The 53,992-nt window shown below is 59.5% G+C and carries 35 protein-coding genes, 1 tRNA gene, 1 rRNA gene and 3 pseudogenes; 11 read left to right on the top strand and 29 right to left on the bottom strand.

Annotated features, from left to right (window positions below; translation table 11 throughout):
- Window positions 1-134: 134 nt before the first annotated feature.
- A complete protein-coding gene (dibA, locus tag J1D76_RS24925; protein ID WP_421141018.1) occupies window positions 135-2,069 on the bottom strand; it encodes a phosphodiesterase DibA in 1,935 nt (644 codons plus the stop codon).
- Window positions 2,070-2,215: 146 nt separating this feature from the next.
- Between dibA and desA the strand changes: the two genes are divergently transcribed.
- Complete coding sequence (desA, locus tag J1D76_RS24920) at window positions 2,216-3,400, top strand: delta-9 fatty acid desaturase DesA (protein WP_421141017.1); 1,185 nt, start codon at window positions 2,216-2,218, stop codon at window positions 3,398-3,400.
- Window positions 3,401-3,666: 266 nt separating this feature from the next.
- Window positions 3,667-4,656: a sensor domain-containing diguanylate cyclase gene (locus J1D76_RS24915; RefSeq protein WP_421141015.1), complete on the top strand. Its 990-nt coding sequence runs from the start codon at window positions 3,667-3,669 to the stop codon at window positions 4,654-4,656.
- Between the two features lie 99 nt (window positions 4,657-4,755).
- Here the strand turns inward: J1D76_RS24915 and J1D76_RS24910 are convergent, their stop codons facing one another.
- From J1D76_RS24910 to gabD, 3 genes are all read right to left on the bottom strand, one after another.
- On the bottom strand, window positions 4,756-5,970 hold the full coding sequence (locus tag J1D76_RS24910) for an HDOD domain-containing protein (RefSeq protein WP_421141014.1): 1,215 nt from the start codon (window positions 5,968-5,970) through the stop codon (window positions 4,756-4,758).
- A gap of 135 nt (window positions 5,971-6,105) precedes the next feature.
- Complete coding sequence (gene gabT, locus J1D76_RS24905; protein ID WP_421141013.1) at window positions 6,106-7,383, bottom strand: 4-aminobutyrate--2-oxoglutarate transaminase; 1,278 nt, start codon at window positions 7,381-7,383, stop codon at window positions 6,106-6,108.
- 198 nt (window positions 7,384-7,581) lie between these two features.
- On the bottom strand, window positions 7,582-9,024 hold the full coding sequence (gene gabD / locus J1D76_RS24900) for an NADP-dependent succinate-semialdehyde dehydrogenase (RefSeq protein WP_421141010.1): 1,443 nt from the start codon (window positions 9,022-9,024) through the stop codon (window positions 7,582-7,584).
- A gap of 349 nt (window positions 9,025-9,373) precedes the next feature.
- Here gabD and J1D76_RS24895 point away from each other — a divergent pair.
- A tRNA-Arg gene (locus J1D76_RS24895) sits at window positions 9,374-9,450 on the top strand.
- Window positions 9,451-9,702: 252 nt separating this feature from the next.
- Entirely contained in the window at window positions 9,703-10,716 is a 1,014-nt protein-coding gene (locus J1D76_RS24890; RefSeq protein ID WP_421141009.1) for a virulence RhuM family protein, read from the top strand.
- 83 nt (window positions 10,717-10,799) lie between these two features.
- Here J1D76_RS24890 and J1D76_RS24885 read toward each other — a convergent pair whose 3' ends face one another.
- From J1D76_RS24885 to J1D76_RS24860, 6 genes are all read right to left on the bottom strand, one after another.
- Window positions 10,800-11,981, bottom strand: a complete 1,182-nt coding sequence (locus J1D76_RS24885; RefSeq protein ID WP_421141007.1) for a Wadjet anti-phage system protein JetD domain-containing protein — start codon at window positions 11,979-11,981, stop codon at window positions 10,800-10,802.
- Window positions 11,968-15,342 (bottom strand): ATP-binding protein, encoded by a 3,375-nt coding sequence (locus J1D76_RS24880; protein WP_421141006.1) that lies wholly within the window; start codon window positions 15,340-15,342, stop codon window positions 11,968-11,970. The genes J1D76_RS24885 and J1D76_RS24880 overlap by 14 nt, the downstream gene beginning before the upstream one ends.
- Window positions 15,339-16,058: a DUF4194 domain-containing protein gene (locus J1D76_RS24875; RefSeq protein ID WP_421141005.1), complete on the bottom strand. Its 720-nt coding sequence runs from the start codon at window positions 16,056-16,058 to the stop codon at window positions 15,339-15,341. Before J1D76_RS24875 ends, J1D76_RS24880 begins: the two co-directional genes overlap by 4 nt.
- On the bottom strand, window positions 16,045-17,502 hold the full coding sequence (locus tag J1D76_RS24870; RefSeq protein ID WP_421141004.1) for a DUF3375 domain-containing protein: 1,458 nt from the start codon (window positions 17,500-17,502) through the stop codon (window positions 16,045-16,047). The genes J1D76_RS24875 and J1D76_RS24870 overlap by 14 nt, the downstream gene beginning before the upstream one ends.
- A gap of 176 nt (window positions 17,503-17,678) precedes the next feature.
- On the bottom strand, window positions 17,679-17,948 hold the full coding sequence (locus J1D76_RS24865) for a hypothetical protein (protein ID WP_421141003.1): 270 nt from the start codon (window positions 17,946-17,948) through the stop codon (window positions 17,679-17,681).
- 55 nt (window positions 17,949-18,003) lie between these two features.
- Window positions 18,004-18,564, bottom strand: coding sequence for a YbhB/YbcL family Raf kinase inhibitor-like protein (locus tag J1D76_RS24860; RefSeq protein ID WP_421141001.1), 561 nt, complete (start codon window positions 18,562-18,564; stop codon window positions 18,004-18,006).
- Between the two features lie 139 nt (window positions 18,565-18,703).
- Between J1D76_RS24860 and J1D76_RS24855 the strand changes: the two genes are divergently transcribed.
- Window positions 18,704-20,227, top strand: a complete 1,524-nt coding sequence (locus J1D76_RS24855) for an FAD-dependent oxidoreductase (RefSeq protein WP_421141000.1) — start codon at window positions 18,704-18,706, stop codon at window positions 20,225-20,227.
- Window positions 20,228-20,294: 67 nt separating this feature from the next.
- Here the strand turns inward: J1D76_RS24855 and J1D76_RS24850 are convergent, their stop codons facing one another.
- The 9 genes from J1D76_RS24850 to J1D76_RS24810 all read right to left on the bottom strand — a co-directional run bounded on the left by J1D76_RS24850 (window position 20,295) and on the right by J1D76_RS24810 (window position 28,874).
- Window positions 20,295-21,803 (bottom strand): YdgA family protein, encoded by a 1,509-nt coding sequence (locus J1D76_RS24850; protein WP_421140999.1) that lies wholly within the window; start codon window positions 21,801-21,803, stop codon window positions 20,295-20,297.
- A 281-nt stretch (window positions 21,804-22,084) separates the two neighbouring features.
- A complete protein-coding gene (locus J1D76_RS24845) occupies window positions 22,085-22,720 on the bottom strand; it encodes an NADH:ubiquinone oxidoreductase subunit N (RefSeq protein ID WP_421140998.1) in 636 nt (211 codons plus the stop codon).
- Between the two features lie 93 nt (window positions 22,721-22,813).
- The gene (locus J1D76_RS24840) at window positions 22,814-24,262 is read right to left on the bottom strand and encodes an efflux transporter outer membrane subunit (protein ID WP_421140996.1); all 1,449 of its coding nucleotides are present in this window, start codon (window positions 24,260-24,262) and stop codon (window positions 22,814-22,816) included.
- Entirely contained in the window at window positions 24,259-25,146 is an 888-nt protein-coding gene (locus J1D76_RS24835; RefSeq protein ID WP_421140995.1) for an efflux RND transporter periplasmic adaptor subunit, read from the bottom strand. Before J1D76_RS24835 ends, J1D76_RS24840 begins: the two co-directional genes overlap by 4 nt.
- Window positions 25,143-25,352 (bottom strand): DUF1656 domain-containing protein, encoded by a 210-nt coding sequence (locus tag J1D76_RS24830; protein WP_421140993.1) that lies wholly within the window; start codon window positions 25,350-25,352, stop codon window positions 25,143-25,145. The genes J1D76_RS24835 and J1D76_RS24830 overlap by 4 nt, the downstream gene beginning before the upstream one ends.
- Window positions 25,349-27,421, bottom strand: a complete 2,073-nt coding sequence (locus J1D76_RS24825) for an FUSC family protein (RefSeq protein ID WP_421140992.1) — start codon at window positions 27,419-27,421, stop codon at window positions 25,349-25,351. Before J1D76_RS24825 ends, J1D76_RS24830 begins: the two co-directional genes overlap by 4 nt.
- On the bottom strand, window positions 27,418-27,846 hold the full coding sequence (locus J1D76_RS24820; RefSeq protein WP_421141019.1) for a MarR family winged helix-turn-helix transcriptional regulator: 429 nt from the start codon (window positions 27,844-27,846) through the stop codon (window positions 27,418-27,420). The genes J1D76_RS24825 and J1D76_RS24820 overlap by 4 nt, the downstream gene beginning before the upstream one ends.
- Before the next feature lie 189 nt (window positions 27,847-28,035).
- Window positions 28,036-28,281: a DUF2789 domain-containing protein gene (locus J1D76_RS24815; protein ID WP_421140991.1), complete on the bottom strand. Its 246-nt coding sequence runs from the start codon at window positions 28,279-28,281 to the stop codon at window positions 28,036-28,038.
- Between the two features lie 131 nt (window positions 28,282-28,412).
- Window positions 28,413-28,874: an aminoacyl-tRNA deacylase gene (locus tag J1D76_RS24810; RefSeq protein WP_421140990.1), complete on the bottom strand. Its 462-nt coding sequence runs from the start codon at window positions 28,872-28,874 to the stop codon at window positions 28,413-28,415.
- A 198-nt stretch (window positions 28,875-29,072) separates the two neighbouring features.
- Here J1D76_RS24810 and J1D76_RS24805 point away from each other — a divergent pair, with 198 nt between their 5' ends.
- The gene (locus J1D76_RS24805; protein ID WP_421140989.1) at window positions 29,073-29,606 is read left to right on the top strand and encodes an NfeD family protein; all 534 of its coding nucleotides are present in this window, start codon (window positions 29,073-29,075) and stop codon (window positions 29,604-29,606) included.
- Between the two features lie 2 nt (window positions 29,607-29,608).
- Window positions 29,609-30,367, top strand: coding sequence for a slipin family protein (locus tag J1D76_RS24800; RefSeq protein ID WP_421140988.1), 759 nt, complete (start codon window positions 29,609-29,611; stop codon window positions 30,365-30,367).
- Between the two features lie 18 nt (window positions 30,368-30,385).
- On the opposite strand, the gene J1D76_RS24795 is transcribed toward J1D76_RS24800, so the two are convergent.
- Both J1D76_RS24795 and J1D76_RS24790 read right to left on the bottom strand, forming a co-directional pair.
- A complete protein-coding gene (locus J1D76_RS24795; RefSeq protein ID WP_421140987.1) occupies window positions 30,386-31,969 on the bottom strand; it encodes a glycosyltransferase family 39 protein in 1,584 nt (527 codons plus the stop codon).
- A 117-nt stretch (window positions 31,970-32,086) separates the two neighbouring features.
- A pseudogene (locus J1D76_RS24790) lies at window positions 32,087-32,293 on the bottom strand (RND transporter); the annotation flags it as partial.
- A gap of 195 nt (window positions 32,294-32,488) precedes the next feature.
- Between J1D76_RS24790 and J1D76_RS24785 the strand changes: the two are divergent.
- The gene (locus J1D76_RS24785; protein WP_421140986.1) at window positions 32,489-33,367 is read left to right on the top strand and encodes an RHS repeat-associated core domain-containing protein; all 879 of its coding nucleotides are present in this window, start codon (window positions 32,489-32,491) and stop codon (window positions 33,365-33,367) included.
- Between the two features lie 64 nt (window positions 33,368-33,431).
- Here J1D76_RS24785 and J1D76_RS24780 read toward each other — a convergent pair.
- From J1D76_RS24780 to J1D76_RS24760, 5 genes and pseudogenes are all read right to left on the bottom strand, one after another.
- Window positions 33,432-33,996 (bottom strand): annotated as a pseudogene (locus J1D76_RS24780) (ABC transporter permease).
- A pseudogene (locus tag J1D76_RS24775) lies at window positions 33,992-34,669 on the bottom strand (ABC transporter substrate-binding protein); the annotation flags it as partial. The pseudogenes J1D76_RS24775 and J1D76_RS24780, both read right to left, overlap by 5 nt.
- Before the next feature lie 181 nt (window positions 34,670-34,850).
- Window positions 34,851-36,215, bottom strand: coding sequence for an HlyD family type I secretion periplasmic adaptor subunit (locus J1D76_RS24770; RefSeq protein WP_421140985.1), 1,365 nt, complete (start codon window positions 36,213-36,215; stop codon window positions 34,851-34,853).
- Entirely contained in the window at window positions 36,205-38,361 is a 2,157-nt protein-coding gene (locus tag J1D76_RS24765; protein ID WP_421140984.1) for a type I secretion system permease/ATPase, read from the bottom strand. Before J1D76_RS24765 ends, J1D76_RS24770 begins: the two co-directional genes overlap by 11 nt.
- 42 nt (window positions 38,362-38,403) lie before the next feature.
- Complete coding sequence (locus tag J1D76_RS24760; RefSeq protein WP_421140983.1) at window positions 38,404-39,753, bottom strand: TolC family outer membrane protein; 1,350 nt, start codon at window positions 39,751-39,753, stop codon at window positions 38,404-38,406.
- A 356-nt stretch (window positions 39,754-40,109) separates the two neighbouring features.
- On the opposite strand from J1D76_RS24760, the gene J1D76_RS24755 reads away from it, so the two are divergent.
- Window positions 40,110-49,508, top strand: a complete 9,399-nt coding sequence (locus J1D76_RS24755) for a retention module-containing protein (RefSeq protein ID WP_421140982.1) — start codon at window positions 40,110-40,112, stop codon at window positions 49,506-49,508.
- Window positions 49,509-49,654: 146 nt separating this feature from the next.
- Entirely contained in the window at window positions 49,655-49,993 is a 339-nt protein-coding gene (locus J1D76_RS24750; RefSeq protein WP_421140981.1) for a tryptophan synthase subunit beta, read from the top strand.
- Window positions 49,994-50,182: 189 nt separating this feature from the next.
- Here the strand turns inward: J1D76_RS24750 and lapD are convergent, their stop codons facing one another.
- On the bottom strand, window positions 50,183-52,129 hold the full coding sequence (gene lapD, locus J1D76_RS24745) for a cyclic di-GMP receptor LapD (protein WP_421140979.1): 1,947 nt from the start codon (window positions 52,127-52,129) through the stop codon (window positions 50,183-50,185).
- Window positions 52,130-52,143: 14 nt separating this feature from the next.
- The gene (gene lapG / locus J1D76_RS24740) at window positions 52,144-52,836 is read right to left on the bottom strand and encodes a cysteine protease LapG (RefSeq protein ID WP_421140977.1); all 693 of its coding nucleotides are present in this window, start codon (window positions 52,834-52,836) and stop codon (window positions 52,144-52,146) included.
- 194 nt (window positions 52,837-53,030) lie between these two features.
- On the opposite strand from lapG, the gene J1D76_RS24735 reads away from it, so the two are divergent.
- Window positions 53,031-53,741 carry a GntR family transcriptional regulator gene (locus J1D76_RS24735; protein WP_421140976.1) on the top strand — a complete coding sequence of 237 codons (711 nt, stop codon included), beginning with the start codon at window positions 53,031-53,033 and terminating at the stop codon, window positions 53,739-53,741.
- 154 nt (window positions 53,742-53,895) lie between these two features.
- Here the strand turns inward: J1D76_RS24735 and rrf are convergent.
- Window positions 53,896-53,992, bottom strand: a 5S ribosomal RNA gene (gene rrf, locus J1D76_RS24730); the annotation flags it as partial.

Below are 53,992 nucleotides of genomic sequence, written 5' to 3'. Positions count from 1 at the left end.
CTACAGAGGGCGGTGTCGTTTACAGCATCGACATACGCCACAAATCCACCGTAGGAGCTGGCTTGCCAGCGAAGGGGCCGTCCGACTCGGCATCTTCACAGGCTGACACACCGCCTTCGCGGGCAAGTGCTCTCCTACAGGATTTGTGGATGACCGATCGCTGGCGCGTGCATCCAGTCGAGTTGCGCCGCCGGCATCGGCCGGCCGAACCAGTAACCCTGACCCAGATCGCACCCGTGATCGAGAAGGAAAGCGGCCTGCTCGACCTGCTCGATGCCCTCGGCATGCACTTGCATGCCCATGCTCTTGGCCAGCGCAATGATCACCCGCGAGATCGCCGCGTCGTCCTCATCCCACGGCAAGCCGGCGACGAAGCCCTGGTCGATTTTCAACTTCTGCACCGGCAGGCGCTTGAGCCGCAACAGTGATGAATAGCCCGTGCCGAAATCGTCGATGGCCAGGCGCACGCCCAACTCACGCAGACGATGCATCTGCTCCAGCGCGACTTCCGGGTCCTCCATCACGGCGCTTTCGGTGACTTCCAATTCCAGGTAGGCCGGATCCAGCCCGGTATCACGCAGCACCTGCGCCACCTGCTGATACAGCTCCCGCCGGGCGAACAGGCGCGAGGAAACATTGACCGCGACGAAGGACAGCACCACCCCGTCCTGCTGCCATTGGCACATTTGCCGGCACGCCTGCGCCATGACCCAGGCGTCGATCTCGGCAATCAGACCGGTACGTTCGGCGACCGGGATAAATTGCCCCGGTGACACCAGACCCCGCTGCGGATGCTGCCACCGCACCAACGCTTCGACGCCAATCAGCCGACTGGTTCCGAGGTCGTGAATCGGCTGGTAATAAACCCGCAGCTCTTGCTGCTCCAGGGCGCGGTGCAATTCGAACGCGAGTTCGACCCGCTGCTGGGCGTGGGCCGTTAGCTCTTCGGTGTAGAGGGCATAGCCGTTGCGACCTGTGCTCTTGGCCTTGAACAGTGCCGAATCAGCGTTACGCAGCAGTTGCTCGGCACTCAAGGCATCGCTGGGAAACAGGCTGATGCCGATGCTGGTGTTGATGAACAGTTGATGCCCATCGATCAGGAACGGCTCTTTCAAGCCATCGATAATCCGCTGGGCCAACGCAGCAGCCTGAACCAGTTGCGGGCAACTTTCAGCGAGCACGGCGAACTCATCACCGCCCAGCCGTGCCAGGGTAATGCCCGGGCCGAACATGCCACTCAAACGCTCGGCCACACCCTTGAGCAATTGGTCGCCGATGGTGTGTCCGAGGCTGTCGTTGATCATCTTGAAGTGATCGAGATCGATCATCAGCAGTGCGCAGCCGCGCTTGTGGGCCTGCGCCGAGGCGAGTGCCTGCTCGGCGCGGTCGGTGAACAGCAGGCGGTTGGGCAGGTCGGTGAGCGGATCGTGGTGCGCCAGGTGCATTAATTCGTGTTCGGAGTTCTTGATCGCACTGATGTCGGAAAACACCGCCACGTACTGGCTCGGCTGGCCGTAATCATCGTGAATCAGGCGAATCGTCTGCCATTGCGGGTAGATCTCGCCGCTTTTGCGCCGGTTCCAGATCTCCCCGCTCCACTCGCCCACGCTGTCGAGGGTGGCAAACATCGCCTGGTAAAACTCGGGGGAATGTCGCCCGGACTTGAACAGGTTGGGCCGCTGTCCCAGCACATCCTCGTACCCGTAACCGGTAATCTCCATGAATGCCCGGTTTACATGCACGATGACGCCGTTGCGATCGGTGACCAGCACACCCTCGCGCGTGCAATCGAACACCGCCGCTGCCTGGCGCAGGCGCTCGCGATTGGCATTGCGCTCGTGCATCGTGGCGCCGATCCCCAGGCACCGCAGCAATCGCGCACGGGCAATGAAGATCAACCCGGCGCTGAACAGCACCCAGGCATAACCGTTGATCAGTTGCCATCGCAGTTGCTCGGCGGAGCTATCGAAGAAACTGTTCAATAAATAGCCACTGATCTGCAGCCAAATCACAGAAAGCAACAGATAGAGCAGCGCTGCACGCAAGGCATCGCGATAGGTGGCAGACATCTGGCGATCCATGTCCTTACAAAAAGGTTGGAATTATAGATTAAAGACACATTCAGCCACTCTTATCTGAAAGGGCGACTGGTTTTCTGTGTGGGCTTAGTGATAATGCAACGGCTGTTTTTTCTTTATCGAGGGCCCTATAGCCTATGTGGTACGAAGGTTTTCTTGGCTTGTCGGCCTGGTCACTGGTGGCAGTCACCCTGCTGATGACCCACGTCACGATCATCGCCGTCACGGTCTATCTGCATCGTTACTCGGCCCATCGCTCCCTGGAGCTGAATGGCGGCCTCAAGCATTTCTTCCGTTTCTGGCTGTGGCTGACCACGGCGCAGAACACCCGCGAGTGGACCGCTATCCACCGCAAACATCACGCCAAATGCGAAACCGTCGATGACCCGCACAGCCCGGTCATAAAGGGTTTGTCCACGGTGCTGCGCAAAGGTGCCGAGCTGTATCGCGCCGAAGCGGAAAACCCCGAGACCCTGCGCATCTATGGCAAGAACTGTCCCGAAGACTGGATCGAGCGCAACCTCTACAGCCGTTATCCACTGCTGGGTATTGCGATCATGGCCGTGATCGATTTGCTGCTGTTCGGCACCATCGGTATCACCATCTGGGCCATCCAGATGATGTGGATCCCGGTCTGGGCCGCCGGTGTGGTCAATGGCCTGGGCCATGCCGTTGGCTACCGCAACTTCGAATGCCGCGATGCGGCGACCAACCTGGTGCCGTGGGGCATCCTGATTGGCGGTGAAGAACTGCACAACAACCATCACACCTACCCTAACTCGGCAAAACTGTCGGTGAAGAAGTGGGAATTCGACCTCGGCTGGGCATGGATAAAAGTCTTCAGCTTCCTGCGTCTGGCCAAGGTTCAGCGGGTCGCGCCGATTGCCCATCGCGTCGAAGGCAAGGGCAGCCTGGACATGGACACCGCCATGGCGATCCTCAACAACCGCTTCCAGATCATGGCCCAGTACCGCAAATTGGTGATCGGGCCGCTGGTCAAGCAAGAGCTGGAAAAGGTCGATCACTCGGTCCGCCACCAGTTCCACCGCGCCAAGCGCCTGCTGTCCCGTGAGACCAGTCTGCTGGACGACAAGCACCACGTGCGCATCCAGAACATGCTCGAACACAGCCAGGCGCTGAAGGTGATCTACGAGAAACGCCTGGCCCTGCAGCAGATCTGGGTCAAGACCAGCTCAAATGGCCACGACATGCTCGCCGCCATCAAGGACTGGGTACACGAAGCCGAAGCCAGCGGGATTCAATCCCTGCGCGACTTCGCCGATCAGCTGAAGACCTACTCGCTGCGCCCAACCGCCGCCTGAAAAACCTGTGTGCGAGCCTGCTCGCGAAGCGGCGTGCCAATCAATATTGAGTTGACTGGCATAATCCACTTCGCGAGCAGACTCGCTCCTACAGGGCTTCATGGTCTTGTTGGCCCATCCATACCGCCCGGCGGGCGTCTGCGCCCTCGCCGCACACGGCGGGAACTAAGCTCAAAATCCCCTATCTCAAAGACACTTCGCCATCCCCGGCGGGCTTGGTGTTGGCTGCGCTCGAACCCGCGGCATGCCCTTTGAGATTTGTGTCGATGGCCCAGAAAAATCTGCAAGACCCATCGAGGCCCCATTGGCCCGAAGCCGCGCAAACCCTGATGGCGCTGATGCACGCCGAAGGCGAAGTCGCGCGCCTGAGCGAGCGCGAACAGTTGTTCAGCACGCTGCTGGTGAGCGTCAACGCGGTGCTTTGGGCGCTGGACTGGGAAACCCGCCAGGTGCTTTACGTCAGCCCCGCCTATGAACGGATCTTCGGCCGCTCGGCCGACTTGCTGCTGGCCGACAGCGATCAATGGCGTGACAGCATCTACCCCGACGACCTGGACTATGCCGAGCGTAGCCTCGCCCAAGTGCTGGACAGCGGCGCCGTAGAAGACCGCGAGTATCGGATCGTCACCAGCGATGCCCAGGTACGCTGGCTCAGCGACAAGTGTTTCATCAATCGCCAGGCGGAACCCGGTCAGCCGGTGATCATCGTCGGCATTGCCGAAGACATCACCGACAAGAAGCACATGGAAACCGAGTTGCTGCGCCTGGCCACCACCGACGCGCTGACCCAGAGCAGCAATCGCCGTCATTTCTTCGAATGCGCTCAACAGGCGTTCGAACACGCCCAAGGCAAGGACGAGCCGCTGTCGTTCCTGATGCTGGACATCGATGACTTCAAGATCGTCAACGACACCTATGGCCACCAGGAAGGCGACAACGTGCTGCAACGCATCGCTGAAAGCGGTCGCGCCGCGTTGCGCCGTGGCGACCTGTTCGGGCGCATTGGCGGCGAGGAGTTCGCCGCGGTGTTTCCCGGCTGCACGCCACAGATGGCCCTGCAAGTGGCCGAGCGCTTGCAGCGGGAGATCCAGCGGTTGAGCTTCAGCCATGAAGGCCGCACGTTCGCCATCACCATCAGTCAGGGCCTGACCAGCCTGACCGCCGAAGACCCCAACGTGGAAAGCCTGTTTGCCCGAGCGGATGCCGCGATGTATCAGGCCAAGCGCGAAGGCAAGAACCGAATCGTCACGACCTAAACCTTGTAGGCGCTGGCTTGCCAGCGAAAGCAATGCATCTGACACACCAAGTTGTCCGCCTTCGCTGGTAAGCCAGTTCCTACAGGGTTTGCGTCGAGTTTATTTTTTTCGCAGGCGCATCAGTTCCGGCAAGCCGATCTTGAGCAAGCGCGCCGTCCGGCTCTTCGCCAGGTCTTCGATGCCCTCATGCTCCGTCAGGCGCGCCAGTTGCGCTGCCATGTTCATCACCAGGGCTTCACGGGAATAAACCCCGCCACCGAGCTGGTAGGCCGCCGCAATCAGCTCGCGCAATTCCAGCGGCAGGCGCCAGCGCGTGCGCAGGGCAGAACCGTAGGCCGCGCCGTACTCAGCCAGCGCTTCTCCCACTTCCTCCTGCTCGTCCAGTACGCCACCGGCCTGCTTCCACTCCTGCAAACAGCGCAGCAAGGCCAGGTCACCGAGCCGATGCAACATGCCGGCGCAATAGCAGCGCTCCTGATCCAGGTCGAGCAAGCGCGCCAGCGTGCGGCCGTATTCCGCCGTATGCAGCGACAGCTCCCAGTACCGTTCGGCATAGTCGGCCAGTTGTGGATCGCTGAGCCGGGCACTGCGCTTGAGCGTCAGCCCCAGAATCAGGTTCATGCTCTGCCCGGTGCCCAGGCGATGTAGCGCCTGGGACAGGGTTTGCACGGCAGCACCATGATGCTGGGCCGCGCTGTTGGCTGCCGCGATCAGCACAGCCGTGACCTGCGGATCGGTACGGATTTCGCTCTCCAGCACGCCCAGATCGAGGCCATTGGGGTTGAGGCTGCGCTTGACCGCCACTTGCACGTCGGTCATCAGCGGCGCGCCTTCAGCCAACTCGCGGCGGCGCTCCAGGTACACCGACAACGTCATGCCCGATGCCAGCGCTGGCACTTCGCACGACACTTCTTCGCCGGCATTGAGCAGCAACCCCTGCAAGCGGTGGGTCAGGCTTTCCATGTTCAGCGGTTTGGTCAGGTACGCGGCCGGCGCCAACGGCAAGGCCTCACGCACACTGGCGCTGTCGTTGCGGCTGCTCATCAGAATGAACGGCATCGGCGGTTTGCGTTTGCGCTGGCGGATGCTGCGCAGGACATTCAGGCCATCGACACCGGGCAATTCCCAATCGGCGATCACCAGGTCATAGGGGTTGGTCGCCAACAGCTCCAGCGCTTGCTGGCCATCAGCGCACAAATCCAGCCGCGCATCGCAGCGGACGTTCAACAACACTTCCTTGAGCAGGTCCCGGGACCAGGGGTCGGCCTCGGCGATCAACACTCTTGGAGCGGCGGGTAAAATGACAAGTGTCATACAGCTCTCCCTGGCAATGCAGGAACCTTAGCCAATGCTGGCCTTTCGATACAGCGCTAATGCGCGGGATGTGTTTCAAGGGGCGTAAAAAAACCCGCCGAAGCGGGTTTTTTGTGGATCAGGTCACACGGCGGATCACAACTCGGAGAAGCACTCTTCGATGATCGCCAGGCCTTTGTCCAGTTGCTCGTCCGGCGAGGTCAGCGGTACCAGGACGCGCAGAACGTTGCCGTAGGTGCCGCAGGACAGCAGGATCAGACCCTTGTCGCGAGCCTTGGCCACAACCGCTGCCACGGCAGCCGCGTTCGGTTTGTGGCTGTCGCCGCCTTCGAACAACTCGACCGCGATCATCGCGCCCAAGGCACGGACTTCACCGATCACCGGGTACTTGGCCTGGATGGCCTTCAGGCCGGTTACCAGACGCTCGCCAACCGCTTTGCAGCGATCCAGCAGGTTCTCTTCTTCGAACACTTCCATCACGGCGAGGGCCGCGGCGCAAGCGATCGGGCTACCGGCGTAAGTGCCGCCCAGGCCGCCTGGAGCGATGGCGTCCATGTACTCGGCCTTGCCGCACACACCGGCCAACGGGAAGCCGCCAGCGATGGATTTGGCGAAGGTGGTCAGGTCGGCAGCAACGCCCATCTGTTCCATGGCAAAGAACGTACCGGTACGGCCAGCGCCAGTCTGTACTTCGTCAGCGATCAGCAGGATGCCGTGCTGGTCGCACAGGGCACGCAGACGCTTCATGAATTCTTTCGGCGCAACGTAGAAACCGCCTTCGCCCTGAACAGGTTCCAGGATGATTGCGGCGATGTCGCGAGCTTCAGCGTCGTTCTTGAAGATGCGTTCGATGGAAGCGATCGAGTCGTCGATGCTCACACCGTGCAGTTCGTTCGGGTACAGCGCGCGGAAGATGCCGCCTGGCATCAGGCCCATGCCGGCCGAGTAAGGCACGACTTTACCGGTCAGGCCCAGGGTCATCATGGTGCGACCGTGGTAAGCGCCGGTGAACGCGATTACGCCGGCACGGCCAGTGGCGGCGCGGGCGATCTTGATGGCGTTTTCAACGGCTTCGGAACCGGTGGTCACCAGCAGGGTTTTCTTGGCGAAATCACCTGGCACCTTGGCGTTGATTTTTTCGCACACTTCTACGTACGGCTCGTAGGCCAGCACCTGGAAGCAAGTGTGGGTCAGCTTGTTCAGCTGCTCGGTCACGGCCGCGATGATTTTCGGGTGCACGTGGCCGGTGTTCAGTACAGCGATGCCGCCGGCGAAGTCGATGAACTCGCGACCTTCAACGTCGGTCACGGTGGCGTTCTTCGCGGACTCTGCGAAGATCGGGTGAATCTGGCCAACACCACGTGGAACTGCGTTGGTACGGCGGGCCATCAAATCAGCGTTAGTCTTGCTCATACATTCCTCATTCACCGCTCATCGGGCGGCGTGGTTCAAGGATTAAGCGGCGGGGAACAGCGGCGGCAGCATGCGATGATCGACTGCCACGGCGTTCCCGGCCACCGAGAAAATTCCGTTTGAAGCGGTGCAAAGGGACAGCGCTCTCGTGCCCTTTGCACTTGAAGCAATGCCTGGTCGCAGCTTAGACCTTCGAGCTTAGATGCCCAGGCAGAGGTATTTGATTTCCAGGTAATCTTCGATGCCGTACTTGGAGCCTTCACGGCCCAGGCCCGACGCCTTGATGCCGCCGAACGGCGCGACTTCGTTGGAGATCAACCCGGTGTTGACGCCGACCATACCGTATTCCAGGGCTTCTGCCACACGGAACACACGGCCCAGGTCGCGCGCATAGAAGTACGAGGCCAGACCGAACTCGGTGTCGTTGGACATCGCGATCACATCGGCTTCGTCTTTGAAGCGGAACAGCGGAGCCAGTGGGCCGAAAGTTTCTTCCTTGGCCACGGCGGCGTTGTTCGGCACGTTGGTCAGGATGGTCGGCTCGAAGAAGTTGCCTTCGATGGACTTGCCGCCGGACAGGACGGTGGCGCCTTTGGAAACGGCGTCAGCGATGTGCTCTTGCACCTTGGCAACGGCCTTTTCGTCGATCAGCGGGCCGGTGGTGGTGCCGTCTTCCAGACCGTTGCCGATCTTGAGCTTGGCGACCGCCACTTTCAGCTTCTCGGCGAATGCGTCGTAGACCGAATCCTGAATGTACAGGCGGTTGGCGCAGACGCAGGTCTGGCCGTTGTTGCGGTACTTGGAAATGATCGCGCCTTCAACGGCCTTATCCAGGTCCGCGTCGTCGAACACGATGAACGGCGCGTTGCCACCCAGTTCCAGGGACACTTTCTTGATGTCCTTGGCGCATTCCGACATCAGTTGGCGACCGATTTCGGTCGAACCGGTGAAGGACAATTTGCGCACGATCGGGTTGCTGGTCAGCTCGCTGCCGATGTCGCCGGCGCTGCCGGAAACAACACTGAACACGCCAGCCGGAATGCCGGCACGCTGGGCCAGTTCAGCCAGGGCGAAAGCCGAGAACGGGGTTTGCGAAGCAGGCTTGAGCACCATGGTGCAACCGGCGGCCAGGGCCGGGCCGGCTTTACGGGTGATCATCGCAGCCGGGAAGTTCCACGGGGTGATTGCAGCGGTCACGCCGATTGGCTGCTTGATCACGATCAGGCGCTTGTCTGGCTGGTGGCCCGGAATCACGTCACCGTAGATGCGCTTGGCTTCTTCGGCGAACCATTCGATGAAGGAAGCGGCGTAGACGATTTCGCCCTTGGCTTCAGCCAATGGCTTGCCTTGTTCCATGGTCATCAGGCGAGCCAGGTCGTCCTGGTGCTCGATCATCAGTTCGAACCAGCGACGCAGTTTGCCCGCACGCTCTTTGGCGGTCAGTGCACGCCAGCCCGGCAGCGCTTTGTCAGCAGCTTCGATGGCACGGCGGGTTTCGGCAGCGCCCATTTTCGGCACGGTGCCCAGAATTTCGCCCGTTGCCGGGTTATTGACCTTGATCGTCTGACCATTGTCGGCATCGACCCACGCGCCATTGATGAAGGCTTGCTGGCGGAACAACTGGGTGTCTTTAAGCTGCATGTCGGCTTTCCTTAACAGCACCGCGGCAGGCGCGGAGCAAATTATGATTGTAGAAAGGCGCCTCGATAGGCTGCCGTCAGGGAAATCATTCACCGGGCTGAAGCACATAAATAGCGCACGGATTGGACTCGCGCGGTTCAGCACCCAGACAAGAGCGTTTGAAATCTCAAACGAATCCTAGGATCAAAGGGGGTAAAGGACAATAGGCTGTTCGAAAAAAAGAACGAAAACGTCTCTTTAGCCTCATTTTTCTGATCAGCGTAGCAATCGCCTGTGACAGTCTGGAAAAACACAGCCGATTCAGCAGCATGGACGCCCGCAACGCATATGAGTATCATGGCGCCCGCTTGCACCAGTAGCTCAGCTGGATAGAGTACTGCCCTCCGAAGGCAGGGGTCGTGGGTTCGAATCCCGCCTGGTGCACCATACGTTGTAACGAGAAAGCCCCGGATCGTAAGGTCTGGGGCTTTTTTGTGTCCCGTATTTGGCAATTGCTGCCAAAACCTGAAACACCTAACTTATCCTGCAATTTCTTAAATGCGTTCAATATGGCGATCGACGTCTGAGCGGGTTCACTCGATACGGCTTACAAGAACCAAGGAAGTGACATGGCCAAAATGTGGATAATCCGTGGCGAGTCTGGTCGGCCAAACGCCGAGTCAAGGTCGAGGCCACGTAATGACTAACACCGACCTGATCCTCTATAGCACTGAAGACGGTCAAGCCCATTTCGTACTCCACGAAATAGGCGGCCAGGCATGGTTGACTCAACTTGAACTGGCCGATTTGTATCAGACCACCAAACAGAATATCAGCCTGCACGTTCAGAACATTCTGTCTGAGGGAGAGCTGTCGGAGGAGGCAACCGTCAAGGAAAACTTGACAGTTCAAACCGAGGGTTCGCGTCAGGTCAGCCGTAAGCTAGCGCACTACTCTCTACCCATGATCATCGCCGTAGGCTACCGCGTACGCTCAACCCGGGGCTCGCAGTTCCGCCAGTGGGCCACCCGAACCCTAAGTGAATATATGCTCAAAGGCTTCGTGATGGACGACGCCCGCCTCAAAGATCCTCGCTGGGATTACTTCGATGAACTACTCGAACGCATCCGCGACATACGATCATCGGAGAAGCGCTTCTATCAGAAGGTTCGTGACCTGTTTTCCTTGGCCGAGGACTATCGCGCCAATGAACAGGACACTATGTGGCTATTCGCTGAAGTACAGAACAAGCTGTTTTTTTCAGTGACCGGATACACCGCTGCCGAGTTGATCGTTCATCGCGCTGATGCCAACGTACCCAACATGAACCTGCTCAGCTTCAACGGCGACCGTGTGCGCAAGGCGGATGTGGTGGTTGCCAAAAACTATCTGAATGGTGAAGAACTGGATCAGCTCAACCGCTTGGTCAGCATGTTCCTCGACTTCGCCGAATTACGCGCCAAACAGCGCCAACAGATAAAACTGGAAGATTGGCGGCGCTACATCGACAGCTTCCTGGCCTTCAACGAGCAACCGTTGTTACGCACGGCGGGTAGCGTCAGCCATGAGCAGATGAAAAACGTCGCCCACGAACGTTATGAAACGTTCGATCAAAAACGCAAAAGCGCTGAAGCGCGAGAGACAGACGTTAAAGAGCTTACAGAGCTAGAACACCTGGAGAAGCGCCTGAGTAGCCACAAAAAACCAACCTGATGGCTCCCACGCCTGAGTAACAAGGCGTTAAAAATGGATTTTAAGCGGCTACACGCTCATCTCATCAAGACTGAAAAACATCTTCAACCAGCGATCGAAATATTTAGTATCGCGTTCCAGGCAAAATCCCAACTTATTCGCTCCTGCTCCAGTCGCACATTCTGCCCAATCCTGTTTTGCTTGAGGCTCTCGTAAAGAAGCTGCTCCGAAGCCGAGAGGTTGGGCAATCTCATTGCGGAGTGAGGATCCTTTTCTTCTCCCCAAAGGGACTGATGGGAAAGCAATGTGTGCTCATCCATCATCAGGGTTTGCAACTCTGGAAGATAGCTTCGCGCTCGACTCAAAATAGCGAAGCCATGTGTATCCAAATCGCCCCAGTAGAAACACTTTTTGTTGGCGAGCCAGGGAAGTTGCCCAAGAACGTCGACGGCGTAGCCTAGCCGCATGATAACGATGGCTCCGGGGAGTTCATCGAAGGCCAATCCCGTCTGGAGGTTCTCGACGATGAACACTCGGGTCACGGACAAACTCAAGGCCGATATCTGTTCCAAAGGCGCACTAATATCGCCTAGTCCACCTAATTGACGCCGGAGCAGAGGATCCAGGACCCTCAGGCGCATTAGTTGGGGTAATGGCCTGAGCCCACACCGCTGAAAGAAATCACGACTGCCCTGTGGATCACTTTGTAAGTGAGCCAGAAGTTCGGCCACCAGGGCTTTACGACCATCCAGCCATTTGCTGTCGACACCAGCGATGGGCAATTGTCGGGGGAAGAGGTTTGAGTCGGGATGTTCGCTAATCCAGGTCAACATTTCGATGAGGCGGGTGAAATCCACATCACTGTAGTCAGCCAGCACATTGAAATACCGAGCAACCACCCCGTCCAATACGGGCCATCGTTCGACTAATGCCGCATAACGGTCCAGGGCTCTTGCCCATCGTGCGCTTTCACCGACCCAAACAGCGACGTCTGCAGGCCCCTCCAATAGCAGCCTTTCCGGAACGCGCTGGGTTCCCAGGGATCGCCAACGGCGCTCGCCCCAAACTAAAACGCCTGCACCCTTCCAATTTTGCCAGGCATGTACCCAGCTGAGAACGCCATCAGGTTGGCGCAACGCTTCCTGCTCCGTCGGGACACCCAGATTGATCTCCAAGGGCCAAAAAGAGGGGTGAAGTTCTTGCGCAACATGCACCTGTAACCATTCGCGATGCTTATCCTGAAATTTTCTCGTCAGCTGCGTGTGCACTTCCTTAGGTGTCTTCAACGTTTTCCGCCTCCCTGGCATGCTCCGGCAACTTGAGCCTGCGACGGTCGTCATCGTACTCGATCAACAAGACACCTGAGGTTCGGCGGTCACTGATGTCCACAAAGCAAGCGCCTCCAATAAAGGGCTCCAACGTCATCACTGACTTTAGGGGGGTCGCCACAATCATTTGAAAACCGAAATTGGTAAATATGTTCATTGCCAGCGTTGTGAACTCGTTGTCCGCCTTATCGAAAGCCTCGTCGAGGACAACCGGCGCATACATCGGAACACCGTGTTCGTTACCACCCAATTGGTATCTAAGAGCGGCGGCCAGACAGGTCGTGGCGAGTTTCTGTCGTTGTCCACCCGATTTACCAGCACCACTTCGATAGATTTCGATCTCGGTGCCTTCTTCATCCATTTCACGACCGATGAATTCAACGTGTTGACGTACGTCCAGCACCGCATCACGCCATCGTTTCTGCTCAGGCGCCTGGCTGGAAAGTTTGTCGACGAGTCGACGTAACGTCATAAATCGCGATTCAGCAAACTCACGATCATCCGACCAGGCGTGACGCATGGCTTCCAGGATGTCTTGCTTAAACTCCCGTACAGCGGGCAACTGTCGATCATTGGCGTCGATGTGAAGATACGTTTTCTGGCTGGCGCTCTGGTTGAATGGCACTTGATTGAGACTTTCGTTCACCAATTCCATACGCTCCAGAATCGCCTTTCTGGCGTCATTCAGATACGTAGAGAGTGCCGCAAGATTCTGGTGACTTTGATTGCGCAGCAGATCAAAGAAATGCTGCTCATACGCGGGCAGGCCATCGGTTTCCAATCGAATCAGTTTTGCGAAAAAATCTGCTGCACTCAGCAAGCTAGTGTCCAGATCCCCCGCATCGAGAGGCCACCTGCGCTTGAACTCGGCAAAGTGTTGCTCAACACCGTTGGCGAGCTGACTAATTTTTAAACTGAAATCCCCGATCTCATCACGCATTTTTCTTTCAAGAAGAGTGGTCAGGCGATCGAGATTTTCAAGCCGGACAGTGTCTGGCAGATTGGAGTAACGCTCTGCAAGACCTCGCTGTTGATCGGGCGTCAGTGCAACTAAAGAGTCATCGACTTGAAGGTCCTGAAGTTTTTTCTGCTGAGTGGCAATCAGCACGCTGGTAGATGCTTCAGCAACCTCGATTTCACGTAGCGACTCGCTGGCCTTGTCAATTTGCTTTCTCAACGATTCAATTTGCTCGCCGATTTGTTGCAGAGCAAAATTCCCAGACTGAACATCCCTGATTTGTCGTTCCAATGTCGAGATTCGGTCAAGAACCGCAGCGGCATCAATCTCTTGCCAACGTAAGTTCACCAGCGTCTGCCAATGCATAGCGCGAGCTCGCTGCGCCTTATCGTGATCAACAAGCACTATGAGTTTACGGCTGAGCTCGGCAGAGTGGTCGGCTAACTGCCGTGCCTGTTGTTCGAATAGCTCCAGTTTGTCGCGGTTATTGAAGCCCAATACCCAATTGCGACGGTCATCGACTTTACGGCGATCATCCTTTTCGTGTCGGGTTTTACTATGCTTGATTTGCCCTTCCATTGTGAGGGCTCGCTCCGCGTTTCGGAACATCTGCACGGAGTCAACGCAACTGTAGTTGAATCGTTGCTGCAATTCGTTTTTCAGCCAGTTCGCCTGAGTCCCGTCCTTGACGTTCAGCTTGAGGACAAGAGAGTCATTGCTGATGGGCTTGGATTGAAACGACTCCACCCGCCCTGTGCGGTAATAAACCAGGCGTTTCCCAAGCTGCGTGTTGTTCAGGTGAGTCGACAATGCAGCATAGTGTCGCTCGTCCACTAGCAGTGACAGTGCGAAACCGCGCAAAACCCGTTCTATCGCTCCCTGCCATGACCCCGCATCGGCTTTGACTTCAATCAGCTCCCCGACGAAAGGCAATGCGGTATCCGCCAGGCCGATGGATGAGGCAATCTCATTACGCAGCTCCAACATTTCCGCCGGGATGTTGGACGGTTGGCGCCTTAACGCCTCAACCTCTTTCACAGTGGACGTGAATGCGGTTTCTGCCTGCTGCTTTTCGCTGGTAAGCCGGACCTGCTGCCCCAGGCAATCATTGCTTCCACTTTCCCATTGCTCAATTTCTTCCCGCGCCTCACCTACCTGCTCAGCGAATCCCTGAGGCGTCTCCCGTAAGCTCCAGCCAAGTTTTTTACAAGCCTCGTTGGCCTGTTCACGCTTACGCAATCGTTCGGCTCGCTGCTCTGCGAGTGTTGCAATTTCGGTCTTCCATTGCTCGATCTGGTCCCCACCCATTTCTCGGTGCTGACGCTCCAGATCATGTAACCCGGTTGTATGGTTACTGAGAATTGCTTTACGACGGTCCCGCTCTCCTTGCTGCCCTTCAGATTGAATGAGTAGTTCCGCGATATGTTTCTCTAACAGGTCAATGCGCAGCGTTTCTCGATAGCTGTCGATTCCCGCCTGCAACTCTTGAAGACCACTACGCTCAAGCTGCAGTGTTTGCATCCCTTCATGCATGTCGCGCGCCGGAACAAGAGTCTGGACCTGCTCACGAGCAGTGACCACCGCCTGATGCGCACCGTTAAGCTCTGCGAACTCACTCACCAACCGGTCGGCCACCTCAAAGGTCGGGGGTTTGTCGAGCATGAAATCACGGAGGAACGTATTGAGATCTCCCAGATTTTTGGCCGATTGCGTTTTATGAAGCAATCGAAGCGCCATTTCGCTCTCTATTCCAAGAATTCGGCAAAAGCGTTCGCAGTAAGCCCGAAATTTGTTTTGGCTGAAGGCCTCGGGGAATGCTTGATTCAGCTTACGGACGTCAAAATTCCATTGTGCAAACGCGTCCAGCTCACGTAGTTCGAAATCTCTCTCGAAAATCAGGTACTGAAGGCTGACGTCAGTTAAACCGTTGGCATTGCCACGTATCCAGAAAAGTCGAACGAGCACGACCTTCTGGCCAAGTTCATTGCGGTAAGTGAGCGCCAAAGCCGACCAAGTCGTTCCCGTGCGCAGATAGCGAGTAGCGATTTCGCCGGATTCGCCATCTTTTTGCTCAGCCCAGGCACCCCGCACGTAGCTGACCAGATTACGGTCCCGACCGGTCTTCTCCGCCTCGCGCGCGGCCGCGTTGAAATCCACCCACTGAGGCGGAACCAACAAAGCGGAAAACGCATCTAGCAATGTCGATTTTCCTGCACCAGAACGACCGACAAAGAGAAAACCACGATCTGCGATAGGAACGTCGTGGATACCGGAAAATGTGCCCCAGTTGAAGACCTGCAACCGCGACATACGGAACTGCTCTCGTTCAAACAACAGGCCTGTTTGAGGAACTGAAATCATTCGTTTACTCCTTGGTCTTGAGTAAAGTTGTCCTGATCCCTGGACAACTCGCCCGCAGCCATTCGCTGATACAGGCTAGTAAGAAGCTGTATTTCCTCTGCTGAAAAAAGTAGCTTCAGAGTGGGAGAAATTTCGAATCGATCCGCGCCGTGGCGGATTTTCTGCAAAATGCTGTGTTTTTTGATTTTCTCAATGGAAGCGTATATCCGCTTGGTAAATCCCGCACGATCAGTACTTCCGGCCCGCTCATACAAATGAAGAAACTCGACGATTTCTTCAACCGAGACAACAGCCCGCTCTCCTCGGGCCTCAGCTTGAGTCAGCAAGTGCCGTAGATGTAGCAGCAGAATGGAGTCAATGAAGGTTAAATGGGCACGGCGAAGTAGTCTGGGGACCTCCAGGTCTCCGGTGTCTGCCTGGCGGGTAAAGGCCACTTCCAGATCAACATCAATGACCAGTTCCAGAAACAAATCTGCAAGGCGACGGCGAATCACCGCCTCATCACGAATCAGCACCGGCCAGAGCTTTGAGTGCCGTCTTCCATCCAAAGAAGGCCCCGCAAGCAGTTGTACTAATGCACGTCGAGTATCAAGCGGTAATTCACCACTGTCGTTAACGAACAATACATTTGCGTTTTCGTGTTCAACTGGCTTCGGGGGCTCGCTTTCCGGCTCAGAATCCGGCAATCCTGGAGGGAAGTGTTCAGACCAGTTCATCAATTCGCTCCCTTGTGAATATGAGAGTGGGTATGCGAGCCCCACGTGCGCGATTGTCACCCCCCAGCCAGTTCACCATTTCGTGGCTTTGGCCCCTGAAACCGTGACGGCTGCCGAGTGCCAGTAGTCCGATTACACTTCCAAGCCCCTGTTCAGCAGGAAACAGCTCAAGGACCTCTGCAATGGTTGCCTGAGCTCTGAGGGTGAGTACCTCACGAACATTAGCTTTTAGGGTGCGAAAATCGATCTCCGACTGGGCTACCAGATTTCCCACAGACTCCAAATCGATGGGTGGGGCCTCGCCTTCATGCATTTGATCCGGTAAAGCCTGTAGAGAGGGGTCGTAGAGTCCCCATTGGGAATAGGACCAGATTTTGGCGCTGGTCAAATCCAGGCTGTAGTTCAATGCTTCTGTGGCCTTGACCTCATCCTTCAATGCCAATGCTGCACGTTGAGCCTCTTTGAGCAGTTGGTTCAGGCGTCGCTGCTCAAGGTACTCACGACTTTGTACGAAATGCCGAAGGCTGCGAGCAAAGGTTTGCAGAACCTCGTGGACCGCTCCTCCCTGTTCCAGCAGATTACGCGTCATACGAAGCAAAAAACGCCGGTCTTTGCCGTCCAGAAGGGATACAAACTCCCTCGACATCACGCTATCCAACGCTTGGTCTAGAGTGGCCGCCTGTTCGGGATCCGTGAGTAATCGCCAAAACGCAGAAAATGTTCTACCCGCCTCACTTTCACCGATCAGGTCTATCCCGGCGAAAAGATCGCCAAGTGTGTCTCCTCGATTGCCATCGTTGTCCATGATCCGCTCCCTCAACCCTCGATTGAGCTGGTCGAATTGATCGCGGACGCGGCGAAAGTCTCCTGTCAGGCCATCAGCTAATGCGATAATTTCGCGTGCTCGCTCCACCGCTGATGCATCGGCAAGCACTCGGATCGTCCCATCCTGAATGGCTTCTATTTCTTTGCTGATACGAGCCTGCTCAGTTAATAAGCGATCGATACGGCGATGTTTATCCTGATCGGTATCCTCGGCCAAATGAACGAGCGCCTGAATAACCAACGCCAAACGGCTCTCTGTTGCCGCCGAGTAAGGCTGCTCAATGTTTGAAACAAAACGAACTGCCTCTACAGCAGCCGTAGTCAGCTCGTACTCTTCCTCTGAAGCACCCGGAGGAAAACGTCTCTCGAGGTACCCGTCCGCCAGCCATCCCGCAACATAGATCTGTGCTGTCGCCAGCTTTTCACCTCGCGCCCGTAGCTCTTCGAGCTCTCGTTCAATACGCTCGTGAAAGATAGAGGCCGGCAGACTACGGTCGTTCTCATAGAGAAGAGTCTGAAGCAACCCCAAGACCAGAGGACCGTGGTCCGATGCTAGAAGCCGCCATAGAGGCAAGGTCCTCAAACGACGATAGGTGGCAATGGTTTTCTCGGCCTTCATTGGTGGCTCCCAGGAAGCGATGCCCCATGGTAACTACAAACTTTAACCAAACTACCGTTTGAACAGTGGTTCCGAACAATCTCGGAAATGGACTACCAAAATTCGTTAAAAATCATTCATTCGATCCTACGCACCGGCCAGGCAATAAACAAAAAAACCGCCGAAGCGGTTTTTTTTCATTCTGTCGTCCAGTCAAACTCGTCGTACTCATCATCGTCCTCGTCCTCCTCGAAGAACTCTTCTTCAAGGTCGTCGTCTTCAACAATGTCTTCTTCCGGCTGGTTCAGCAGAAAATCCTTGCGGCTCTCGGTAATTGCTCGCCGCAGTTCCTCACCCTTTTGTGGGCAGTTGAGCATTTGGGCGATGCGGTCGATTTTTTTTGTCACGGCATCCTCCAACGCATCGACTATGAACTGATAGTGCGCGCTTTCGGGGGTGGATGCCAAATCCCCGAAGGCGGCGCACTGCAGCTTGCTGTTAGGGTGCTGAGGCGATCAGCCTTCAGCGGTGATAGCGCCGTACCACGCTGCTGTTTCTGAGGACGTGGCCTTTGATTTTTTCCAGCAGTTGCGCACGGGTCAGGCCGGCGGGCAAGGCGTCCGGGGCCAGGTCCAGGGCGTAGATCTGGATGATGTAGTGATGCGCGCTGTCGCCAACCGGTGGGCAAGGGCCGACGTAACCGGTGGTTTTCTTGGTGTTGGTACCGCCCAGGCCCTCGAGGCCGGGTTTGGTGCCGGCGCCGGCCGGGAGCTGGTGGGTGCTGGCCTTGATGCCGTAATGCACCCAATGATCGACGCCCTGGCCTTTCTGGCCGTCCGGATCGTGCATGACGATGGCATAGCTTTGGGTGGCGACCGGGCCGGTGTTCCAGTTCAGCGCCGGAGAAATGTTGTGGCCGCCGCAGCCCGCGGAGTCGCTGGCCGCGGCCGACGTGAACAGACGGTCATCGGAGACACCGGGAATATTCAGGGTAAAGCGTTCCTGTGCCTGCGCCGGGAATTGCACGCAAAGGGCAACTGCCAAGGCGGCGAGCCAAGGGTTCAATGAGGTCAATCGGGTCATACCGGAGCACCTTGTGCGTGTTGGGCCGTCGTCGGCGTGCAAACTATAGCCGGACCGTTCGCGCCGTGGCAGTGGGATTTGGCTGAACCTCACCATCAGCCGCAGACTCGAACGAGAAATACCTGCCTGGAGAGCGATCATGACGATGCATCGCGTTGCCCGTTTCGCCGATGTACCCCAGGACCGAGGCCTGGAGGTGGACGTCGAGGACAGCAAGATCATCCTGCTGCGGGTCGGCGATCAATTGCGCGCCTATCAAGGGCAATGCCCGCACGCCGGAGCACCGCTGGCTGACGGAGCGATGTGCAATGGCCGGTTGACCTGCCCGTGGCACAAGGCGCAGTTTCGTATCGAGGATGGCGGCCTCTGTGAGCCGCCCGCCCTGGACAGTCTCAAGCGCTACCCGCTTGAAGTTCGCGAGGGCGAAGTCTGGATCGACAGCGAGCCACTGCCGGACGCCCACACGCCACCAGCGGACGATCCGCAAACCTTTGTGATTGTCGGTGCCGGCGCCGCCGGGACAGCGGCCGCCGCGGCATTGCGGGAAAAAGGCTTCGGCGGCCGGGTGCTGCTGCTCGACCATGAGGCGGGTGCCGGTTACGACCGCACCGTGCTGAGCAAATTCGTGATCGCCGGGGAAACCGCGCCGCAGGACGTCCCGGCGTTGCGCGAAGAGGATTTTTACCGCGAACAGCGGATCGAACGGCGCCACGCACGGGTGGCGAGCCTGGATGCACCGAACAAGACGCTGCATCTGGCCGACGGGCAATCACTGCAATACGACGCGGCATTACTGGCCACCGGCGGCATCCCCAAGCCGTTGCAGTTGCCTGGAGCGGATTTGCCGCAAGTGTTCGTGCTGCGTTCAAAAGCGCACGCGGAGCAAATATTGAACAGCGCCCGACCGGGTCAACGGGCAGTCATCATCGGCGACAGCTTTATTGCCATGGAGTCCGCGTCCGCCCTGCGCGAGTATGGTTTGGAGGTCACCGTGCTCGCGCGCCACGAGGTGCCCTTCGCCAAACAATTCGGTGACACCGTGGGTAAAGCGATCCTCGCGCGGCATGTGGCCCACGGCGTGGTCTATCACACTCAAGGCTCGGCAGCGCGCATTGAAGGTTCAGACAAGGTCGAAGCCGTCCTCCTGGACAACGGCCAGCGCTTGCCGGCCGATCTGGTGCTGGTGGGCATCGGCGTGACGCCGGCCACCGAGCCGTTTGCTGACTTGCCCCAGGAGAAAGACCATTCACTGCGTGTCGATGGCGGGATGCGCGTGACCGAGGGGCTTTGGGCGGCCGGCGACATCGCCACCTTCGCGCTCAATGGCCAGCCCCGGCGCATCGAACATTGGCGCCTGGCCCAGCAACAGGCGCGGATCGCGGCGGCGAACATGCTCGGTGGCGACGAACATTATCTCGACGTGCCGTTCTTCTGGACCTGGCATTTCGGCAAGAACTACGACTACCTCGGCCACGCCGAACATTGGGATGAGGTCGAATTCAAAGGGGACCCGTACCATCCGCCGTTTATTGGCCTGTTCGGCAAGAAGGGTGTGGTAGTGGCTGCCGTAGCTTGCGACGAAGAGCGGGCGATGGCGATGCTTGCCGAGCGGATGAAGCAGCCGCTGCCGCTGGATGAGGCATGGCGCCTGGTCCGCGGATAAAAGCACACAGCAAAACGCCCGGCGTCTGCGTCAAGAAGAAACCGGGCGTTGTCTGGCAGGACGTGTGTTACTGCTGCTCGGAGGCCGGGGCCGCGAACTTGCTCATGACAAAACCGGCAAATTCTTCGACGGTCATTTTCTGGCCATTGAAATCCACCTGATTGTTGGCGTAATGCAATTTGCTGACGATGTTGTTGCCATCCACGGTGGCCAGTTGGCTGCCGACGGCCATGCTGCTGAACATGTCGGCGGTGGCGTTGGCCTGATCGGCAATCAGCTTGGCGTCGGTCTGGCCGTCGATTTGCGACTGCACGCTGAGCAGATCGATCAGCATCGGCTTGGATACTTGCAGGTTGAAGTCCAGCAGCGCAATCAGCTGCCTGACCAATTGATCGGTCGGCAGATCGATGGCTTGTGGCTTGGTCAGGTCGAGCACCAGGTTGGCATGGCTCTCGCCATTGACGGTGTTGAACGACAGGTTTTCCAGCGCCACTTGCGGGCCGGCTGCCAGCAGTTTTTCGAGGCTGGACTTGAGTAGCGCCTCTTCGGCTTCGGTGAGTTTCAGTTCCGGCGCCGGTTGCCCGGCGGCCGTCGCTTCGGCGGCAGCCCGTTCGTAGGGTTGCAGTTTGGTCTGGTAGACCTGCATCAACGACAGGGTCGCCGGGATGTCGAGGTTCTTCACGCTCATGGCCAGCGCACCGGAACCGATGGTCTTGCCGTTCAGGGACACGTCAGCGACCCTGTAATCGGCACGCCCGGAAGCGCTGGTGCCCTTCTCTTCCGTCAGGTTTTTCATTTCGAACTTCTTGAAGTCCAGCACCGACTGCTTGACGCCGAAGGTCGACTTACCGCTGGCCAGCTCAAGGACGTTTTCGCCGGTGTAGAAACCGTAGGTGCTTTTTGTCAGGTTGCTGGCCAGGGTCAGGCCGCTCAGTTCAACCTGCACCGGTGCCTGGTCCTCGGAGACTGTGGTCACTTTAAGGCTGTCCATGTAGCCGTCAGCCTTGACCTTCTGCGCCATGGCGCTGGCATCGACGTTCATGTTCAGGCCGGAGAATTTCATGCTCGACTTGTCATCCAGCGCCATTTCCAGCGACTGCAACTCGATCGTGCCATTGGCCGCGTTGTCGTAGCCGATGTTGACCACACCGGTCAGCGGCGATTTGTCCTTGGCGGCGACGAACCATTTTTCGGTGAGCGGGGTCCGCTCCAGTTCGTAGTGACTGGTGGCCATGACCGGCAACAGCTTGAGCGACATCAGTCGCGAGAACGGCAACGGGCCGTGTTCGATGTGATCGACGAACAGCAGCTCGATGGGCGTTTCGCCGAACATCTCGCCTTCGCCCTTGAGGCGATAGTGCGCGGTGCTGCTGAAGACATGACGCTCCAGCGAGACCAGTTCCAGCGACGCGGTGCCGTTGGAGCCGACCATGGCAGCCTGGATCTCTTTGTTCGCATCGGCAATCGAGTTGTTGAGCACGCCTTCGATCTTGGTACCGGTGAACCAGGCCCCACCTGCGCTGACAGCACCGATTGCGACAACAATTCCCAGTAGCACGCCTGCTGATTTATTCATGTATGACCCGTTCAATGTCCGTTGTTGAAAGTGCGGTCGTCTTCCCTGAACCCGTGGCGGGTTGCGGCTCGACTGTGCTGAAAGTGCATTGGAGATTAGCACCGGGCACGACGAACGGCCCAATGATTAAAGGTGAAAGAGTGTCTTGGGGGGCCCATATAGGGTTGAGCATTTCGGTGGATGTTCTGGCGCTATCGCTGGCAAGCCAGCTCCTACAGGTATGAGGTGATCCTTGTAGGAGCTGGCTTGCCAGCGATGGCGGCAGAACAGCCAACAAAAGATCAGGAATACTGGACCTCGATCTCATCCAGCTGATGATCAAAACTCTTGAGCCGCGCCGTCCAGGTGTACACCAGCACTTCGAAATCGCGATTGATCACCGCCCCGCCCGTCACATCCGCGCGCGGATCGCAGAAGTCCAGTTGATAGCGCTCGCGGGCCATGGCGGTGGCGACATCGGCCAATTCGCGGGCGTTACTGAGCCAGTGATGCCCGTCGTCGGCCACTTGTCGGTCCAGCTCCAGGCATTGTTTTTTCAGGGTCTCGAGGCTTTTTTCCAGCGGCGTGCCGGTCAGTTCGCCCATGACTTCCTGGAACGTGCGCCCCGGTTGCCAGTAGCTGCCCCAGAAATACCGGTCGAACACCGTTTCGACGCGGCGCAAGGCAACCTTGGTGTCCCAGATCAGCACCAGGGTCTTGCCTTGTTCGAGTTGTCTTTTCTTGATGCGTTGATTCTGGACCGAAGCCCAGGCCACCACGGCGACCGATATCACCGCAATCAGCGCGACCGCGCTGTCAAGGAACGCCAACGCCTTGTCGATCTGGTGGGCCAGCATGATGCCGTAGAAATAGGTGGCCGACAGCAGCACTAATGCTACGAGGGCGCACCAGAAGCCGAGAGCATAAGGGTTTTTCATTATTGGTTTCCCCCAGACCTGCGCGAGCTTTGTGCGAAGAAAGGGCGCTTTTCACGGGGCGCCCCTCCAACACTTCAAAGCATAGCAACGGCCTCAGGGTTTGCTGGCGTTCGACGCTTGCGTTCGTCCGCTTTCCCAACCGCCGCCCAAGGCAAGGAACAAATCGATCTGGCTGGCGGCAACCTGGGTGTTCGCCGCCGCCAGTTGCGCGGTGACGTCGATGTAGGTGCGGGTGGCTTGCAGGTCGGCCAGGAACGAGGCGCGACCGGCCTGGAAGAAGCGGTGAGTCTGGTCGGCCGCCAGTTTCGCCGATTGTTCGGCATCGGCCAGCGCATCGCGGCGTTGCAGCTGTGCCGTGTACTGAGCCAGGCCGGTCTGGGTTTCGCGAATGGCGTTGAGCACCACGCCATCGAAATGCGCGAGCGTGCCCTGGGTCACCGCTTCGGCTTCGCGGATGCGGGCCCGGGCGCCGTTGGTCGGCACATTCCAGGTCAGTGACGGACCGAAGCCCCAGCGGTTGGTGGAAGGGTCGCCGAGGTCGTCGAGAATACCGACGGTGCCGATGGTCGCGCCAATGCTGATGTTCGGGTACAGCTCACCCGTGGCCACGCCGATGCCAGCGGTCGCGGCTGCCAGTCGGCGCTCGGCCTGACGCACATCGGGGCGACGCTTGAGCAATGCGGCGCCATCGCCCACCGGGACCAGTTGGGCGATTTTGGGCAATTCGTCGCAAGTGGCGGTGCCGGCCGGCAGTTGATCCACCGGCTTGGCCAGCAACATCGACAGGCGATACAACCCCGCCTGGCGTGCAGCTTCGTAGCGCGGCATATCGGCGCGCAGGGATTTGAATTGGGTTTGCGAACGGGTGACCTGGGTTTCGTCGCCTCGCCCGGCATCGCGCAGGCGCTGGATCAGCGTGGTGCTCTGGCTCTGCAGGTCGAGGGAGTGCTGGGCAATTTCCCGCTCCTCATTGGCGGCGCACACTTGGGTGTAGGCGCGCACCACGTCGGCGACGACGGTGATGCGTGCGGTATCGGCGGCGGCTTGAGTGGCATCGGCATTGGCCTTGGCCGCTTCGATGCCGCGTTGCAAGGTGCCAAACAGGTCGAACTGGTACGACGCGGAAATGCCGATATCACCGATGTTGGCCACCGGGACCTTTTCCGGAATCAGGAACGCCTGGCCGGCCTCCTGCAAGCGCTGGGCACCCATTTTCACGCCGCCGCTCCAACCGCCGGCCGCCTGGGCTTCATCGACTTGGGCGCGAGACCGCGACAGGCTGGCCGCCGCCACGCGCAAGTCGGTGTTGGAGGCCATGGCCTGCTGCACCAATTGGTCGAGTCGCGGGTCCTTGTACAGGCGCCACCAATCGGCAGGCACCGGATCGGAAACCACCGGTTTACCCGCTACCGCAAGGTCGCCCTGCAAATCTGGTCGCTGGACCGCCGCCTCCTTGGGCAAATGATAATCCGGGCCGACCACCTGACACGCCGACAGCAGCAAGCCTAAGCCGGCGACCGCCAAACCCGAGGCCTTGCTCATTGCTCGAGCTCCCGTTTGTTGTCGTCGATGATCGAAACGGTGGCTGTGCGCCCGGCAATCATGCGGAAATCCGCCGGCACGTCATCGAAGGCGATCCGCACCGGGATTCGCTGCGCCAGCCGCACCCAACTGAACGCCGGGTTGACGTTGGGCAGCAGGTTGTTGCCGCTGGTACGGTCGCGGTCCTCGATGCCGGCGACGATGCTTTCCACATGCCCGCGCAAGCGCGCGTTGTCGCCAATCACCCGGATATCGACGCTCTGGCCGATGTGAATGCCGTTCAGCTTGGTCTCTTCAAAATAGCCGTCGATGTGGAACGAATTGCTGTCGACCACCGACAGCACCGGCCGCCCGGCGCTGACGAACTCCTGGGCCCGTGGCGCACGGTCGTTGACGTAGCCGTCCACCGGGCTGCGAACCACTGAGCGGTCGAGGTTGAGTTGCGCGCTGTCCACCGCGACCTGGGCTTCCATCAACGCCACTTGGGCGCGAGCGACTTTCGACTGGCTTTCTTCGAGCTGCTCGCCCGGCACCAGATTGCCCAAACCTTTGTTGCGCTTGGCTTCGCGCTGGGCCTGGGCCAGGGTTTCTTCGCGATCGGCGACGGCAGCCTTGGCCTGGCGCAACGCCAGTTTGAAGCGGTCCTGATCGATGCTGAACAGCACCTGGCCGCGCTTGACCAGTTGGTTGTCGCGCACTTCCACCTGCTGGATCAGCCCGGAGACGTCCGGCGCGATTTGCACGATGTCGGCGCGGATGTGCCCGTCGCGGGTCCAGGGCGCGAACATGTAGTACATCACCATGCGCCAGACCACGACAACGGCGAAGCTCACGATCAACAGGGTCAGCAATACGCGACCCAGGGTTAGAAACGGTTTTTTCATGTCATCAGGTATCGACTGAGTGAATCCACGGCGCCAAGCAGCAAGGCGTAGAGAGCCACGTTGAACAATGCCCGGTGCCAGACCAGACGGTAAAAGTGCAGGCGCGTCAGCACCCCGTGCACCAACAGGTACAACACATACGTAATGCCCATCAGCACCAGCAGCGTGGGCAGGAACACGCCGCTCAGATCCACATCACCGATCATAAAGGTGCTCCATCAATGCCATGGGGAAGCGGCTCTTCGGACTCGGCGGAACCGACGAATTCGACGCCCGGCAGCAGCGCCAGGCGCAAGCCACTGAGGGCATGCAGCAGATGCCGACGGGTTTGATCATCACCGGCACCGCTGAGGGCACGGCGCGTGCGGTCGAGGGTCATCAGCAGCGGACTCGGCGCCGGCAAGCGTTCACCAGCCTTGAGACACGCCTGGAAATACTCGCCCACTTCTGTCACGACCTGACGCAGCAGCACTTGCGGCAACCCGAGGATACGCGGTGTGTAGGCGAGCAGATCGAGCAGGTTCAATGCCACCCGCACTTCGCGCAGGGCCACGCCGGAATCCTGACCGGTCATGGCCAGGCGCGGCAGATGCTGCATCAACCGGTCGAGCATCTTGATGCCCAACAATCGATGCTCAGAGAGGGTGGCCGGCTCGGAGAGGCTGACAATGTCACGCCAACTGAAACGGGTCAGGCGCTTGGCCGCCAGTTCGGCACCGAACGGTCGGGCGATCAGGGTCCAGATGAACGCGAACAGCAAGCCCATGGGGCCGGCCAGGTTGGAATTGGCGAAGCTGAGAAAGTCCGCGTCGTAAGCGCCCTGAATGCTGATGAAGGACGAGGTGTTGACCAGCGTCAGCAGCATGCCCAGGTAAAACTGCGGCTTGACCGTTAGCGTGCCGATGCAAATGAATGGCACGGCAAACGCCAGCACCAGCATCGGAAAATCATGCAGGTTAGGCAGCACCAGAAACAGGTAGAGGCTGGCGAGCAGCACCGACATCGCCGTCCAGAAAAAGAACCGGTAGATCTGTGGCGCCGGATCGTCCATCGAGGCGAAAAAGCTGCACGCCACCGCCGCCAGGATCACTGCGCTGCCGCCATCGGTCCATCCGAGCAGAATCCACAACACTGACGCCACAATAATCGCCAAAACGGTGGACGCGGCGGAATAGAGCATCAGGCCGCGATCCAGAAACGGCGTCAGCCGTCCCAGGCGCCAGTGGCGATAGACCGCACGCCAGCTGTCCTGGCTTTCGCACTGGATGGCGTGTTGCAGGCTGCGGCAGTCCTGCCACAAATCGATCCACTCGCCGAGACGGTAAATGGCGTTGGAGAACAGCAGTTGCTTGCGGTCATCCAGCGCTTCGGGTGTGGGTTGCAACGCTTCAAGTCGATCCTTGAGCGCCTGCCAGCGCTCGAGATCGGCGTCCTTGTGTTCAAGCCATTCGGTGGTGGCGGCCAGCAACGGTGCGAACTTCTCCACAAGCTCCGGCGTACGTCGTTCCAAGGCGTAGAGGGCGTCGTCGAGGGCGTCGATGACCGGCAACAGATGAATCATTCGCCCGCGCAGTTCCTTGGTGTTGCGCACGGTCTGCGGGCGGGAGCCTTCGTGGGGCAACTGGCCGATCATCAACTCCAGGCTGTTGAACGTCGCGACCATCGAGCCGCGCAACCCACTGACTTCTTCAGGCTGCACGTTGCGGCTGAGAAAACGCAGGCTGTAGGTCGATGCATCGGCGAACCACTTGCTGACCGAATCGTTGAACACCGGCGCCAGGCGCCGTGGCCAGAACATCGCGCCGACCACCGCCGCCACGGCGATGCCGAGGAAGATTTCCTCGGTGCGCGCTTCGGCCACGTCCCATACCCCCAGCGGGTTGTTCACCACCGGCAAGGCAATCAACGGCAAGGTGTAGCCAGCGAGCATCAAGGCGTAGTTGTTGGCCGTGCGCAAATGCAAGGACAGGAACAACAGCGTGCCGGTCCACAACGCAATCACCACCACCAGCACCCACGGGCTCTGCACGAACATCGGCACGAACAACACCGCCGCCGCGGCACCCACAAAAGTGCCGATCGCCCGGTACAACGCCTTGGACGTGGTGGGGCCCAGAAACGGGTTGGAAACGATGTACACCGTGGCCATCGCCCAGTACGGGCGCGGCATCTGCATCAGCAAGGCGATGTACAGCGCGATCATCGATGCGGCGAAAGTGCGGACCCCATAGAACCAGTCCCGCGCCGGGGGCATGCCTGCAAAAAATCCGTTCAAGGGTGGGCCACCGATGGCGGCGTGGCCGCTTCAAAAGCTCTCAGTACCCGCAGCGTAGCTTCCAGATCACTCTGGTCAATGCCTTCCAGGACTTCGTGGCGCAAGCGCACCAGCTCGATTTCCACCGCTTGCACCAGCTCACGACCGGTTGCGGTCAGGCTCAGGCATTTGGCGCGGCGGTCCTGGGCATCTTCGGTACGGCACACGTAGCCGCCCTGGCACAGCTGATCCAAAAGGCGCACCAGCGATGGGCTCTCCATCCCCGCCGCCTGCGCCACCGTTACCTGACGCACGCCCTCGCCCAGGCGCCCTATCATCAATAGCGGAACGGCGCAGGCTTCGGAGATGCCATAGTTGGCCAAGGTGGTCTGGCAAATTTTACGCCAATGCCTGGCGGCCACCACCATGGCGCTGCTGATGTTCATCTGGAGAAGGTCGAGGGGATTGGGCACGAGATCAACACTGTTAGTTTGCTAACTATCAATATCGCATTGGAGGGGATTTGTCGTCAAGTTTTGAAACACTTCAGCGTCGCTTCGCTCGTTCGTAGACTTCGCTGCGCTCACGTTTACCCTCATTCCCCAGCAATCGGGAAACCGGTTGCCGGTCCGATTTCACACCCCCCGCCCCTTCCTCAACAGCACATCCAGCTGATCCACCACCTCCGCCCAATCCGCGTCATCAAGAATCTCGCCGCGCAAAAGATCCGCCTGGCACGGGCTCCAGAAAAATGCGTCCGCCAGATGCAGATCGGGCTTGAGCGGTGAATGAGTGGCGATGAATTTGTCGATGCTTTCGGCGTCGTCCGCCAGGCCGAGTTGCTTGAACAGGGAGGGAAGGCTGTGGGTCGGGTTTTCCATAGTGAACTCCTGATGTCAAATTAAGGAACCGTTGCGTGGTTATTCGCGAGCAGGCTCGCTCCCACAGGAAAACTCATTCTCCCTATGGGAGCGAGCCTGCTCGCGATGACGGCAGCGAAGACAGCGCAAACTCAATGACTCAACTCCCGCACCTCGGCATGCGGCAGCATTTTCAGGAACTGCGGCATGTCCATGCGCAGCAGGTTGACGTGGTTGCCGGCCTCCAGATAGATGTCTTTCTGCCGGGTCAGCAGTGGGTCGATGACCACCTCCAACCCATAGGATTCACCCAGCGCCGGCACAGCACCGCGTTCGCAATCGTCGAACAGGTGCGCCAGGTGGCTCTCGCGGGAAACCTGCCACTCGCCGCTGCTGCGGACTTTGCTCAGATCAAGGTGACGACTGGCGGGCAACACGGCCATCAGGTAATGCCCGTGATGATCGTCAAGGATCACCGATTTGGCCATCCGTTCGGCAGGAATGCCGGCGACCCGCGCCGTTTCCAGGCTGCTGGCCGAGTGTGGGTGGCTGACGATGTCGTATTCGCATTGAGCCTTCTCCAGGCTTCGCTGCACGGTTCTTGCCATACGCATGATGCACCTCGGTGTTCGCCCTGAGCGCTGGCGACGATGATTAACGCATTGCTTGCGTAGTAAAAGTCTAGGCCCGCCAACGCGCCCCGGCGGGAAATCCGCCCATCGGGCGCCCGCCCAGGCTGAGCAAAATTCATCCAGGCCCACGCTCAACTAAACTGTATTCAGAACCAGTCCCCGACACTCGCGGAGGGTCAAGTGAACAGGTGTTGCTGTGCCATTGCGTTGCTGTTGGCATTGAGCGGATCGGCGAGCGCCGCCGACACGGTTGTGCTGCTGGTGCCGAACCCCATGGGAATCTGGCTGATCACCTTCGGCATCGCATTCCTGATCGCCGAGGCGGCCCTGCCCAACTACGGCGTGATCGGCTTGGGCGGTATCGTGATGTTCGTGATCGGCGCGGTGATCCTCGGCAATACCGAGGTGCCGGTGCCGTTGATGATCGGCCTCGGACTGGTCAGCGTACTGCTGCTGGTCTACCTGGTGATCCACGCCCTGAAAACCCGACCACGCCACAACGTCAGTGGTGATGCCGGGCTGCTCGGCAGCGTGACGGCGGTGACCGCATTACAAGCCGGCGACGCCTGTGGCGGCTGGGTGCATCTGCAAGGAGAACAATGGCAAGTGCTCAGCGCGACACCGCTGCAACCCGGACAACGGGTGCGGGTGGTGGGGCGTCAGGGCTTGTTGCTGCAAGTGGCCGCGGCTGACGCGGCGCCCGGTGGAGAATAATCATGGGTGTGCAAGTGGGTCTTGTTGCGCTGCTGTTGCTGCTGATTGCCTTGGCGGGGTCGACGTTCCGCATCCTGCGCGAGTATGAGCGCGGGGTGGTGTTTCAGCTCGGGCGCTTCTGGCAGGTCAAAGGGCCTGGCCTGATCCTGCTGATTCCGGTGGTCCAGCAAATGGTTCGGGTCGATTTGCGCACCGTGGTGCTGGACGTTCCGTCGCAAGACGTGATCACCCGCGACAACGTGTCGGTGAAGGTCAATGCGGTGTTGTACTTCCGGGTGCTCGATCCGCAGCGTGCAATCATCCAGGTCGAGGATTTCCTGGCCGCCACCAGCCAGTTGGCGCAAACCACGTTGCGAGCGGTGCTGGGTAAGCACGAACTGGACGAACTGCTGGCCGAACGGGAGCGGCTGAACATCGACATCCAGCAAGTGCTCGATGCGCAGACCGACGCCTGGGGCATCAAGGTTGCCAATGTCGAGATCAAGCACGTGGATCTCAATGAGTCGATGATCCGCGCCATCGCCAAGCAGGCCGAAGCCGAGCGGGAACGGCGGGCCAAGGTGATCCACGCCGAAGGTGAGCTACAGGCCTCGGAAAAGCTCATGCAGGCCGCCGAAATGCTCGGCCGCCAACCGGGGGCCATGCAGTTGCGCTACATGCAGACCCTTAACTCGATTGCCGGGGACAAGAGCTCGACCATCGTCTTCCCCCTGCCGATCGAGTTGCTCAAGGGCATGGCGGACTTGTCCGCGAAATCCTGAAGCCCACGCCGCACTCTTTCATTGCCCGTTAATACCGGCCACGTACAACCGGGCGAGCACACCACCGGCCTTCATCTGCCGGCCGATATGCCATTGCGCTGGCAACGGAGCAAACTCATCCGGCACATCGGCGGTGCCGATCAGCCAGATTCGCCCCGTGCCCTTGGGCAGATCGCTCAAATGATCGAGGTAGACCCCGGGCGTCGTCAACGTGCCGAAACCATAGTCGTTCGGCCGGCTCGAGCTGCCATCGGCCCGTGGCGGGGTGTACAGCAGGGGCTGGGTTTCGGTGCGGTTGTAGTAGACGTAGCTGAGGTACCAGAGCATGTCGCTGGTGACGATCCGGTCCCCCGGCTGAAAATGCTGGTTGACGTCTTCCACCAGGACATTGACCTGATCATGGACGTCCACCGACGCGTTGTTTTTCAAACCTGACAGCTCCACGCCGACAAATAGCACCAGCACCGTCACCGCCAGCACTCGCGAGCCGTTATACAAGCGGTCGACCGCCAACGCCGCCAGCAATGGCAGGCCCAGGGCATAGGCGGTGAGATAACGCTCGATGAAGATCGGAGAAATAAACGACACCGCGAACACCAGCAGCATCGGGACAAAGGTGTAGACCGTGAGCAATACGCTGCCGCGAAACACACTGCGATCGCGTTTCAGCGCCCACCACGCCAGCAACGGCAGGGTCAGCGGCATGGCGACGAATAACAGTTTGGGCAGGGTTTCCCCGTCGTCCTGGGTTAGCAACGACCAAATCATCGACGGCAAGGACTCCAGGCTGACGGGCAACTCCCAGCCGACATCGCCATTGGCCTTGAGCTGATCCACGTGCCTTAGCAAGTCAACAAACCCCGGCAACCACGGCAGATACAACGCCACGACCGCCACGTTGGCCAGCCACCAGTCTGCCCGCTGGATATGCCGCAGACGATGACCCGGTTGGAAGCGGATGATCCCCAGGTACAACCAATGGCAGATCACGCAAAGGGCGGTGAAGTAATGCGTGTAGAACGCCGCACTCATCAGCACGACGTAGATCACCAGGTAGCGCCGGCGCTGCGGCTTGCGGATCCAGTACACGAGCGCCAGGGTTGCCCCCAGCAGCCACAGCCCCAGCAGCGAATACATGCGCACTTCCTGGCTATAGCGCACGGCCGTCGGCAGCAGCGCCAAGAGGAAGCCGGCCAATATCGCGGCGCGGCGGGTGGCGAGCCGATCGACCAGCCACATACCCAACCCGACCGTGGCAATGCCGGGCAAGGCGCTCAGACAGCGGATGGAGAAGATGCCGTCGCCAAACATCGCGATCCAGCCGTGCAACAGCATGAAGTACAACGGCGGGTGTACGTCGTAGGCAGCGTGCACCCAGATGTCGGGTATTGAATAATTGGCCAGCAACAGGCTGGAACCTTCGTCGCCCCAAATCGCGGCAGCGGTCAGGTCGTAAAAACGCACCAGCGCGGCCAATACCAGAATCGGCACCAGCCAGTGCTCCCGCGCCCAGCGGACCAGCGGTTGCGCCCCCCTGGCAAAACCGGGATTGGCGTGCGGCCCCTGAATGTCGCCTATCGGCGTTTCTCTGCGCGCCTCCATTGCTTCCCCTTGCAACGTTCAGTGAACAGCCGGATTGTGTGCGCTTCACTTTAGCGCTTCCAGCCGAGCAACGTCGATGCTGGCTCGTCAACGGAGCGATGGTCGGCGGTGGCTACTTCAACGCTGCGCCGTCTGCGCCAGTGGATACACCGACTGCCACCCGCCCCCCAACGCCTTGTACAACCCGACGGCCGCCAGCGACACGCCGGTCGAACTGTCGACCCACTGCTCCTGCGTCGCCAGCAACGCGCCTTGCACGGTGAGGACGGTGACGAAATCCACCGCGCCCTCGACGTATTGTTGTTGAGCCAGATGCAATGCTAGCAAACATCCTCCGAATGATGCTTTGACTGTACCGGCCCATTCGCGGGCAAGCCCGCTCCCACAGTGGATCTTCGGCGGACATAGACTTTGTGTTCAACATAGAACCCTCTCAAACCACTATCAGTTCTGATAGTTCTCAAGCCTGGCTCAAGCGAGTAAAACTCAAGGCCTGTCCACTTCCACGAAGCGCCCGGTATGAGCCAAGCCAAACCCGATGTACCCATCCGCCGCAGCAAACCGCGGGTAGTACTACTGGCGGCTGACCGCAACCAATCCATCATTGGCGAAATCGTCGATGGCCAGACCAAAACCATCGCCTACTCAGCCTACGGCGAGCAGTCCGCGCAGCAGAAAGTCGAGACACGACTGGGGTTCAATGGCCAGATGCGTGAGGCGGATATCGGTTGGTATTTACTGGGTAACGGCTATCGCGCCTACAACCCGCGATTGATGCGCTTTCACAGTCCGGACAGCTGGAGTCCGTTTGGTGGGGGTGGGTTGAATGCGTATATGTATTGCGTGGGGGATCCGGTGAATCGGGTGGATCCGACGGGGCATGTTCCATGGGTAGAACCCTGGTTTAAGAAACTGGCTGGAAACGTATTCAAATTCATTTTTGGCGGCAGCGATGTCACCGGGCCAAATCGCACGCGGGCACTCCAGGCAACGGTAAGTACAGGCAGGAGAATGAGTGTTGAACACGTGGATCTGGCGGCGATGAGCAATATCGCTGGAGAAGTTTTAGTGAAAGCACCGAGAGTCAAACCCAAGGGCCTGTATCCTCCTAACGAGGGAATCGGGCGTACCACACCGTATAATCATTCCACCCCGACCTATCACTTAGCATCCACTGTGCCAAGCCGACCTACCACGAGACCCACATCGAACGCTCCTCGCCAATCCGGTAACACCACCAGTCATGAACCGCCACCAGCGCCATCCCAGTCAACCTCCGACTCGAAACCAGCAGCCCCTCAAATCGTGAAAATGGAAGCATCGCTCCCCATTTACCAGGCTCAATTAGCACCAGCACCGCCCAGTTACGAAGATGCTATGGGGGTGCGCAAGAAATAAGGAACCTTTGATGACCTACGTTTATCGTTGTCAAATCGCTTCAATGTAGGGGAGTTCACGGCCCCTACCGTACCATCCCCCACCGCCTGACCGTCACCCGCTCCAACGAATCAAACACCAGATTCTCCACCAGCAACCCAATCAGAATCACCACCGCCAACCCGGCAAACACCTTGTCCGTGTACAGCTCATTGCGATTCTGAAAGATGTACCAGCCCAACCCGCCCTTGCCGCTGGTCGCCAAACACCAACTCAGCAGCAATCAGCGTCCGCCAGGCAAACGCCCAGTCAATTTTCAGCCCGGCGAGGATTGACGGCAGTGCCGCCGGAATCAGGATGAACAGTACGAAACGCAGGCTGTTCTGCCCCAAACCGAACCAGAGCAACGCCAGTGGCAACAGCGCAATCGCTGGCAACGGGTTGAACACTGAGCAGGCCGTCGTACAGCGCGTGAGCGGTTTGCAAAAAGCTTCCCACAGCACGGCGAGCAGCATCAGGATCAGGCTTTTACGCAGCCAACCCTGTTGCCACAGGCGTTGGCCAAGGGGTAATTCACGTTCCAGCGGCACGCGGGTCAGCGGCTGTAAAACCGTTTCGAACGCTTCACGCGGGGATGATAAATGGCTCATAGGTGTTGAGCACTACGTGCACATTGGGGTTTTCCAGCGTCTGATCCTGGAATGGCGGGTTGGAAAAGTGCCCGGTCAACTCGGTGCCGCCAGCGATCAACGCCGCCGTGGCAGGGTGAGGAACGGCGATGGTGTACTTGTCGAGGCGATTGAAGTCCTTGTCACCCCACTGTTTGGCCGCCGCGTATTGCAGGAAGCGCGACTGCACCGACACGCCCACCGCAGGTACCGCAATTCGGTCCTTCCCGGTGAAGTCGGCGATGGTCTTTACCTTCGGGTTATTGCTCACCAGGTAGTAGGGAAAGTTGCCCAAGGAAGCCACGGCCTTGACGTTCTGCTTGCCGTGGGTGCGGTCCCAGATCGTCAGCAGCGGACCGACACCGGCACCGGCAATATCGATCGAGCCGGACAGCAGCGCATCCTTGACCGCCGCACCGCCCGAGAGCTGGGTCCAGTCGACCTTGATGTCGATGCCTTCCTGCTTGCCGTACTTTTCGATCAGGTTCTGATCGCGCACCACGTTGAGCAGCAGGTAGACGATGCCGAACTGTTCGGCGATGCGGATTTCACCTTCGGCGTGGGCCATGGTCGGCGCAACCAGGCTGCTGGCGATCAGGCTGAAACCCAGGCCGATGTTCTGGCCGTCCTCGACGATGTTGGAAACGATGAGGATTTCGGAACCGAGGGCCTGACGTTATTTGTCACTTTCTGACAGTGGTGTGGGGTTTTGGCGGACGCGATCGCGAGCAGGCTCACTCCTACGGGGGAATGGGAAACGCAAAAATCGCGTTTCAACACCGTTCCACTGTAGGAGCGAGCCTGCTCGCGAAGAGGCAATCAGCCTCGAGGAGTTTCTAGCGCTCGTGCAACGCCTCGGCCCGCGCCCTGATAATCGGCTTGAGCAAATAGCTGAGCACGGTCTTCTTGCCCGTGATGATGTCCACCGAAGCCACCATCCCCGGAATGATCAGCAACGGCTTTTCGTCGGTGCCCAAGTGGCTACGGTCGGTGCGCAGCTTGATGATGTAGTAAGTGGTCTTCTTGTCATCGTCGGTGATGGTGTCGGCGCCGATCTGTTCCAGCTTGGCCTTCAACCCACCGTAGATGGTGTAGTCATAGGCGGTGAATTTCACCGTCGCTTCCTGCCCCGGATGCAGGAACGCGATGTCCTGCGGGCGGATCTTAGCCTCGACCAGCAAAGTGTCGTCCAGCGGCACGATTTCCACCAGGTCGCTGCCCGGCTGGATAACCCCGCCGATGGTATTGACCAGCAACTTGTTGACGATCCCGCGTACCGGCGACGTCACCAGCGTACGGCTGACCCGGTCTTCCAGGGCCTTGCCGGTGGCCTGAGCCTTGTTCAGGTCGGTGCGCGCTTCGTTGAGCTGGGTCAGGGCTTCGCTGCGGAACTTGCCGCGAGTCTCGTCGATCTTGCGTTGCACTTCCTTGATCGCCGACTCAGCTCGCGGAATCGCCAGCGTGGTGGCATCGAGCTGGCCACGGGTCTCGGCTTCGGCACGCTTGAGGCGCAGGACTTCCACCGGCGATACCGCACCCTGGGCCACCAACGGCTCCGACATGCTGATTTCCTGGCGCTGGAAGCCCAACTGCTGGCGATACTGCGCCTGTTTCGAGGTGAATTCGCGCAGCTCTTGCTGGCGCTGGATCAACTGCTCCTGCAAACCACCAATCTCGTCGTGCAGTTGCTGGCGGCGGCTGATATACAACGACTCTTCGCTCTTGGCCTGACCCGGCACGGCCTTGAGCACATCCTCGGGGAAGTTCAGCGGGCGGTCATCGACCTCGGCGCTCAGGCGCTCCACCCGCAGCACCATCGACATCCGATCGGCCTCGGTTTCACCGACGTTCGACGCAAATCGGGTGTCGTCCAGGCGGATCAGCGGCGCGCCGGCCTCGACAATCTGGCCTTCCTTGACGAACATTTCAGAGACGATACCCCCTTCAAGGTTCTGGATTTTCTGAATCTTCGACGAGGGAATCGCTTTACCATCGCCCTTGGTGACTTCGTCGATGACAGCGAAATTGGCCCAGGACATCAGGAACACAAAAAACGCGATGATTGCCCAGATCGTCAGCCGTACTACCCGCGGCGCATCCTCGATCAGGGCCTTGTTGACCTCCGGCAGCGGCTGACCCTCGAGCGAAGCAGAGCCTTTGAAGTAGCGACGGATCGAATCCTTACCCGACTTAAGCAACACTGATCTGCCCCTTCTTCAACGCTTCCATCACCGCGGCTTTCGGGCCGTCGGCGAGTATTTGCCCGCGGTCGATCACAATCAGCCGATCCACCAGCGACAACAGCGATGCCCGGTGCGTCACCAGCACCACGGTCTTGTTCTCGACCACCGCGGCCAGGCGCTGCTTGAGGCGTTCTTCGCCGGTGTTGTCCATGGCGCTGGTCGGTTCGTCGAGCAACAGGATGGGCGGGTTGAGCAGCAGTGCACGAGCCAGGGCGACGTTTTGCCGTTGACCACCGGAGAGGTTCTGCCCGCGCTCGCCGACTTGCAGTTCGTAGCCCTGCGGGTGCAGGCGCGCATATTCGTGGACGCCGGCCAGTTCGGCGGCTTGCAGCACCAGCTCGTCTTCGACGTACCGTGCACCGGACACCAAGTTGTCGCGCAGGGTGCCGGCGAGCAACTGAATGTCCTGGGGCACGTAGCCGATGTTGTAGCGCAACTCGCTGACGTCGATCTGGCGAATATCCACGCCATCGACCAGCAACGCGCCGTCATCCGGCTGATACAGGCCCACCAGCAGTTTCGCCAGCGAGCTCTTGCCCGAGCCGCTTCGGCCAATGATGCCGATTTTCTCGCCGGGACGAATCGTCAGGTTGATGTTCTGCAACGCCAGGTTCTGTTGCCCGGGGTAGGTGAAGTTGAGCTGGCGGCATTCAATGGCGCCCTGCAGCACTTTGCGGCTGAGCGGGCGCTCTTCGAAATTGCGCTCCTGCGGCAGCTCCATCATCTGATCGACCGAGGTCATGGTCACCCGCGCCTGCTGGTAACGGGTCAGCAACCCGGACAGCGACGCCAGCGGGCTGAGCGCACGGCCACTGAGCATGTAGCAGGCAATCAGGCCGCCCATGCTCAGGTGGCCGTCGATGATCTGGTAGACGCCGAAGACGATCATGATCACCCCGGCCAGTTGCTGGATCAGCAAGGTGATGTTCATCGCCAGACCGGAGAGCATTTTCACCCGCAGCTCAAGGCGACTGAGGGTGCCGATGGTCTGCTCCCACTGATACTGGCGCTCGCTTTCGGCGTTGTTGACCTTCACCGCATCGAGGCCGGCCAGGGTTTCGATCAGGCTCGACTGGCGCTCGGCCCCCAGCGCCATGGTCCGCTCCATGGTTGCCACCAAGGGTTTCTGCAAGGCATAGCCGATAGCCAGGGCAATCGGGAAGGCCAGCACCGGAATCCAGACCAGGTGCCCGCCGAGGATCGCGATGACGATGAAAATCAGGATGGTGAACGGCAGGTCGATCAGGCTGGTGAGGGTCAGCGAGGCGAGGAAGTCGCGCAGGCTCTGAAACTCGTGGATGTTCTGGGCAAAGCTGCCGACCCGCGCGGGCCGGTATTTCATGGACATGCCGACAATGCGCTCGAACAGCGTAGCCGAGATGATCAGGTCGGTTTTCTTGCCGGCCAGATCCAGACACAGGCTGCGCAGGCTTTTCAGGATCAGGTCGAAGAGGTAGGCGCCCGTGATGCCGAGTGCCAGCACCCACAGCGTCGCTTCAGCCTGGTTCGGCACGACGCGGTCGTAGACGTTCATCACGAATAACGGCGCAGCCATGGCGATGATGTTGATCAGGAAACTGGCGGCGATGGCATCGGCGTACAACCAGCGCGAACGCTTGAGGGTGTCGCGAAACCACGAACGCGCACGCGGTATCAGCGTGCCGTGATTGACGTCGAACTTATGCTGCGGCTGGGCGAAAAAGACCTTGCCGGTGTAGTCGTCGGCCAGCAGCTCGCGGCTGACCAGGGACTCGCCACCATCGCTTTCGCTGAGCAGCACCCGTACCTGGTCCTCACCTTGCCAGCCGAGCAGGACGGCACTGCGACCGTCCTTGAGCAACAGCAATGCCGGCATCGCAATCGCCGGAATATCCTCCAGCTTGCGTTGCAGCACCCGGCCTTGTAGCCCGGCGCGAGCGGCCGCACGGGGCAGCAACTCGACACTCAGGCGCTGCTCCGGCAACGGCAGGCCGGTGGTGAGCATGGCCGCGCTGGCGGGCTTCTGGTGCAGCATGCAAAGAGCGAGCAGACCATCCAGCAGCGGATCGTCATGCAACGCGCGCGGATCATGAATGAGATGAACCCGACTGACTTCTGATTCCACGCTCGGCACTCTTGGCTAACAATTGAACAACGAAGGTCCTGCTCAATTCATACCGGGCAATTGGACCTTGGGCTTCACGTCGTTTTGCACAACGGATGCCAAAGGTGCGACCACTCCCTGGCTCCTGAGCAACTCGCCCATGGTCGCCTTGATTCGGTACTGAGTAAATAACTGAATGTTCTTGATCTCCACCAGACGGCGCGAAGAGGTGAACAGCTCGTTTTCACTGTCGAGCAGATCGAGCAGGGAACGCTCGCCGAGGGTGAACTGGCGCTGGTAAGCGGTACGCACGGCGGCGCTGTGATCGACGTATTGCTGGGCGATTGGCACCTGCGCGTTGGCGTTGTTGAGGGCGTTCCAGGCCAGGCCCAGCTCTTCATTCAATTGACGCAGGGCGTTGTTGCGGATGTCCAGCGCCTGGTTCGACAGGTAAGACTTGGATTCCAGGTCGGCCTTGTTGCTGCCGCCCGAATACAGGTTGAAGCGCATGCGCAGCATGGCTTGCCATTCATTGTTGTGACCGTTCTGGCCATCGATGTCGTTGTCGGCGGTGCGGCCCAACTCGGCATCGAAGCGTGGGTAGAACGTCGACTTGGCGGTATCGTACTGTTTCTCGGCAGCGGCGATATCGGATTCGGCCGAGCGCAGGATCGGGCTGTTCTCCAGCATCTGCGCACGGGCTTCATTAAGGCTGGCGGGCAGCATCGCCAGGAAGCTTGGCGGACGCTCCAATTGATCGGGCATCTGGCCAACTGCGGAGAGGTAGTTGGTTTCGGCGTCGGCCAGGTTGGTCTGCTCGGTGATCAGGTTGTTGCGCGCCTGGGCCATCCGCGCTTCCGCCTGATCGAGGTCGGCGCCGCTGCCGACGCCGCGCTGGGTGCGCAACTGGATCTGGTCGTAGATGCGTTGGTGGCTCTTGAGATTTTCCTCGGCCAAGCGCACGAATTCGCGACGGGTCAGCACGTCGAGATACACCTGAGCCACGGTCAGCCCGGTGCGCTCGGAGGTGCTGAGCAGCGAATAGGCGCGGGAGTTGACGGTGGCTTGTTGACGCCCGACTTCGCTGGACGTCGCAAAACCGTCAAAGACCATTTGCGTCAGGCGCACACTCGATTCACCACGGTTCAGGGTTTCCCAGTGATTGTTGCCGCCCTCGCGTGTCGTCACGCTGTCGGTGCCTTCACGACCATAACCACCGAGCAGGTCGACCTTGGGCAGGTATCCACCTTTGGCAGCCTTTAACTGATAATCGGCAGCTAATCGACTGTTAACGCCTGCCTGGACTTCCGGATGGACATCCAGCGCTTGTTGCATGGCTTCTGGTAAGGATTGCGCCTGGACGAAAGACGCGGCGAGGGCGAAAGGTAGAGCCATGAACAAAGGCGAACGCATTGTAGGAATTTCCCAGAACTTCTTGTCTTGAATCACGGCTGAACAGCGCGCCGCGTCGAAAGATGGCAAGCGAATTGACCGCATGTCGGAAAGTTAAAAAAGCGCAACGGGATCACATGCCGAGGACAGGTCACAGCGCAAATATCAATGTGACATTACTGGGACGATTGTTTAGGATGGCCCCCAGAAGGTCAATAGTTTGGCATAAAGTTAATAGCGAAAAATTCTAGCCAAAATATTGACGATTCGACGCGTCAAATTTGCGCATCTATTTTGCAATGTACGTCCAGCTGGTCGGCGCAAACGCCATCAGGTCTATGGAAGTCAAATGAACGTGACACCCCGGAGAGTCTTCAATGAGCAGTGTTGTGGCCATCGTCAAAAGCATTGTCGGTCAGGTTTTCGTGGTGTCCCCAGAGGGCGTCCGCCGCGTACTCGTTGAAGGCGACAAGCTGTTTGCCGGCGATCAGGTCGACACTGGCCTTTCCGGTGCCGTGTCCCTGGAACTGGCCGATGGCCGCACCGTCGATCTGGGCCGTGACACCCAGTGGAGCGCGGATGCTCCGGACACCAGCACTGACCTGGCAGCCGCCACCGCGCAGGCCGCGCCGTCCGTTGAAGAGCTGCAGCAAGCCATTGCCGCCGGCGCCGACCCGACCAAAGACCTTGAAGCCACCGCTGCCGGCCCGGCTGCCGCCGGTACGGGCGGTGCTGCCGGGGGCGGTCACAGTTTCGTGATGCTCGACGCCACGGCCGGTCGCGTTGACCCGACCATCGGCTTTCCAACCAACGGTCCGGGTTCCACTGCTGCCCCCGCTACGTTCCAGACTGGAAACCAGAACACCACGAACGTCAACGCTACGAGCGTCCTGGCCGCGGATACGGCCACGCTGACCGAAGACACCGTCGCCACGGGCAATGTCCTGAACAACGATAGCGATGCCGACACGCTGCTCAGCGTCACCGGCTTCACCATCGCCGGCGTAGCCGGCAGTTTCACCGCAGGCCAGACAGCGACCATCGTCGGCGTCGGTTCGCTGACCATCGGTGCCAATGGCAACTACACCTTTACGCCAGACGCCAATTACAACGGTGCTGTACCGCAAATTACCTACACCACCAACACTGGCGCCAGCAGCACCCTGGATCTCACCGTAACGGCGGTCGATGATCCGAGCGTTTTGACTGCCGACACGCAAACCATTGCTGAAGACAGCACTGCGACCGGCAATGTGCTGAGCAATGACAGCGACATCGACAACGCGCTGAACGTGGTGACGTTCACCATTGACGGCGTCAACGGCACCTTCACCGCCGGCCAGACTGCGACCATTGCCAATGTCGGCACCCTGGTGATCAGCGCTAACGGCGCTTACACCTTTACCCCGGATGCCAACTACAACGGTGCAGTGCCGACCGTCACCTACACCGTGACTGATGGCTCCTCCTCGACCTTGAACATCAGCGTTACGCCGGTTGACGACAGCTTTACCGACCTCAGTGAAAGTGTGAGCACCGCTGAAGACACCGCCGTGAGCGGCAGCGTCCTCATCGGTACCTCGAGCGTCGACGGTCCGGTCAGCGTGGTCAACTTCATGGTGGACGGCACCCAGTATCAGGCCGGCAGCACCGCAACCATCGCCAACGTCGGTACCCTGGTCATCGGCACCAACGGCGCGTACACCTTCACGCCGGACGCCAATTACAACGGTGCAGTACCGACCGTGACCTACACCGTCACCGACGGTTCCGGCAGCGACGTCACTTCGACGCTGAACATCAGCGTGACGCCGGTCGACGATAGCTTCATCGACCTCAGCGAAAACGTGACCACCGCGGAAGACACCGCCGTGAGCGGCAGCGTCCTCACCGGGACCTCAAGCGTCGACGGTCCGGTCAGTGTGGTCAGCTTCAGAATCGATGGTGTAACTGGCTCGTTCACTGCTGGCCAGACAGCGACCATCGCCAATGTCGGCACCCTGGTGATCGGCGCCAACGGCGCCTACACCTTCACGCCAGACGCCAATTACAACGGTGCAGTACCGACCGTGACCTACACCGTGACCGACGGCTCGGGCAGCGACGTCACTTCGACGCTGAACATCAGCGTCACTCCAGTCGATGACAGCTTTACCGATGCCAGTGAAACGGTCTCTACGCTGGAAGACGCCCCAGTGACTGGCAGCGTGTTGACGGGCACCTCGAGCGTCGACGGTCCGGTCAGTGTGGTCAGTTTCAGCATCGACGGCGTGACTGGCACATTCAACGCTGGCCAGACCGCAACCATCGCCAATGTCGGTACCCTGGTCATCGGCACCAACGGCGCCTACACCTTCACGCCGGATGCCAACTACAACGGCGCCGTGCCGACCGTGACCTACACCGTCACTGACGGCTCGGGCAGCGACGTCACTTCGACCCTGAACATCAGCGTGACGCCGGTCGACGATAGCTTCATCGACCTCAGCGAAAACGTGACCACTGCGGAAGACACCGCCGTGAGCGGCAGCGTCCTCACCGGGACCTCAAGCGTCGACGGTCCGGTCAGTGTGGTTAATTTCACGGTGGACGGCACTCAATACCAGGCGGGCAGCACGGCGACCATCGCCAATGTCGGTACCCTGGTCATCGGCACCAACGGTGCGTACACCTTTACCCCCGACGCCAATTACAACGGTGCAGTACCGACCGTGACCTACACCGTGACCGACGGCTCGGGCAGCGACGTCACTTCGACGTTGAATATCAGCGTCACCCCGGTCGACGACAGCTTTATCGATGCCAGTGAAACGGTCTCTACGCTGGAAGACGCTCCGGTGACTGGCAGCGTGTTGACGGGCACCTCGAGCGTCGATGGGCCGGTCAGTGTGGTCAGCTTCAGCATTGACGGTGTAACTGGCTCGTTCACTGCTGGCCAGACCGCAACCATCGCCAACGTCGGCACCCTGGTGATCGGTACCAATGGCGCCTACACCTTCACGCCGGACGCCAACTATAACGGCTCCGTGCCGACGATCAGTTATACCGTCACCGACGGCTCGGGCAGCGACGTCACTTCGACGCTGAACATCAGCGTGACGCCGGTCGACGATAGCTTCACCGACCTCAGCGAAAACGTGACCACCGCGGAAGACACCGCCATCAGCGGCAGCGTCCTCACCGGTACCTCGAGCGTCGACGGTCCGGTCAGCGTGGTCAGTTTCAGCATCGATGGTGTGACTGGCTCGTTCACCGCCGGCCAAACAGCGACCATCGCCAACGTCGGTACCTTGGTGATCGGCGCCAACGGCGCTTACACCTTTACCCCCGACGCCAATTACAACGGCTCCGTGCCGACGATCAGTTATACCGTCACCGACGGCTCGGGCAGCGACGTTACTTCGACGCTGAACATCAGCGTGACGCCGGTCGATGACAGCTTCACCGACCTCAGCGAAAACGTGACCACCGCGGAAGACACCGTCTTAACCGGCAGCGTCCTGACCGGGACCTCAAGCGTCGACGGTCCCGTCAGTGTGGTCAGCTTCAGCATTGACGGTGTGACCGGCTCCTTCACCGCTGGCCAGACAGCAACCATCGCCAACGTCGGCACTCTGGTGATCGGTACCAACGGCGCCTACACCTTCACGCCGGATGCCAACTACAACGGTGCCGTGCCGACCGTGACCTACACCGTCACCGACGGCTCGGGCAGCGACGTCACCTCGACGCTGAACATCAGCGTGACGCCGGTCGACGACACCTTCACCGACCTCAGTGAAAGTGTGAGCACCGCCGAAGACACCGCCGTGAGCGGCAGCGTCCTCACCGGCACCTCAAGCGTCGACGGTCCGGTCAGTGTGGTGAGCTTCAGCATTGACGGTGTGACCGGCTCCTTCACCGCTGGCCAGACAGCAACCATCGCCAACGTCGGCACCCTGGTCATCGGCACCAACGGCGCCTACACCTTCACCCCGGACACCAACTACAACGGCACCGTGCCGACCGTCACCTATACCGTCACTGACGGTTCCGGCAGCAATGTCACCTCGACGCTGAACATCAGCGTCACCCCGGTCGATGACCCGAGCGTCCTGGTCGCGGATACCAAGACGGTCGATGAAGACCACGTTGCAACCGGCAACGTGCTTGGCAATGACAGCGATGTCGATAACGTTCTGAGTGTCGCGACATTCAGCGTACAAGGCGTCCCAGGTTCCTTTACCGCGGGCCAAGTCGCGACGATCGCTGGCGTCGGTACTGTGACGATCGCCACCAACGGCGATTACAGCTTCACCCCGGCGGCAAACTGGAACGGCAACGTTGCGCAGATCAGCTACACCACCAACACCCACTCCACCAGCACGCTGGACATTACGGTCAACCCGGTCAACGACGCTCCGACCGTTAACGCCACCTCGGCCAGAGGCGATGAAGATCATTTGATCGCCGTACAGCTCGGCGGCGGTGATATTGACGGCAGCGTCAACCACTTCACCCTGACCAGCCTGCCGGCCAATGGCAGTTTTTACGCAGATGCGGCCGGAACCATTGCGTTGAGCACCAGCAGCGCGATCACCGTTACCGCCAACGGCGCAACGGTTTACTTCAAACCCACCGGCGACTGGAGCGGTACCACTCACTTCACCTACAGCGCGACCGACAACGGGGGCATGTCTTCCGCGTCGTCGGCGACCGGCACCATCGTCGTCGCACCAGTAACCGATACCCCGAGCCTGTCGCTGACCGGTGGCGGCACGGTTGCCGCGACCGACTTGCAGGAAGTCGCTGTGGGTTCGTATGGCGACGTCGACGTCAGCAAGCTCGGCAATGGCGTCTGGCACACGGACAACACAGGTGGCATGGTCGAAATCGGCAAGGCCAGCACCTACGGTGCCGGCGGCGATAACCAGGTCATCGAGCTTGAGCGTAATACCGGGGATGCGGCCAACCTCTACACCACGATCAATGCGAAGTCCGGCACCACCTATAACGTGTCGTTCGACTATGCGCCGCGTGCCGGCATCGATAATTCGCTGATCAACCTGTACTGGGGCGGCAAGCTCATTGGCACGCTGAACACCGCGACCACTGGCATGCAGCACTACAGCTTCGACGTTCCGGTCACTGCCGATGGCAACCAGAGACTCGAGTTCCGCGCCGGGGACAGCAACAGCCTGGGCGGCGTGCTGGACAACATCAATGTCACTCAGGTGCTCAACTCGGGCCTCGAAGATAATGCGATCCTGTTATCCACCATCCAGGCCCATACCAATGACGTCGATGGTTCAGAAACGCTCACGCTCACGCTGAGCGGCTTGCCGGCGGGTGCCACACTCACCGATGGCAGCCATACCTTCAATGCTGCCGACGGCTCGACGTCAGTGGACATTACGGGTTGGAACCTGGCCACGCTCAAACTGACACCGCCGACGAACTTCAATGGCGACATTCCCCTGACCGTTACGGCCACCGCCAAAGACGGCGATGCCCCAAGCGCGAGCACTTCGCTGCCACTGGTGGTGCACGTTGCTCCCGTCGATGACGCCAGCGTGCTGCAGGCGGACCGGATCACCGTCGAAGAAGACCACAACGCCGTCGGCAACGTGCTGACCAACGACCACGATGTCGATAATGTCCTGAGCGTTGCAACGTTCAGCGTGAACGGGATCAGCGGCAGTTTCACGGCAGGCCAGACCGCAACCATCAGTGGTGTCGGTACGCTGATCATTGCCAGCAATGGCGACTACACCTTCAAGCCGGCTGCCGACTGGAATGGCAACGTTCCACAGGTGACCTACACCACCAACACCGGCTCGAGCAGTACGCTGAACGTCAGCGTGACGCCGGAGAACGACAACTTCACCGACGCCAGCGAAACGGTATCGACCCTGGAAGACACCGCCCTCACCGGCAGCGTCCTTACTGGCACTTCGAGCGTTGATGGCCCGGTCAGCGTGATCAGCTTCAGCATCGCGGGTGTGACCGGCACGTTCAATGCCGGCCAGACTGCAACCATCGCCAACGTCGGCAGCCTGGTGATCGGCGCCAACGGCGCCTACACCTTCACTCCAGCTGCTAACTACAACGGCACGGTGCCAACGGTCACCTACACCGTCACCGACGGTTCGGGACCGAACGACACCTCGACCCTGAACATCAGCGTCACACCGGTTAACGACAACTTCACCGACCTCAGCGAAAACGTGACCACCGCGGAAGACACCGTCTTAACCGGCAGCGTCCTGACCGGCACCTCGAGCGTCGACGGTCCGGTCAGTGTGGTCAGCTTCAGCATTGAGGGCGTGAGCGGCATGTTCACTGCCGGCCAGACCGCAACCATCGCCAACGTCGGCACCCTGGTGATCGGCGCCAACGGCGCCTACACCTTCACCCCGGCCGCCAACTACAACGGCACCGTGCCGACGGTCACCTACACCGTCACCGACGGTTCGGGACCAAACGACACCTCGACCCTGACCATCAACGTAACGCCGGTTAACGACAATTTCACCGACGCCAGCGAAACGGTATCGACCCTGGAAGACACCGCCCTCACCGGCAGCGTCCTTACTGGCACCTCGAGCGTTGATGGCCCGGTCAGCGTGATCAGCTTCAGCATCGAGGGTGTGACCGGCACGTTCAACGCCGGCCAGACCGCGACCATCGCCAACGTCGGCACCCTGGTGATCGGCGCCAACGGCGCTTACACCTTCACCCCGGCCGCCAACTACAACGGCACCGTGCCGACAGTGACTTACACCGTCACCGACGGTTCGGGCCCGAACGACACCTCGACGCTGAACATCAGCGTGACGCCGGTTAACGACAACTTCACCGATGCCAGCGAAACGGTCTCCACCCCGGAAGACTCTGCCCTCATCGGCAGCGTCCTCACCGGTACGAGCAGCGTTGACGGTCCGGTCAGTGTGGTCAGCTTCAGCATTGAGGGCGTGAGCGGCATGTTCACTGCCGGCCAGACTGCAACCATCACCAACGTCGGCACTCTGGTGATCGCAGCAAACGGCGCCTACACCTTCACCCCGGCCGCCAACTACTACGGCACCGTACCGACGGTCACCTACACCGTCACCGACGGTTCGGGACCAAACGACACCTCGACCCTGACCATCAACGTATCGCCGGTTAACGACAATTTCACCGACGCCAGCGAAACGGTATCGACCCTGGAAGACACCGCCCTCACCGGCAGCGTCCTCACCGGTACGAGCAGCGTCGATGGCCCGGTCAGCGTGGTCAACTTCACGGTTAACGGCACCCAGTACCAGGCCGGCAGCACAGCGACCATCACCAACGTCGGCACCCTGGTGATCGCCGCCAATGGCGCCTACACCTTTAACCCGGCCAACAACTACAACGGCACGGTGCCGACCGTCACCTACACCGTCACGGACGGTTTGGGACCTAACGACACCTCGACCCTGAACATCAGTGTCACGCCGGTCGATGACCCGAGTGTGCTGGCCGCTGACAGCAAAATCACTCTCGAGGACAAGATAGCCACCGGTAACGTGCTGACCAACGATCGCGATGTGGATAACGTTCTCAGCGTGACCAAGTTCACCATCAATGGCATCGAGTACAACGCCGGTATCACTGCCAGCCTCGCCAACGTCGGCAAGCTGACGCTGGGCGCCAACGGTGACTACAGCTTTACTCCTGCCGACAACTGGAGCGGCAAGGTTCCGACGGTGACTTACACCACCAATACCGGTTCGAGCACCACGCTGGATATCAGTGTGACCGCCGTCGCGGATGCACCGATCGTGTCCGCCACCACGACTCAGGTGGCCGAGAACAGCAGCATCGCGTTGGGCTTGAAGGTCACGTCGGTGGACACCGATGGCTCGGAAACCCAGAGCATCACCTCGATTGGCGGCATTCCGGTGGGTGCGACCCTGACCGATGGCACGCATACCTTTACCGGCACAGTCGGTAACGGCGTCGCCAACCTCAGCGGGTGGGACGTGAGCAAGTTGAGCTACACCCCGGCACCGTACGCAACCGGCACCAACACGCTGACAGTGACGGCGATCTCGACCGAGAGCCAAGGTGATTCGGCCACCAGCACGACCCAGATTCCGATCACGATCAACTCGGCAGGCTACAACTCAATCACTGCCACCGCAGGCAATGACACGGTCGTCGGCACCGCCGGCAACGACATCATCGTCGCCGACATCGGTGGCCTGACCGTGGTGCCGGGCACCAACTACAACATCGCGTTCATGGTCGACAGCTCCGGCAGCATGAGCAGTTCGTCGATCAGTGCGGCCAAGGACTCGCTGACGACAGTATTCAATACCCTCAAGCAGAGCATGGGCAGCAATTCTGGGACCGTTAACATCTTCCTCGCGGACTTCGATAACCAGGTCAACAAGTCGGTGTCGGTCAACCTGAACGATCCGAATGCCTTGATCCTGCTCAAAGCGGTGCTCGACTCGATGGCTTCCGGTGGCGGCACCAACTACGAGGACGTGTTCAAAACCACGGCCAACTGGTTCCAGAGCGCTGACGCCCTGGCTAACACAGGGGCGAAGAACCTCACGTACTTCATCACCGACGGCAAACCGACCTACTACCAGAGCGGTGAGCAGACCAACCCGACTTTGTTCGGCGGCGTGAAGCTCGACGACGTCATCACCACCAACAATTACAAACTGGGGCAAACCTACAACGCCACGTTGGACAGCACTCACAAACTGTCCATCGACAGCGACGGCTCGGTCACACTGCAGACGTACAAATCTTCCTGGTTTGGCAACTACTGGAGCAGCGACAATCTGGGCACCATTCATGCCCAGGGGGACGGTACCTATGAGCTGTCGAACCTGGCCGGCAGCGGTAACAGCACTGATTCGACGACCACCAGCAACTCCGGCAGCAGCTTCACCCTGCTGAGCAACCTGTCGAATGTCGAGGCTATTGGCCTGAACAAAGACGTCACGCTCAGCGACCTGAAGCCCTACGACTCGGACAAGTCGCCACAAACCAACATCGATCCGAAGGACCTGGCCAACTCGATCATCGGCCACACCGAAGCGACGATGCCGGGCAACGACACCGTCAGCGGTGGCGACGGCAACGACATCCTCTTCGGCGACCTGGTGAGCTTCAACGGCATTGCCGGCGAGGGTTACCAGGCCATGCAAGCCTTCGTGGCGCAGCAAACCGGCGTGGACGTCAGCAAAGTCACCACCAGCAATGTGCACCAATACATCACCGAGCACTACACCGCGTTCGATGTGTCCGGTGCCCATGACGGCGATGACAGCCTGCTGGGTGGCGCAGGCAATGACATCCTGTTCGGCTCGGGTGGCAATGACAGCCTCGACGGCGGTAAGGGCAATGACATCCTGCTCGGCGGCACCGGCAACGACACGCTGATCGGCGGCCAGGGAAACGACATCCTGATCGGTGGTTCCGGTGGCGATACCTTCGTCTGGAAAGCAGGCGATACCGGCAGCGACGTGATCAAGGACTTCAAGGCCAGCGAAGGCGACCGCATCGACCTGCGCGATCTGTTGCAGGGTGAAAGCGGCAGCACCATCGACAACTTCCTGAAGATCACCACGGTCGATGGCGTGTCGTCGTTGCAAGTCAGCTCGACCGGCCAATTCAACTCGGGCAACGCCGCAGCCGCGACGCCGGACGTGACGATCAAGCTGGAAGGCAATAACTGGTCGAGCGCCAACCTGCACAACCTGATTGCCGGTAGCGACCCGACCATCAAAATCGATCACAACAACAGCTGACGGAAAAAAACGGCCGCCCCTTATGGAGCGGCCGTCACGTTTGCGCCCACTGCCCGGTGACGATTTCGTCGCCGCGCCACATACTGGCGTGCCGTTGACCTATGCTGTTGTCAGCATGACGCTGGTTCAATTCCGAGGGATGCTCAATGTTTTACGTGCAACGCGATGCGCAAGGCCTGTTGGTTCGCGTGGAACCCGCCGCCTATGCCGAGGCCACGGAAACGCTACCGGCCGACAACCATGAGATCCAGGCCTGGTTTGCCAACGCGGCGGTGGAGAATAGCCTCAAACAACTCAAGCAAAGTGACCTGGAAATGATCCGGGTACTCGATGACTTGATTCAGGTGTTGACCCAAAAAGGCGTGATCCGCGTGACTGACCTGCCGACAGCGGCCCAGGCCAAGCTCATGGACCGTAACCAGGCCCGTGAAGCCTTGGGTGGCTTGAGCCAGTTGATCGATGATGATGAAACCGGGTTGATCTGAACACTGTAGGAGCGGGCTTGCCCGCGAAGGGGCCGGTACATGCAACATCTTTGTTGGCTTGCAGGCCGTCTTCGCTGGCAAGCCAGCTCCTACAGTGAATCCGTGCCCTATCCCCATCCCGTGTCCACCCAGAGTCCTGTGGGAACTTGCCCGCGAAGACGGTTTCACTGACAACGCAACACTAAAGCGTTACTGCCAAGGCTTGGGCTCACCAAACAACTGGCCCTGTACCCCGTACAGCCCCATCTCGCGAATCACCGACAACTCGCCTTGCGTCTCGACCCGCTCGGCAATCAGCGGCAAATCAATGCTGTGCGCCGCGCGCTGGATTGCTTCGATGAACAGGCGCTTGTCACTCTCCAGATCGATCGAGCGAATGTAACTGCCATCGATCTTCAAGTAGGCCAGCCCAAGCCGTGCCAGGTTGCCGATCATGCTGAAGCGGCCACCGAAACGTTGCAGGCTCAGGGAGAACCCGAGTTCGCGCAGACGCCGGGTCAACTGCTCAAGCACCGCTTGGTCAGGCAGTTGCTCTTCGCCGATCTCCAGGGTCAGGCGCGGGCCGAGGTCGGAATGCGCACGCAAAATCTCAAAGATTTTGTTCTGTGCCTGCGCATCGGCCAGGGTAGCCGACGACAGATTCAATGCCAGCGACTCTTCATGCCCGCCCATTTGCTCCAACACCTGTTCGAGCATCAGCCGATCCAGACGCGCCGTCCAGCCAAAGCGTTCCAACCAGGGCAGGAACCGCCCGGCGGGAATGGTCTTGCCCTGTTCGTCGAGCAGTCGCGACAGTACTTTGTAATGCAGCACCAGTTGCGTGTCCTGGGCGGCCACGACCGGTTGGAAATACAGCTCGAAACGCCGCTGTGTCAGCGCCTGATCGAGCATGCGATGCCAGGCATGGTGATCGTCGCCGACACTGGCCGAGAGGCTGTGCTCGAGACAGGCCCAGTTCTGCTCGCCTTGGCTTTCGGCCTGCGCGAGCGCCTGATCGCCGAGGCTGAGCACGGACTGTGGTGAGTCGCCATGGGCAAAAGGCGCCAGACCAATCGACGCCACAGCGGCCACGTCAGTGGCACCCGTGGCGTGCAGACTGGCCAAGGCGCTGTCGAGGTTCTGCGCCAGTTGCAGCGCTTCTTCGCGCACCAGCCCCGGCGCCAATACGGCGAATTCGCCGCCACGAATGCGGGTCACCAGATTCTGGGTTTCCGGATACTTGGCGCACTCGCGGGACAGTTGCTCGCCCACGGCCTTGAGCACTTCATCGGTGCGCTGACCGCCAAGACGCTGGTTGAGCCCGGCCAGGTCCTTGACCCTCAACAGCAGCAGATAACCGGAGCTGGCCTGCTCCGGATTGCTCACCCGCGCATTGAGCTGCATCTCGAAATAACGCCGATTGGCCAACCCGGTCAGTGAATCCTGATAGGACTCGACCCGCAATTTTTCACTGCGCTCGGCCTGCTCTTGGAACAGCGCCTTGAGCTTCTCGACCATCTGGTTCATCGCCTGCACGACGCGGCGAAGTTCGGGGGTGCGCGGCAGTTCCGGCAGGCTGAGGAATTCCCGGCGGGCAATGGCGTGGGATTGCTTGACCATGTAGTCCAGCGGTCGCAGTTGCTGACGCAGCAACAGCGCGCCAAGCACCGCACTGACCGCGCCACACAGCAGCAACCAGCCCAGGCTGCCCAGCGCGCTTTGCCATAGCTTGGCCAGCGCGAACATCGGGTGGCTGACCACCTCGACCCGGGCCGCCTGCTCCCAGCCACGGCTGACGATCGCATCGCCGCCAGCAGGCTCCAGGCCGATGAGTTTGACGAACCAATCGGGAACGTTGTTCACCGCCGGAATGCCCGTGCGCTCAACCAGGGTCTGGTCAGTCTTCAGGTCGACTACACGGATGCTCGCGTAGTAACCGCTGTCGAAAATCGAGCTGACCAGCAACTCGACCATCGCCGGGTCGTCGATATTCGGGGTCAGGGACAGCGCCAGCGCCGTCGCAGCGTCCTGGGCGTGGGAGCGCAACTGGTTGACGTACTGGGTACGCGAGCTCTCCAGGCTGACCATGAAGCTGCCGGTGAAGGCGACCACCAGGAACAGACAGATAGCAATCAACAGCTGTTTGAACAAAGACATCTGAGCGTGTGCTCCTAGTTAGTCGTCTCGACCGGGAAACCTTCGGCCTGCATTTTCTTCAACACATCCTGCCAGCGTGACAGGCGTTTGGTATCGCCGACCTTCTTGTTGCCATTGGCACCCGGCAACCACATCCCTTCTGCATTGAAAGAGTAGACCGGCAGCAAATCCTTTCGTTGGCTGGCCGGCCTGATTGCGTCAATCAGACTGTCGAGCACCAGTGGCTCGGCTTCCGGACTCGAGTAATAGGTCAGCACCATATGCGCCCGGTTCTGAGTCAGTGCCTTGACGTAAGTGATGCGTAGCTTCTCGCTGGCCACGCCGAGATGACGCAAGCTGAAGTACTTCGCAATAGCGTAGTCTTCACAGTCACCGGCACCCTTCCAGAGGGCTTCGATTGGCGTTTCCCAGTAGTCGACTTCATGCCACAGATCGATGTCTTCGACGTATCGAAGCTGTTTATTGAAGAAACGATTGACCACGTTGAGTTGTTCCAGCTCGCCGATCGGCTTCTGGCTGGTCAACAAAAATTGCCAATCGTTAATGCGTTGCTGACCCTCTCCCAAAGGTCCGTACAATGCCTGCGCCCGCCGGCTGATGAGGGAAAAATCCCAATCGGCACTCAAGCTGCCGGCCATCACGCCAGCCAGCAACAGGGCACTGAACAACAGGCGTAAAATCCGCGGGATCGTTAAACTTGCCGCCAATGCGAGGCATCCTGGAGAGGCAGGAGGGAGTTGTCCGAATGGTGAGGGTTGGACCAGAAAAAAACAATGGCACGATGAGATCATTGGTGGCGGGCTAAACTACTGGATAGGCACTCGTCCGCTGGTTTGACAAGCCGTCTGGCAGTCACTAGTGTCATTTGGATCCAAATTTTTTATCATTCAGGGTGCGTTTAGTGACACAAAAGCCCAACCCTCTCAGCAGTATCCAGGTCAATGGGCCAATTCCCGCCCATCTGGCACGCTCGGTGATCGAAGAAACACTGCGCGCGGCCATCCTCGACGGGCGCATTCCCTGCGGCGCAGCCCTGCGCCAGCAAGACCTCGCCGACCTGTTCGGCGTCAGCCGCATGCCCGTGCGCGAAGCCTTGCGACAACTCGAAGCACAATCGCTGCTCAGCGTCACAGCCCACAAAGGCGCCTTGGTTGCGCCACTGGTCCAGGGCGACGCCGTGGAAACCTACGCGTTGCGCATCCTGCTCGAATCCGAAGCCCTGCGTCTTTCGATACCCCTGCTGCTGGGCGAAGACATCGAACAGGCCGCCCGTTACATCGACGAACTGGAAAAGCAAAGCGATTACAGCGAAATCGGCCGGCTCAACCGCCTGTTCCACATGGCGCTGTACAGCCGGGCGCCCAATCGCCGGTTGTTGAAACTGGTTGAGGACGGCTTGAACGAAGAAGAGCGCTTCCTGCGTTTCAACCTGGAAGCCATGGGCTTGGGCAAACTGTCCCAGGAAGACCACCGCGAATTATTGCGGGCCGCCGAAGAACGGGACGTCGAACGCTCCGTTAAGCTGCTCGAACATCACCTCAATCGAGGGGTCGAGGTCATTACCCGCTACCTGGACAGTCCTGAAGTAAAAGCCAGGAATACGTCGAAGTAATACACCATGGCAAGCTCCTCGCTTGCCGTCCGTGACTCGCGAGAAATCTGATTACAAATCCCCTACCCCCATTCCGCTGACGTATTCGGGCTTTTCAGTACCCCTGAAACGACAAAACCCCAATTGCTTTCGCAATTGGGGTTTCGGAATTTAATCTTGACGATGACCTACTCTCACATGGGGAAACCCCACACTACCATCGGCGATGCATCGTTTCACTGCTGAGTTCGGGATGGGATCAGGTGGTTCCA

Origin of the sequence: Pseudomonas sp. NFX15 (genome assembly GCF_049132105.1) — a bacterium.
Lineage (GTDB): Bacteria > Pseudomonadota > Gammaproteobacteria > Pseudomonadales > Pseudomonadaceae > Aquipseudomonas.
Note: the sequence above shows the minus strand (reverse complement) of the source record. Positions and strands in the feature narration are given on the sequence as shown.

What these genes read in the sequence shown, in the direction of transcription:
- J1D76_RS24910 (WP_421141014.1), bottom strand. Translation starts at nt 5,970, where the DNA reads ATGACACTTGTCATTTTACCCGCCGCTCCAAGAGTGTTGATCGCCGAG.
- J1D76_RS24830 (WP_421140993.1), bottom strand. Translation starts at nt 25,352, where the DNA reads ATGATCGGTGATGTGGATCTGAGCGGCGTGTTCCTGCCCACGCTGCTG.
- J1D76_RS24820 (WP_421141019.1), bottom strand. Translation starts at nt 27,846, where the DNA reads ATGAACATCAGCAGCGCCATGGTGGTGGCCGCCAGGCATTGGCGTAAA.
- desA (WP_421141017.1), top strand. Translation starts at nt 2,216, where the DNA reads ATGTGGTACGAAGGTTTTCTTGGCTTGTCGGCCTGGTCACTGGTGGCA.
- J1D76_RS24855 (WP_421141000.1), top strand. Translation starts at nt 18,704, where the DNA reads ATGACGATGCATCGCGTTGCCCGTTTCGCCGATGTACCCCAGGACCGA.
- J1D76_RS24815 (WP_421140991.1), bottom strand. Translation starts at nt 28,281, where the DNA reads ATGGAAAACCCGACCCACAGCCTTCCCTCCCTGTTCAAGCAACTCGGC.
- lapD (WP_421140979.1), bottom strand. Translation starts at nt 52,129, where the DNA reads ATGTCTTTGTTCAAACAGCTGTTGATTGCTATCTGTCTGTTCCTGGTG.
- J1D76_RS24875 (WP_421141005.1), bottom strand. Translation starts at nt 16,058, where the DNA reads ATGAACTGGTCTGAACACTTCCCTCCAGGATTGCCGGATTCTGAGCCG.
- gabT (WP_421141013.1), bottom strand. Translation starts at nt 7,383, where the DNA reads ATGAGCAAGACTAACGCTGATTTGATGGCCCGCCGTACCAACGCAGTT.
- J1D76_RS24810 (WP_421140990.1), bottom strand. Translation starts at nt 28,874, where the DNA reads ATGCGTATGGCAAGAACCGTGCAGCGAAGCCTGGAGAAGGCTCAATGC.
- J1D76_RS24750 (WP_421140981.1), top strand. Translation starts at nt 49,655, where the DNA reads ATGTTTTACGTGCAACGCGATGCGCAAGGCCTGTTGGTTCGCGTGGAA.
- J1D76_RS24870 (WP_421141004.1), bottom strand. Translation starts at nt 17,502, where the DNA reads ATGAAGGCCGAGAAAACCATTGCCACCTATCGTCGTTTGAGGACCTTG.
- J1D76_RS24785 (WP_421140986.1), top strand. Translation starts at nt 32,489, where the DNA reads ATGAGCCAAGCCAAACCCGATGTACCCATCCGCCGCAGCAAACCGCGG.
- J1D76_RS24890 (WP_421141009.1), top strand. Translation starts at nt 9,703, where the DNA reads ATGACTAACACCGACCTGATCCTCTATAGCACTGAAGACGGTCAAGCC.
- J1D76_RS24760 (WP_421140983.1), bottom strand. Translation starts at nt 39,753, where the DNA reads ATGCGTTCGCCTTTGTTCATGGCTCTACCTTTCGCCCTCGCCGCGTCT.
- gabD (WP_421141010.1), bottom strand. Translation starts at nt 9,024, where the DNA reads ATGCAGCTTAAAGACACCCAGTTGTTCCGCCAGCAAGCCTTCATCAAT.
- J1D76_RS24845 (WP_421140998.1), bottom strand. Translation starts at nt 22,720, where the DNA reads ATGAAAAACCCTTATGCTCTCGGCTTCTGGTGCGCCCTCGTAGCATTA.
- J1D76_RS24800 (WP_421140988.1), top strand. Translation starts at nt 29,609, where the DNA reads ATGGGTGTGCAAGTGGGTCTTGTTGCGCTGCTGTTGCTGCTGATTGCC.
- J1D76_RS24850 (WP_421140999.1), bottom strand. Translation starts at nt 21,803, where the DNA reads ATGAATAAATCAGCAGGCGTGCTACTGGGAATTGTTGTCGCAATCGGT.
- J1D76_RS24860 (WP_421141001.1), bottom strand. Translation starts at nt 18,564, where the DNA reads ATGACCCGATTGACCTCATTGAACCCTTGGCTCGCCGCCTTGGCAGTT.
- J1D76_RS24915 (WP_421141015.1), top strand. Translation starts at nt 3,667, where the DNA reads ATGGCCCAGAAAAATCTGCAAGACCCATCGAGGCCCCATTGGCCCGAA.
- J1D76_RS24840 (WP_421140996.1), bottom strand. Translation starts at nt 24,262, where the DNA reads ATGAGCAAGGCCTCGGGTTTGGCGGTCGCCGGCTTAGGCTTGCTGCTG.
- dibA (WP_421141018.1), bottom strand. Translation starts at nt 2,069, where the DNA reads ATGTCTGCCACCTATCGCGATGCCTTGCGTGCAGCGCTGCTCTATCTG.
- J1D76_RS24795 (WP_421140987.1), bottom strand. Translation starts at nt 31,969, where the DNA reads ATGGAGGCGCGCAGAGAAACGCCGATAGGCGACATTCAGGGGCCGCAC.
- J1D76_RS24880 (WP_421141006.1), bottom strand. Translation starts at nt 15,342, where the DNA reads ATGATTTCAGTTCCTCAAACAGGCCTGTTGTTTGAACGAGAGCAGTTC.
- J1D76_RS24755 (WP_421140982.1), top strand. Translation starts at nt 40,110, where the DNA reads ATGAGCAGTGTTGTGGCCATCGTCAAAAGCATTGTCGGTCAGGTTTTC.
- J1D76_RS24835 (WP_421140995.1), bottom strand. Translation starts at nt 25,146, where the DNA reads ATGAAAAAACCGTTTCTAACCCTGGGTCGCGTATTGCTGACCCTGTTG.